The 57,671-nt window shown below is 56.9% G+C and carries 50 protein-coding genes and 1 pseudogene (2 of these 51 only partly in view); 21 read left to right on the forward strand and 30 right to left on the reverse strand.

Annotation, left to right across the window (positions count from 1 at the left end; all coding sequences use genetic code 11):
- From CWM57_RS14565 to CWM57_RS14580, 4 genes are all read left to right on the forward strand, one after another.
- Positions 1 to 422 carry the end of a sugar ABC transporter ATP-binding protein gene (locus CWM57_RS14565; RefSeq protein ID WP_061156085.1) on the forward strand. Its footprint begins 1,099 nt before the window's first position, so only the last 422 of its 1,521 coding nucleotides appear in the window; its start codon lies beyond the left edge, outside the window; its stop codon occupies positions 420 to 422.
- Positions 419 to 1,417: an ABC transporter permease subunit gene (locus CWM57_RS14570; protein WP_023296904.1), complete on the forward strand. Its 999-nt coding sequence runs from the start codon at positions 419 to 421 to the stop codon at positions 1,415 to 1,417. Before CWM57_RS14565 ends, CWM57_RS14570 begins: the two co-directional genes overlap by 4 nt.
- A 30-nt stretch (positions 1,418 to 1,447) precedes the next feature.
- On the forward strand, positions 1,448 to 2,389 hold the full coding sequence (locus tag CWM57_RS14575; RefSeq protein ID WP_074387326.1) for an ABC transporter substrate-binding protein: 942 nt from the start codon (positions 1,448 to 1,450) through the stop codon (positions 2,387 to 2,389).
- A 74-nt stretch (positions 2,390 to 2,463) separates the two neighbouring features.
- Positions 2,464 to 3,471 carry a carbohydrate kinase family protein gene (locus tag CWM57_RS14580; RefSeq protein ID WP_074387327.1) on the forward strand — a complete coding sequence of 336 codons (1,008 nt, stop codon included), beginning with the start codon at positions 2,464 to 2,466 and terminating at the stop codon, positions 3,469 to 3,471.
- A gap of 42 nt (positions 3,472 to 3,513) precedes the next feature.
- On the opposite strand, the gene CWM57_RS14585 is transcribed toward CWM57_RS14580, so the two are convergent.
- A complete protein-coding gene (locus CWM57_RS14585; protein WP_074387328.1) occupies positions 3,514 to 4,242 on the reverse strand; it encodes a response regulator transcription factor in 729 nt (242 codons plus the stop codon).
- Positions 4,243 to 4,514: 272 nt separating this feature from the next.
- Here CWM57_RS14585 and fdhF point away from each other — a divergent pair, with 272 nt between their 5' ends.
- A complete protein-coding gene (gene fdhF, locus CWM57_RS14590) occupies positions 4,515 to 6,662 on the forward strand; it encodes a formate dehydrogenase subunit alpha (protein ID WP_100676124.1) in 2,148 nt (715 codons plus the stop codon).
- 265 nt (positions 6,663 to 6,927) lie between these two features.
- A complete protein-coding gene (locus CWM57_RS14595) occupies positions 6,928 to 7,614 on the forward strand; it encodes a tetratricopeptide repeat protein (protein ID WP_061156090.1) in 687 nt (228 codons plus the stop codon).
- A 34-nt stretch (positions 7,615 to 7,648) separates the two neighbouring features.
- On the opposite strand, the gene gltP is transcribed toward CWM57_RS14595, so the two are convergent.
- Positions 7,649 to 8,962 (reverse strand): glutamate/aspartate:proton symporter GltP, encoded by a 1,314-nt coding sequence (gltP, locus tag CWM57_RS14600; protein WP_061156091.1) that lies wholly within the window; start codon positions 8,960 to 8,962, stop codon positions 7,649 to 7,651.
- 111 nt (positions 8,963 to 9,073) lie between these two features.
- Positions 9,074 to 9,274 (reverse strand): annotated as a pseudogene (locus tag CWM57_RS14605) (hypothetical protein).
- A gap of 100 nt (positions 9,275 to 9,374) precedes the next feature.
- Between CWM57_RS14605 and acs the strand changes: the two are divergent.
- From acs to actP, 3 genes are all read left to right on the forward strand, one after another.
- A complete protein-coding gene (gene acs, locus CWM57_RS14610; RefSeq protein ID WP_100676123.1) occupies positions 9,375 to 11,333 on the forward strand; it encodes an acetate--CoA ligase in 1,959 nt (652 codons plus the stop codon).
- 183 nt (positions 11,334 to 11,516) lie between these two features.
- The gene (locus tag CWM57_RS14620; protein ID WP_061156094.1) at positions 11,517 to 11,828 is read left to right on the forward strand and encodes a DUF485 domain-containing protein; all 312 of its coding nucleotides are present in this window, start codon (positions 11,517 to 11,519) and stop codon (positions 11,826 to 11,828) included.
- Positions 11,825 to 13,480, forward strand: a complete 1,656-nt coding sequence (actP, locus tag CWM57_RS14625) for a cation/acetate symporter ActP (RefSeq protein WP_074387331.1) — start codon at positions 11,825 to 11,827, stop codon at positions 13,478 to 13,480. Before CWM57_RS14620 ends, actP begins: the two co-directional genes overlap by 4 nt.
- 55 nt (positions 13,481 to 13,535) lie before the next feature.
- Here the strand turns inward: actP and CWM57_RS14630 are convergent, their stop codons facing one another.
- From CWM57_RS14630 to CWM57_RS14660, 7 genes are all read right to left on the reverse strand, one after another.
- Positions 13,536 to 14,633, reverse strand: a complete 1,098-nt coding sequence (locus CWM57_RS14630; protein WP_074387332.1) for a type 1 fimbrial protein — start codon at positions 14,631 to 14,633, stop codon at positions 13,536 to 13,538.
- A gap of 19 nt (positions 14,634 to 14,652) precedes the next feature.
- Entirely contained in the window at positions 14,653 to 15,204 is a 552-nt protein-coding gene (locus tag CWM57_RS14635; protein ID WP_077268438.1) for a fimbrial protein, read from the reverse strand.
- A 36-nt stretch (positions 15,205 to 15,240) separates the two neighbouring features.
- The gene (locus tag CWM57_RS14640; RefSeq protein ID WP_100676122.1) at positions 15,241 to 17,820 is read right to left on the reverse strand and encodes a fimbria/pilus outer membrane usher protein; all 2,580 of its coding nucleotides are present in this window, start codon (positions 17,818 to 17,820) and stop codon (positions 15,241 to 15,243) included.
- A complete protein-coding gene (locus CWM57_RS14645; protein WP_074387334.1) occupies positions 17,774 to 18,463 on the reverse strand; it encodes a fimbrial assembly chaperone in 690 nt (229 codons plus the stop codon). Before CWM57_RS14645 ends, CWM57_RS14640 begins: the two co-directional genes overlap by 47 nt.
- Positions 18,464 to 18,523: 60 nt before the next feature.
- Positions 18,524 to 19,081 (reverse strand): fimbrial protein, encoded by a 558-nt coding sequence (locus tag CWM57_RS14650; RefSeq protein ID WP_165784209.1) that lies wholly within the window; start codon positions 19,079 to 19,081, stop codon positions 18,524 to 18,526.
- A gap of 510 nt (positions 19,082 to 19,591) precedes the next feature.
- A complete protein-coding gene (locus CWM57_RS14655) occupies positions 19,592 to 20,281 on the reverse strand; it encodes an LrgB family protein (RefSeq protein ID WP_061156101.1) in 690 nt (229 codons plus the stop codon).
- Positions 20,278 to 20,685, reverse strand: coding sequence for a CidA/LrgA family protein (locus CWM57_RS14660; protein ID WP_074387336.1), 408 nt, complete (start codon positions 20,683 to 20,685; stop codon positions 20,278 to 20,280). Before CWM57_RS14660 ends, CWM57_RS14655 begins: the two co-directional genes overlap by 4 nt.
- A gap of 104 nt (positions 20,686 to 20,789) precedes the next feature.
- On the opposite strand from CWM57_RS14660, the gene CWM57_RS14665 reads away from it, so the two are divergent.
- A complete protein-coding gene (locus CWM57_RS14665) occupies positions 20,790 to 21,671 on the forward strand; it encodes a LysR family transcriptional regulator (protein ID WP_061156103.1) in 882 nt (293 codons plus the stop codon).
- 162 nt (positions 21,672 to 21,833) lie between these two features.
- Here the strand turns inward: CWM57_RS14665 and CWM57_RS14670 are convergent, their stop codons facing one another.
- The 4 genes from CWM57_RS14670 to soxR all read right to left on the reverse strand — a co-directional run bounded on the left by CWM57_RS14670 (position 21,834) and on the right by soxR (position 26,754).
- Positions 21,834 to 23,480: a Na+/H+ antiporter gene (locus tag CWM57_RS14670; RefSeq protein ID WP_012543172.1), complete on the reverse strand. Its 1,647-nt coding sequence runs from the start codon at positions 23,478 to 23,480 to the stop codon at positions 21,834 to 21,836.
- A gap of 147 nt (positions 23,481 to 23,627) precedes the next feature.
- The gene (locus tag CWM57_RS14675) at positions 23,628 to 24,977 is read right to left on the reverse strand and encodes an NCS2 family permease (RefSeq protein ID WP_100676121.1); all 1,350 of its coding nucleotides are present in this window, start codon (positions 24,975 to 24,977) and stop codon (positions 23,628 to 23,630) included.
- 390 nt (positions 24,978 to 25,367) lie between these two features.
- Positions 25,368 to 26,036 (reverse strand): glutathione S-transferase family protein, encoded by a 669-nt coding sequence (locus CWM57_RS14680; RefSeq protein WP_100676120.1) that lies wholly within the window; start codon positions 26,034 to 26,036, stop codon positions 25,368 to 25,370.
- Positions 26,037 to 26,295: 259 nt separating this feature from the next.
- The gene (gene soxR, locus CWM57_RS14690) at positions 26,296 to 26,754 is read right to left on the reverse strand and encodes a redox-sensitive transcriptional activator SoxR (protein ID WP_004206331.1); all 459 of its coding nucleotides are present in this window, start codon (positions 26,752 to 26,754) and stop codon (positions 26,296 to 26,298) included.
- A gap of 84 nt (positions 26,755 to 26,838) precedes the next feature.
- Here soxR and soxS point away from each other — a divergent pair, with 84 nt between their 5' ends.
- Complete coding sequence (gene soxS, locus CWM57_RS14695) at positions 26,839 to 27,168, forward strand: superoxide response transcriptional regulator SoxS (RefSeq protein WP_004151738.1); 330 nt, start codon at positions 26,839 to 26,841, stop codon at positions 27,166 to 27,168.
- Here soxS and CWM57_RS14700 read toward each other — a convergent pair.
- Positions 27,153 to 28,757 (reverse strand): EAL domain-containing protein, encoded by a 1,605-nt coding sequence (locus CWM57_RS14700; protein ID WP_100676119.1) that lies wholly within the window; start codon positions 28,755 to 28,757, stop codon positions 27,153 to 27,155. The two genes, soxS and CWM57_RS14700, sit on opposite strands and share 16 nt — an antisense overlap.
- 507 nt (positions 28,758 to 29,264) lie before the next feature.
- Here CWM57_RS14700 and CWM57_RS14705 point away from each other — a divergent pair.
- A complete protein-coding gene (locus CWM57_RS14705; protein ID WP_061156107.1) occupies positions 29,265 to 29,543 on the forward strand; it encodes a YjcB family protein in 279 nt (92 codons plus the stop codon).
- Positions 29,544 to 29,589: 46 nt separating this feature from the next.
- On the opposite strand, the gene CWM57_RS14710 is transcribed toward CWM57_RS14705, so the two are convergent.
- The 4 genes from CWM57_RS14710 to CWM57_RS14725 are packed head-to-tail and all read right to left on the reverse strand — an operon-like array spanning position 29,590 to position 33,538.
- The gene (locus CWM57_RS14710) at positions 29,590 to 30,447 is read right to left on the reverse strand and encodes an ABC transporter permease (protein WP_100676118.1); all 858 of its coding nucleotides are present in this window, start codon (positions 30,445 to 30,447) and stop codon (positions 29,590 to 29,592) included.
- Entirely contained in the window at positions 30,444 to 31,277 is an 834-nt protein-coding gene (locus CWM57_RS14715; RefSeq protein ID WP_008807277.1) for an ABC transporter permease, read from the reverse strand. Before CWM57_RS14715 ends, CWM57_RS14710 begins: the two co-directional genes overlap by 4 nt.
- Before the next feature lie 60 nt (positions 31,278 to 31,337).
- Entirely contained in the window at positions 31,338 to 32,477 is a 1,140-nt protein-coding gene (locus tag CWM57_RS14720; protein WP_074387342.1) for an extracellular solute-binding protein, read from the reverse strand.
- Between the two features lie 29 nt (positions 32,478 to 32,506).
- Positions 32,507 to 33,538 carry an ABC transporter ATP-binding protein gene (locus tag CWM57_RS14725; RefSeq protein ID WP_074387380.1) on the reverse strand — a complete coding sequence of 344 codons (1,032 nt, stop codon included), beginning with the start codon at positions 33,536 to 33,538 and terminating at the stop codon, positions 32,507 to 32,509.
- Between the two features lie 163 nt (positions 33,539 to 33,701).
- On the opposite strand from CWM57_RS14725, the gene CWM57_RS14730 reads away from it, so the two are divergent.
- The 3 genes from CWM57_RS14730 to CWM57_RS14740 are packed head-to-tail and all read left to right on the forward strand — an operon-like array spanning position 33,702 to position 36,254.
- Positions 33,702 to 34,472, forward strand: coding sequence for an MBL fold metallo-hydrolase (locus CWM57_RS14730; protein ID WP_074387343.1), 771 nt, complete (start codon positions 33,702 to 33,704; stop codon positions 34,470 to 34,472).
- Positions 34,469 to 35,482 (forward strand): LacI family DNA-binding transcriptional regulator, encoded by a 1,014-nt coding sequence (locus CWM57_RS14735; protein ID WP_074387344.1) that lies wholly within the window; start codon positions 34,469 to 34,471, stop codon positions 35,480 to 35,482. Before CWM57_RS14730 ends, CWM57_RS14735 begins: the two co-directional genes overlap by 4 nt.
- A 10-nt stretch (positions 35,483 to 35,492) precedes the next feature.
- A complete protein-coding gene (locus tag CWM57_RS14740) occupies positions 35,493 to 36,254 on the forward strand; it encodes an inositol monophosphatase family protein (protein ID WP_074387345.1) in 762 nt (253 codons plus the stop codon).
- Between the two features lie 38 nt (positions 36,255 to 36,292).
- On the opposite strand, the gene iraM is transcribed toward CWM57_RS14740, so the two are convergent.
- Together iraM and CWM57_RS14750 are read right to left on the reverse strand one after the other, a co-directional pair.
- On the reverse strand, positions 36,293 to 36,646 hold the full coding sequence (gene iraM, locus CWM57_RS14745; RefSeq protein ID WP_074387346.1) for an anti-adapter protein IraM: 354 nt from the start codon (positions 36,644 to 36,646) through the stop codon (positions 36,293 to 36,295).
- A 270-nt stretch (positions 36,647 to 36,916) separates the two neighbouring features.
- Complete coding sequence (locus CWM57_RS14750) at positions 36,917 to 37,864, reverse strand: LysR family transcriptional regulator (RefSeq protein ID WP_008807284.1); 948 nt, start codon at positions 37,862 to 37,864, stop codon at positions 36,917 to 36,919.
- Between the two features lie 129 nt (positions 37,865 to 37,993).
- Here CWM57_RS14750 and CWM57_RS14755 point away from each other — a divergent pair, with 129 nt between their 5' ends.
- Positions 37,994 to 39,160: an SMP-30/gluconolactonase/LRE family protein gene (locus CWM57_RS14755; protein ID WP_100676117.1), complete on the forward strand. Its 1,167-nt coding sequence runs from the start codon at positions 37,994 to 37,996 to the stop codon at positions 39,158 to 39,160.
- A gap of 39 nt (positions 39,161 to 39,199) precedes the next feature.
- Here the strand turns inward: CWM57_RS14755 and bamA are convergent, their stop codons facing one another.
- Positions 39,200 to 41,623, reverse strand: coding sequence for an outer membrane protein assembly factor BamA (bamA, locus tag CWM57_RS14760; protein WP_100676116.1), 2,424 nt, complete (start codon positions 41,621 to 41,623; stop codon positions 39,200 to 39,202).
- A 21-nt stretch (positions 41,624 to 41,644) separates the two neighbouring features.
- On the opposite strand from bamA, the gene CWM57_RS14765 reads away from it, so the two are divergent.
- From CWM57_RS14765 to CWM57_RS14775, 3 genes are all read left to right on the forward strand, one after another.
- Positions 41,645 to 41,875, forward strand: a complete 231-nt coding sequence (locus CWM57_RS14765; protein WP_074387349.1) for a potassium:proton antiporter — start codon at positions 41,645 to 41,647, stop codon at positions 41,873 to 41,875.
- Between the two features lie 372 nt (positions 41,876 to 42,247).
- Positions 42,248 to 44,008, forward strand: a complete 1,761-nt coding sequence (locus CWM57_RS14770) for a tannase/feruloyl esterase family alpha/beta hydrolase (protein ID WP_100676115.1) — start codon at positions 42,248 to 42,250, stop codon at positions 44,006 to 44,008.
- 33 nt (positions 44,009 to 44,041) lie between these two features.
- Positions 44,042 to 44,410 carry a helix-turn-helix transcriptional regulator gene (locus CWM57_RS14775; RefSeq protein WP_025713528.1) on the forward strand — a complete coding sequence of 123 codons (369 nt, stop codon included), beginning with the start codon at positions 44,042 to 44,044 and terminating at the stop codon, positions 44,408 to 44,410.
- 263 nt (positions 44,411 to 44,673) lie between these two features.
- On the opposite strand, the gene CWM57_RS14780 is transcribed toward CWM57_RS14775, so the two are convergent.
- A complete protein-coding gene (locus tag CWM57_RS14780) occupies positions 44,674 to 46,932 on the reverse strand; it encodes a TonB-dependent siderophore receptor (RefSeq protein ID WP_100676114.1) in 2,259 nt (752 codons plus the stop codon).
- Between the two features lie 588 nt (positions 46,933 to 47,520).
- Here CWM57_RS14780 and CWM57_RS14785 point away from each other — a divergent pair.
- A complete protein-coding gene (locus CWM57_RS14785; RefSeq protein ID WP_074387352.1) occupies positions 47,521 to 49,101 on the forward strand; it encodes a lytic transglycosylase F in 1,581 nt (526 codons plus the stop codon).
- 151 nt (positions 49,102 to 49,252) lie between these two features.
- On the opposite strand, the gene ssb1 is transcribed toward CWM57_RS14785, so the two are convergent.
- Positions 49,253 to 49,780: a single-stranded DNA-binding protein SSB1 gene (ssb1, locus tag CWM57_RS14790; protein WP_008807292.1), complete on the reverse strand. Its 528-nt coding sequence runs from the start codon at positions 49,778 to 49,780 to the stop codon at positions 49,253 to 49,255.
- 251 nt (positions 49,781 to 50,031) lie between these two features.
- Here ssb1 and uvrA point away from each other — a divergent pair, with 251 nt between their 5' ends.
- Positions 50,032 to 52,857, forward strand: a complete 2,826-nt coding sequence (uvrA, locus tag CWM57_RS14800) for an excinuclease ABC subunit UvrA (RefSeq protein WP_023296895.1) — start codon at positions 50,032 to 50,034, stop codon at positions 52,855 to 52,857.
- On the opposite strand, the gene CWM57_RS14805 is transcribed toward uvrA, so the two are convergent.
- The 6 genes from CWM57_RS14805 to dnaB all read right to left on the reverse strand — a co-directional run.
- Positions 52,858 to 53,214: an MmcQ/YjbR family DNA-binding protein gene (locus CWM57_RS14805; RefSeq protein WP_061156119.1), complete on the reverse strand. Its 357-nt coding sequence runs from the start codon at positions 53,212 to 53,214 to the stop codon at positions 52,858 to 52,860. It lies immediately after the preceding gene.
- Between the two features lie 3 nt (positions 53,215 to 53,217).
- On the reverse strand, positions 53,218 to 53,634 hold the full coding sequence (locus tag CWM57_RS14810; RefSeq protein ID WP_008807295.1) for a secondary thiamine-phosphate synthase enzyme YjbQ: 417 nt from the start codon (positions 53,632 to 53,634) through the stop codon (positions 53,218 to 53,220).
- 130 nt (positions 53,635 to 53,764) lie between these two features.
- Positions 53,765 to 54,478 (reverse strand): acid phosphatase AphA, encoded by a 714-nt coding sequence (aphA, locus tag CWM57_RS14815; protein ID WP_008807296.1) that lies wholly within the window; start codon positions 54,476 to 54,478, stop codon positions 53,765 to 53,767.
- A 193-nt stretch (positions 54,479 to 54,671) separates the two neighbouring features.
- Positions 54,672 to 55,865 (reverse strand): aromatic amino acid transaminase, encoded by a 1,194-nt coding sequence (gene tyrB, locus CWM57_RS14820; protein WP_100676113.1) that lies wholly within the window; start codon positions 55,863 to 55,865, stop codon positions 54,672 to 54,674.
- Between the two features lie 177 nt (positions 55,866 to 56,042).
- Positions 56,043 to 57,122, reverse strand: a complete 1,080-nt coding sequence (gene alr, locus CWM57_RS14825; RefSeq protein ID WP_074387353.1) for an alanine racemase — start codon at positions 57,120 to 57,122, stop codon at positions 56,043 to 56,045.
- A gap of 31 nt (positions 57,123 to 57,153) precedes the next feature.
- A protein-coding gene (gene dnaB, locus CWM57_RS14830; protein ID WP_008807299.1) for a replicative DNA helicase crosses the window boundary here: on the reverse strand, positions 57,154 to 57,671 show its end. It continues 898 nt past the right edge of the window; 518 of the gene's 1,416 nt are visible here — the last part of the coding sequence; its start codon lies beyond the right edge, outside the window; the stop codon is at positions 57,154 to 57,156.

Genomic DNA, 57,671 nt, shown 5'->3' on the forward strand with positions numbered 1-57,671 from the left:
TGCTCAACCGCCGGAAGGCGCAAACCATCTCCGATGACGCCATCCAGTTGCTTAACATCCGCGTGCCGCACGCCCAGGTGCGCGCCGGCGGGCTGTCCGGCGGCAACCAGCAGAAATTATTGATTTCACGCTGGGTGGCGATTGGCCCGCGCATTCTGATCCTCGATGAACCCACCCGCGGCGTCGACGTCGGCGCGAAAAGCGAGATTTACCGCATCATGAACGACATGGCGCGCCAGGGCGTCGCCATTCTGATGATCTCCAGCGAGCTGCCCGAAGTGGTGGGCATGAGCGACCGGGTCTATGTGATGCGCGAGGGCACTATCGCCGGCGAGCTGCAGGCCGGCGATATCAGCCAGGAAAGCATCATGACGCTGGCCACCGGCGTGAACGATTCTCACCTTAAGGCAGGGCAACTATGAGCATACCGAAAGAGACCTCCGCGCCGGTCGCGAAATCCGCTTCGGCGAAAAAAATGTTGATGGGCGACCTGATGCAGACCGTCGGCATTCTGCCGATCCTCATCCTGATCGTCGCCGTGTTCGGCTTTATCGCCCCCAACTTCTTCACGGAAAGCAATCTGCTGAATATCACCCGCCAGGCCTCGATCAACATTGTACTGGCGGCGGGAATGACCTTCATCATCCTCACCGGCGGCATTGACCTCTCCGTCGGCTCCATTCTCGGCACCACCGCGGTGGCGGCAATGGTGGTGTCGCTGATCCCGGCGTTTACGTTGCTGTCGATTCCGGCGGCGCTGATGCTCGGCCTGCTGCTTGGGCTGTTCAACGGCGCGCTGGTCGCCTTCGCCGGGTTACCGCCGTTTATCGTCACCCTCGGCACCTACACGGCGCTGCGCGGCGCCGCCTATCTGCTGGCTGACGGCACCACGGTGATCAACTCCGATATCAGCTTTGAGTGGATCGGCAATGACTATCTCGGCCCGGTGCCGTGGCTGGTGGTCATCGCCCTGGCGGTTATCGCGGTGTGCTGGTTTATCCTGCGCCGCACTACCCTTGGGGTGCATATCTACGCGGTGGGCGGCAACATGCAGGCGGCGCGGCTGACCGGCATCAAAGTCTGGCTGGTGCTGCTGTTTGTCTACGGCATGAGCGGCCTGCTCTCCGGTCTTGGCGGGGTGATGAGCGCCTCGCGGTTATACAGCGCCAACGGCAACCTCGGCGTCGGCTACGAACTGGATGCCATCGCCGCGGTCATTCTCGGCGGCACCAGCTTCGTCGGTGGTATCGGCACCATCACCGGTACGCTGGTGGGGGCGCTGATTATCGCCACCCTCAATAACGGCATGACCCTGATGGGGGTCTCCTACTTCTGGCAACTGGTGATCAAAGGGGCGGTGATCATCATTGCGGTGCTGATCGACAAATACCGTACCCGACACCATCAAAGTGCATAACAACACCATCTTACCTGCGAGGAAAAGCGAATGCGTTTAAAACCGATAGTGACCGCGCTGTGTGCTGGCGCGCTGCTGGCCGCCTCCCCCTTTGCGTCGGCCAAAGAACTGAAAGCGATTGGCGTGACGGTGGGCGACCTTGCCAACCCGTTCTTTGTGCAGATCACCAAAGGGGCGGAGCTGGAGGCCCGCAAGCTGGCGGGAGATAATGTCAAAGTGACGCTGGTCTCCAGCGGCTACGATTTGGGCCAGCAGGTGGCGCAGATCGATAACTTTATCGCCGCCAAAGTCGATATGATCATCCTCAACGCCGCCGATTCGAAGGGCATTGGCCCGGCGGTGAAGCGGGCCAAAGAGGCCGGGATCGTGGTGGTAGCGGTTGACGTTGCCGCCGAAGGCGCCGACGCCACCATCACCTCCGATAACACCCAGGCGGGCGAGCTGGCCTGTAAATACATTAGCGACCGCCTGAACAACAAAGGCAACGTGGTGATCATCAACGGGCCGCCGGTCTCCGCCGTACAAAACCGCGTCGAAGGCTGCGAAACGGAGTTTAAAAAACATCCGGATATAAAAATCCTCTCCTCCAACCAGAACGCCAAAGGCAGCCGGGAAGGCGGCCTGGAGGTGATGACCTCCCTGCTGGCGGCCAATCCGAAGATTGACGGCGTGTTCGCGATCAACGATCCGACGGCGATTGGCGCCGATCTGGCGGCGAAACAGGCGCAGCGTAACGAGTTCTTCATCGTGGGCGTCGACGGCAGCCCGGACGGCGAAGAGGCGCTGAAGCGTAAGAACTCGCTGTTCGTCGCGACGCCGGCGCAGGATCCGCAGGTCATGGCGGCGAAGGCGGTGGAGATTGGCTACGACATCCTGCAGGGCAAACCGGCGCCGACCGCGCCAGTGCTAATCCCGGTGACGATGATCGACAAAAACAACGTCAGCTCTTACAAAGGCTGGACCGTGAAATAAGCGCAACCCGGCGCACAATCGTTCCGCCGATTGTGCGCTACGCTTAACGAGTATGACGGCGCGGAGTAGCGATCATGGAACGTAAAGGGATTATTGCCGCAGGCAACATGCTGGTCGATCATGTCCATCAGATCAGGCAGTGGCCGGAGCGCGGCTGGCTGGTGGAAATTGTCCATAGCGAACGCGCCACCGGCGGCGCCCCGCTGAATGTCCTGCTGACTCTGGCTAAAATGCATGCCGGACTGCCGCTGCAGGCGGTTGGCCTGATTGGCGAGGATAACGACGGCGATTACATTACCGCCATGCTCGATCAGTACCATATCAATCGCCAGCTCGTGCAGCGCACCAGCTCCGCCCCCACCTCGATGACCCAGGTGATGACCGACGCCGACGGCCAGCGCACCTTCTTTCACTCTCCCGGCGCCAACCGACTGCTTGACCTCCCGGCCTTTGAGCCGCTGGATGCGCCGCTGAAGATTTTCCATCTCGGCTATCTGCTGCTGCTCGAAAGCCTTGATCGGCCCGACGAGGCGTTCGGCACCCGCAGCGCGCGACTGCTGGCGCAGATGCGCGATCGAGGCTATGAAGTGTCCCTCGACCTGGTGTCGCGCAAAGGCGATCCGCACTACCGCCCGCGGGTCCTGCCGGCGCTGGCGCATCTCGACTACCTGACCATCAATGAGCTGGAGGCCAGTGAGTTTAGCGGGCTGGAAATCCGTCTGCCCAACGGCGAGCCGCACGTCGCTAATATCGCCCGCGCCGCCAGCGCATTACTTGACGCCGGCGTGCGCCAGCGGGTGGTGATCCATTGTCCGGAGGGGGCATGGGGTGTATCCCGCACGGAAGCCGGGCGCTGGGTACCGTCATGGCGGCTGCCGCCGGAGGAGATTATCGGCAGCGTCGGCGCGGGGGATGCCTTCTGTGCGGGCCTGCTGTATGGCAGTCACGAACGCTGGCCGTTAACCGACAGTCTGCAGCTGGCCCACGCCTGCGCCCGCGCCAGCCTGCAGGCCGCCAATGCGATCGACGGCGCCAAAACGCTCCCTGAGCTGCAGGCGTTTATTCAGTTGCAGAATGGTTAGATCCTCCAGCGCCGGGCGGGCCGGTCAGACAGCAAACCCGCCCTACGCCGCCTTCTCGCTGTGGGTCACATCGGCGGAAAAGACATAGCCCAGACCGCGCAGGGTTTTAATCAACGTCGGCTGATGCGGGTTTAACTCGATTTTGCGGCGCAGGCGCATGATCAGCACGTCGATGGTCCGGTCGAACACCTCAGTGCTTTCATTATGAGTCAGCGCCAGCAGTTGTTCGCGATTCAATACCCGGCGCGCGTTCTGCGCCAGCGCCAGCAGCAGGCCATATTCTCCCTGAGTCAGAGGAACGGCCTGCTGCTGTGGGTTATACAGTTCACAGCGCGTGGTATCCAGCCGCCAGCCGTTAAACGTCAGGCCGCTGCCGACGCCCGACGTCTCGCCGGCCAGCGCCCCGCTGCGCCGCAGTACCGCTTTCACTCGGGCGACCACCACCCGCGAGCTGAAAGGTTTGGCGATGTAATCATCGGCGCCCATCTCCAGGCCCACCACCACATCAGACTCACTGCCCAGACCAGACAGCATCACCACCGGCAACTCAGGCCGCGTGCGCTGCAGCTGCTGAAGCACCTGCAAACCATGGGTATCCGGCAGGATCATATCCAGCAAAACCAGCGCGATGTCTGCCCGCTGCGCCACCATCGCCAGCGCGTCGCCGCCGGTCTGGCAGACCAATACTTCAAACGCGTGCGCGCCAAGCACATCGCTGAGCAGTTCGCCCATCGCTATGTCGTCATCCACCACCAAAATGACTGGTTTCATCTTTGCCTCTGCCCGCGGGGAATTAGTGTCAGTCTGATCGATTCTGCAAGCCTGCGCCGACAAATTCCTCTCCCGGTGACATTTTTTCAAGCGCCGTCACATCTCCAGCGTATCGACACGTCAAATCTGTCGACAGGCTGTTTTTCGTCAGCATTTCGCCCAAAAAAGCCGCGTATCATCAAGGAATATCCACAATGAAAATATGGCATAGAAGATGCATAGTGACGGCGCGATAGCGCAAACGCGCCCATTGAATAACTGGAGCAAGACCGATGAAAAAAGTCGTCACGGTTTGCCCGTATTGCGCATCAGGTTGCAAAATCAACCTGGTGGTCGATAACGGCAAAATCGTTCGGGCTGAAGCGGCGCAGGGGAAAACCAACCAGGGAACCCTGTGCCTGAAGGGCTATTATGGCTGGGACTTTATTAACGATACCCAGATCCTGACGCCGCGCCTGAAAAACCCCATGATCCGTCGTCAACGCGGCGGCAAGCTGGAAGCTGTCTCCTGGGATGAGGCGCTGGATTACGTCGCCACTCGCCTCAGCGCCATTAAAGCCAAATATGGCCCGGATGCGATCCAAACCACCGGCTCCTCCCGCGGCACCGGTAATGAAACCAACTATGTGATGCAAAAATTCGCGCGCGCCGTTATTGGTACCAATAACGTCGACTGCTGCGCTCGCGTCTGACACGGCCCTTCGGTTGCAGGTCTGCACCAGTCGGTCGGTAACGGCGCCATGAGTAATGCCATCACGGAGATTGATAACACCGATCTGGTGTTTATCTTCGGTTACAACCCGGCGGATTCCCACCCTATCGTGGCGAATCACGTCATTAACGCCAAACGCAACGGGGCGAAAATCATCGTCTGCGACCCGCGCAAAATTGAAACCGCGCGCATCGCCGACATGCACATTGCGCTGAAGAACGGCTCGAATATCGCGCTGCTCAACGCCATTGGCCACGTCATTATTGAAGAGGATCTGTACGATAAATCCTTCGTCGCCAGCCGTTCCGAAGGCTTCGAGGAGTATCGCAAGATCGTCGAAGGTTATACGCCGGAGTCGGTGGAAGCGATCACCGGGGTTAGCGCCCAGGAGATCCGCGCCTGCGCCCGGATGTACGCCAGCGCAAAATCTGCCGCCATCCTGTGGGGCATGGGTGTCACCCAGTTCTATCAGGGCGTGGAGACAGTACGGTCGCTGACCAGCCTCGCGATCCTCACCGGCAACCTCGGCAAGCCGAGCGTCGGCGTCAACCCGGTGCGCGGGCAGAACAACGTCCAGGGGGCCTGCGATATGGGCGCGCTGCCAGATACCTATCCGGGCTATCAGTACGTCAAGTTCCCGGAGAACCGCGAGAAGTTCGCCAAAGCCTGGGGCGTCGACAGCCTGCCGGAACATACCGGCTATCGCATCAGCGAGCTGCCGCATCGCGCGGCGCACGGCGAAGTGCGGGCGGCGTACATCATGGGTGAGGATCCGTTGCAGACCGATGCCGAACTCTCTGCGGTCCGCAAAGCGTTCGACGATCTGGAACTGGTTATCGTCCAGGACATTTTCATGACCAAAACCGCCTCCGCGGCCGACGTCATCCTGCCGTCCACCTCGTGGGGCGAGCACGAAGGCGTGTATACCGCAGCGGACCGCGGCTTCCAGCGCTTCTTTAAAGCGGTGGAGCCGAAGTGGGACCTGAAAACCGACTGGCAGATCATCAGCGAAATCGCCACCCGGATGGGTTACAAGATGCACTACAACAACACCCAGGAGATCTGGGACGAGTTGCGGCATCTGTGCCCGGACTTCTATGGCGCCACCTATGAGAAAATGGGTGAACTCGGCTATGTCATGTGGCCATGCCGCGATGAGTCCGACGCCGACCAGGGGACGTCGTATCTGTTTAAAGAGAAGTTCGATACCCCGAACGGGCTGGCACAGTTCTTCACCTGCGACTGGGTCGCGCCGATCGATAAGCTCACCGACGAGTACCCAATGGTGCTGTCGACAGTGCGCGAAGTCGGCCACTACTCGTGCCGTTCGATGACCGGCAACTGCGCGGCGCTGGCGGCACTGGCGGATGAACCGGGCTATGCGCAAATCAACACCGCCGACGCCGAACGGTTAGGCATCGAAGATGAAGCGCTGGTGTGGGTGAATTCGCGTAAGGGTCGGATCATCACCCGCGCGCAGGTCAGCGATCGGCCGAATAAAGGCGCGGTATACATGACCTACCAGTGGTGGATCGGTGCCTGTAACGAGCTGGTGTCGGAGAACCTGAGTCCGATAACCAAAACGCCGGAGTACAAGTACTGCGCGGTCAACGTTGAGCGGATTGCCGATCAGCGCGCGGCGGAACAGTACGTGATCGATGAGTACAACAAGCTGAAAGCCCGCCTGCGCGAAAGCGCGATGGGTTAAGGTTCGAACCTTTGTACCATCGAGTAGCCCCGGTAAGCGATAGCGCTACCGGGGATTTTCCCCGGAGGCGGTGCGTTGCGCCTTCTCCAGGCTACCAAATCGCACAACGCTGTAGCCCCGGTAAGCGGTAGCGCTACCGGGGATTTTCCCCGGAGGCGGTGCGTTGCGCCTTTTCCGGGTATTCACACCGCTAATTCCTGCCATTTTCTTCTTTTTCGCCTCCCTTTATACTGCGCGCTATGTTCCTTGCTGATAATAAATACAAATGAAATACCTCTTTTTATTTTTACTGGTTTTCACCAGCGGCGCAGCGGTCGCCACCGAACCCGGCAGCCAGTATCAACAGCAGGCGGAAGCCGGCGATCGACGCGCGCAATATTACCTTGCCGATACCTGGGTCAGCTCCGGCGATTATCAGAAAGCCGAATACTGGGCGCAGAAAGCCGCGGCACAGGGCGATGGCGACGCGCTGGCATTGTTGGCGCAGCTCAAAATTCGCAACTCCCAACAGGCGGACTATCCGCAGGCCCGCCAGCTGGCGGAAAAAGCCGTCGAGGCGGGCAGTAAATCCGGGGAGATCGTTCTGGCGCGGGTGCTGGTCAACCGTCAGGCCGGCCCCACCGACGTGCCGCACGCCATCAAACTCCTGCAGGATGCCGCTAAGGATAGCGAAAGCGATGCAGCGGTGGACGCCCAGATGCTGCTGGGGTTGATCTACGCCAGCGGCGTGGATGGCCCGGAGGATGATGTGAAAGCGAGCGAATACTTTAAAGGCAGCTCGGCGCTCTCACGGACCGGCTATGCCGAATACTGGGCCGGCATGATGTTCCAGCTGGGAGAGAAAGGTTTTATCGAACCGAATAAACAGAAGGCGCTGCACTGGCTCAACGTCAGCTGCCTGGAGGGGTTTGATACCGGCTGCGAAGAGTTTGATCGGATCAGTAAAGGATAAGAAAAAGCCCGGCGCGAGCGCCGGGCTTTGTGTTTTATCGGGCGGTTTTATCAAACTTGCCCAGCACTTCGCGTTCATACGCCAGCGCTTTTTTGCGGTCGAACTTATGCTCCCATTTGGCAATAACCAGCACCGCCAGCGCATTGCCCACCACGTTCAGCGCGGTACGCGCCATGTCGAGAATACGGTCGACACCGGCGATAAAGGCAAGGCCTTCCAGCGGGATCCCCACGCTACCCAGGGTTGCCAGCAGCACCACGAAGGAGACGCCCGGCACGCCAGCGATCCCTTTCGAGGTCACCATTAAGGTCAGCACCAGGGTGATCTCCTGCCAGATAGAGAGGTCGATACCGTACAGCTGGGCGATAAAGATCGCCGCGATGCTCTGATACAGCGTTGAGCCATCGAGGTTGAAGGAGTAACCGGTCGGCACCACGAAGCTGGTGATCGACGCCGGCGCGCCATAGGCTTCCATCTTCTCGATAATGCGCGGCAGCACGCTTTCGGAGCTGGCGGTGGAGTAGGCCAGAATCAGTTCATCTTTCAGGATGCGGATCAGGATCCAGATGCTCAGGCCACACAGACGCGCGACAATCCCCAGCACCACCAGCGCGAAGAACAGGATCGCGAAGTAAACCAGCAGCACCAGCTTGGCCAGCGGCCACAGCGAGGCGAAACCAAAGGTGGCGACAGTCACCGAAATCAGGGCGAATACCCCGATCGGCGCATAGCGCATTACCATATGGGTGACTTTAAACATGGTCTCGGAGATGGAGCGGAAGACCGTTACCAGCGGCTCACGGTGGGTCGCCGGCAGCGAGGAGAGCCCCAGACCAAACAGCACCGAGAAGAAGATAATCGGCAGCATATCGCCTTTCGCCATCGACGCCACGATGTTGGTCGGCACCAGCGACAGGATAGTGCCCATCAGGCCATGCGCATGGCTCTGCACCTCGGCAGTCGTGCTCTGATATTTCGAAATATCAACCGCCGCCAGTTGCGACATATCAATGCCGGTCCCCGGCTGAAAGACGTTGGCCAGGGTGATACCCAGCACGATCGCCACCGTGGTGATCACTTCGAAATAGATAATGGTTTTGGCGCCGATCCGGCCTAACTGCTTGGCATCGCCCACGCCGGCAATCCCAACCACCAGGGTCGAAATGACAATCGGGACCACGATCATTTTAATCAGATGGATAAAGATATCGCCCGCCGGCGTCAGCAAATTGCTAATCAACCAATCGCGACTTTCGGCGTGGTAATGCAGATAACTGCCCAGAAGGATACCCAGCACCAGGGCTAGCAAGATTTGCCAGGCCAGACTGACTTTTTTCGTTTTCTTCACTACTGACTTCCTCAATGAAAGGCACCATTCCTTTTCGTCATGGTACCCACTGCAGGGGGTATGAATTGTGTTGCGTTGCTTTGTGGGGTTATTTAACGCGCAATATCAGTATCATTTGCACGGCATGCTGCGCAAGCCTTTAAGAATAGGGCTTTCTTCTGGTTTTCTGCATAAAGTCACGAATTTCCCCCAGTTACAATGCATAAGTATTTGTAATAAAAAATATTTCATACCTTCCGTTTCTATAAATTCATTTACGTAACTATTTCACTTCAAAGTTTCATTTGATGAAATTTCATTCAGTTGAATCATTGCGTGATCTGCCCCCCAATTAACAAACAAAGCTGTCAAAACCCCTACTATTAACGTTTGTTTGACATATATTTAACAAGTTCAAAGGAGAAAAAAAGCCATGAGCCAAATACACAAACACCCTATTCCCGCTAATATCGCGGAACGTTGCCTGATTAACCCGGAACAGTACAAGGCGCAGTACCAACAATCCATAACCGACCCTGATACATTTTGGGGCGAGCAGGGCAAAATCCTTGACTGGATGCGCCCGTATACCCGCGTGAAGAACACCTCTTTCGCGCCGGGTAACATTTCCATCAAATGGTATGAAGATGGCACCCTGAACCTCGCCGCCAACTGCCTCGACCGCCATCTCGCCGAGCGCGGCGATCAAACCGCCATCATCTGGGAAGGCGACGACGCCAGCCAGAGCAAGCACATCACCTACCGTGAACTGCATGCGGACGTGTGCCGCTTCGCCAATGCGCTGCTCGACCTTGGGATTAAAAAAGGCGATGTGGTCGCCATTTATATGCCGATGGTGCCGGAAGCCGCGGTGGCGATGCTGGCCTGCGCCCGCATCGGCGCCATCCACTCAGTGATTTTCGGCGGCTTCTCGCCGGAGGCGGTGGCCGGACGCATTATCGACTCCAGCTCGCGCCTGGTGATCACCGCTGACGAAGGGCTGCGCGCTGGTCGCGCCATCCCGCTGAAGAAAAACGTCGATGACGCGCTGAAAAACCCGAACGTCAAAAGCATTGAGCACGTCGTGGTCCTGAAACGTACCGGCGGCAACATCGACTGGCAGGAAGGCCGCGATCTGTGGTGGAGCGACCTGATGGCGAATGCCAGCGCCGAACACCGGCCCGTCGAGATGAACGCCGAAGATCCGCTGTTCATCCTCTATACCTCTGGCTCTACCGGTAAACCGAAAGGGGTGCTGCACACCACCGGCGGCTACCTGGTCTACGCGGCCACCACCTTCAAATACGTTTTCGACTACCATCCTGGCGATATTTACTGGTGCACCGCCGATGTGGGCTGGGTCACCGGCCACAGCTATCTGCTGTATGGTCCGCTGGCCTGCGGTGCCACCACCCTGATGTTCGAAGGGGTGCCAAACTGGCCAACCCCGGCACGTATGTGCCAGGTCGTCGATAAGCACAAGGTCAGCATTCTCTATACCGCCCCGACGGCTATCCGCGCCCTGATGGCGGAAGGCGACAAGGCGATCGAAGGCACAGACCGTTCCTCACTGCGTATTCTCGGCTCGGTCGGCGAACCAATTAACCCGGAAGCCTGGGAGTGGTACTGGAAGAAGATCGGTAACGAGAAGTGCCCGGTGATGGACACCTGGTGGCAGACCGAAACCGGCGGCTTTATGATCACCCCGCTGCCGGGCGCGATCGAATTGAAGGCCGGCTCCGCGACGCGTCCGTTCTTCGGTGTCCAGCCAGTGCTGGTGGATAACGAAGGCCTGCCGCTGGATGGCGCGACCGAGGGCAATCTTGCTATCGCCGACTCCTGGCCTGGCCAGGCGCGTACCCTGTTCGGCGACCATGAGCGCTTTGAGCAAACCTACTTCTCCACCTTCAAAAATATGTACTTTAGCGGCGATGGCGCACGCCGTGATGAAGATGGTTACTACTGGATCACCGGCCGCGTGGATGACGTCCTGAACGTCTCCGGCCACCGTCTGGGTACCGCCGAGATCGAATCGGCGCTGGTGTCGCACCCGAAAATCGCCGAAGCGGCGGTGGTGGGGATCCCGCACAACATCAAAGGCCAGGCCATCTACGCCTACGTAACGCTCAATCACGGCGAAGAACCGACTCCGGAGCTGTATGCGGAAGTACGTAACTGGGTGCGCAAAGAGATCGGCCCGCTGGCGACGCCGGATGTGCTGCACTGGACCGATTCGCTGCCGAAAACCCGCTCGGGCAAAATCATGCGCCGCATTCTGCGTAAGATTGCCGCAGGCGACACCAGCAACCTCGGCGATACCTCGACCCTCGCCGATCCTGGCGTTGTGGAAAAACTGCTCGAAGAGAAGCAGGCCATAACGATGCCATCGTAAGCAAGGACCGATTCCCTACACCCTCTCCCCCGCCGGGGAGAGGATAAAAATAAGTCCCTCCCCCAGGATTTCACTCGCAGGAACGCCGTCAGTAAACCGTATCCCGGCTCCATCGCCGGAGGGGTTGCTGTCGCCAGCGTCCGCTGAGTGGATGACGAAAGGGAGACCTCTGGAGACGCTAAGATGAATGAACAACTTTGTCAGCGGATAGAAAATAGTGCGCATTTCAGGGAGTTAGTTGCATCACGGCAACGGTTTGCCGCCATTCTGTCACTGATTATGTTAGTGATCTATGTGGGCTTTATTTTGCTTATCGCCTTCGCGCCCGGCTGGCTCGGTACTCCTCTGCACGCCGGGACCAGCGTCACCCGCGGGATCCCGCTGGGCATTGGCGTGATCGTCATTTCGTTTGTCCTGACCGGTATTTATGTCTGGCGGGCCAACGGTGAATTCGACCGTTTGACCAAAAGCGTTCTGAACGAGGTGAAAGCATGAGCAAGAGAGTACTGACGGCGCTCGCCGCCACGCTGCTGCCCCTTGGCGCTCACGCCGCAGACGCCATTACCGGCGCGGTACAGCGCCAGCCGACCAACTGGCAGGCGATTATCATGTTCCTGATTTTCGTCGCCCTCACCTTATACATCACTTATTGGGCGTCAAAACGGGTACGTTCGCGCAGCGATTACTACACCGCTGGCGGCAATATCACCGGCTTCCAGAACGGGCTGGCGATTGCCGGTGACTTTATGTCAGCGGCTTCTTTCCTCGGTATCTCCGCGCTGGTGTATACCTCCGGCTACGACGGACTGATCTACTCGCTGGGCTTTCTCGTCGGCTGGCCGATTATCCTGTTTCTGATCGCCGAACGTCTGCGCAACCTTGGCCGCTATACCTTTGCCGACGTCGCCTCGTACCGTCTGAAGCAGGGGCCGATTCGCACTCTCTCCGCCTGCGGTTCGCTGGTGGTGGTGGCCCTGTATCTGATTGCCCAGATGGTGGGCGCCGGCAAGTTAATCCAGCTGCTGTTCGGTCTCAATTACCATGTCGCCGTGGTGCTGGTTGGCGTGCTGATGGTGCTCTATGTCCTGTTCGGCGGCATGCTGGCGACCACCTGGGTGCAGATTATTAAAGCGGTTCTGCTGCTGTGCGGCGCCAGCTTTATGGCCTTTATGGTGATGAAGCACGTCGGCTTCAGCTTCAATAACCTGTTTACCGAGGCGATGGCCGTCCACCCGAAAGGGGCGGCGATTATGAGTCCCGGCGGGCTGGTGAAAGATCCGATATCGGCGCTCTCTCTGGGTCTGGGTCTGATGTTCGGCACCGCCGGTCTGCCGCACATCCTGATGCGCTTCTTCACCGTGAGCGACGCCAAAGAAGCGCGTAAAAGCGTCTTCTACGCCACCGGTTTTATGGGCTATTTCTATATTCTGACCTTTATCATCGGCTTCGGCGCCATCATGCTGGTGGGCGCGAACCCGGCGTTCAAAGACGCAGCCGGACAGCTTATCGGCGGCAATAACATGGCGGCGGTGCATCTGGCGGATGCCGTGGGGGGGAATCTGTTCCTCGGCTTTATCTCCGCCGTCGCTTTCGCCACGATTCTGGCGGTGGTGGCAGGCCTGACGCTCGCCGGCGCCTCAGCGGTGTCGCACGACCTGTACGCCAACGTCTTCCGCAAGGGCGCGACCGAGCGCCAGGAGCTGAAGGTGTCGAAGATTACCGTGCTGGTCCTTGGGGTAGTGGCGATTCTGCTGGGTATTCTGTTCGAAAATCAGAACATCGCCTTTATGGTTGGTCTGGCCTTCTCCATTGCCGCCAGCTGTAACTTCCCGATTATTTTGCTGTCGATGTACTGGTCGAAACTGACCACCCGCGGCGCGATGATCGGCGGCTGGCTGGGCCTGCTGACCGCGGTCATTCTGATGATCCTCGGTCCGACCATTTGGGTGCAGATCCTCGGCCATGAGAAAGCGCTGTTCCCGTATGAATATCCGGCGCTGTTCTCCATTGCCATCGCGTTCATCGGTATCTGGGTCTTCTCCGCCACCGATAACTCACCGGAAGGGATGCGCGAGCGCGAGCAGTTCCGCGCCCAGTTTATCCGTTCGCAAACCGGGATCGGTATCGAACGCGGCCAGGCGCACTAAGCGTCGCCTCCCCCTTCCCCGACATCGTCCGGGGAAGGGGGTTATTCTGACCGGCTCAGTTATAGGTAAATGTGATCACCCCGGTGGCGTTTGCCGAACCGGCGGTCACCGCGCTGCCTGTTTTGTAATAGTTGGTGGTAAAAGTGAGCGTTTGCATGGCCGCTGCGCCACCAGGACTGTCGGGATTAGTAAAATAGCTGTAGCTGGCATCCGCGCCGCTGTTGGTCACCGTGGTGCGGCCCGAGGAATAGAGACTGAGGTCAGTATTCAACGGCATCGCTTTGCCATCCATATTTAACTGAACCCCCACCCCGGTGGCAACATTCTCCTCTGCCGTTAAGGCCATCACCGTGTTGCCAGGATTATTGCCGCTCGCTTGCGTCGCCACCACCCGCATTAAAACATTGGTCCCCGGCTCGCAGGAGAGGGTCAGGGGCTGTTGCGCACTCCCCACCTTCGTCGCGGTGTTAAACTCGCTGGCATTGATGCTACCCATGGCAAAACTGAGACTATTGCTACTGACGATACACCCCATCGGGATCATCTGGATGCTGGTGGTGCCGCTGATGTGCAGCCGCGAAATAGAGAGCGTTCCCCACTTATCCTTCGCCGATACCGTCGCCACTGGATCGCTGAACGATAATTGACTATTGCTGGCGATGGCGCCGCCGGTGGCCACCAGCTGCAGCTGATACGCCGGGGTATAATAAGTCGACGCGAAAGAGTCCAAAAAGCCTGTCGGCTTACCGAGGTAATAATTCACATCACCAATATAATGCACCTGCGAGTCGGGGCTGAAATCATCGGTATCACCATCATATTCGCCAGTGATATTGAGCCACACCTTGACGCGAATACCGATCCCCTGTACCGAGGTGGCATAGATATTATCCCCTATCAATGACCCGGCATTGTTTGAGGACCAGGCAAACACCGCGTAGGTGCTCCCCTCACAGTTAAGCAATTCCGTTTGCGAGCGGGTAATCTTCCCCGAGTCATACAGTACTGTCCCTGCGGTATAGCTCCCGGCATTGATCAGAATCTTTTCCGGCAGGTTGGTCATCGAGACATCGCCATAGTTGGTGCCACTGCAGGCCGCCCAGCTATAGACGGGACACAATGCCAATATGAGCAATAAGATCCATTTTTTCATATCCATCCCTGTCGAAACGTTATTTGTAAGCCACATCAAACGTGGCAGTGAAGCCGACGATACCGGGGCTCACCTGGCCATAGGGCGAAAACATGCGTGCTATCATGTTGAAGTTATGAACATCTGCATCATCACCAAAGGTATAGAGATACTGATCACCGGGGCCGAGGGACTGCTGATCGGCCATACTCAATAGTTGCAAACCAACACCGCTGGCCCCGCTACTGCCTGTCTGGAAGTTTTTATAGATCGAAGCGTGGGTGCTATCGAAGCTGGTACCGCTAAATACGATGGTGACCGCCGACGCATCGGCGGAACAGCTGGAAAAGACCAGTTTAACCGGCACGCTGGCTCCGCTCGACCCGGCATTACCGGAGAACGTCTGCGAGGAGACGGTGCCTAAATCGATACTGTTCGACGGTTCCACGGCCACCTCGCAGGAAGGCGCTTCGATGGTGCCCGTGATGTTAAAATTGACCGTGCTGCTGCCTTCATAAGCCAGCGCCGGAAGGGAGAGCAGCAAAAGGCTGGCCACCAGGATGCCCCCTGTGCTGCTGTCTCTCATATTCATATCAGCCCCTTCTTCCATGTTGAAAACGTGCGTCCATTACCGGCATTCAGCCTGATAAAACAGGATATCGTCGCCAAGAGCCATGCTGGAGAAGTCATAATGAACGGTACACTGCTCACTGCTTTTCTCCCCCCAGCGCGCTAATAGCTGGCCTTTTTTCTGCAGCCCTGTGAGATACACCTGCCCCTCATCGCCGACAATGTTGCTGCGCGCCGCGCTGGCGCGATCATTATCAAGGGTCACCAACGCGCCGAAAGGCACCACACCGCTGCGGGTACGCAGGGTGAGCATCGCCTTGTAGCCGATTCGGGTGTCATACTGCACTTTGACGATCGCGTTGCGCGTTGGGACCACCGTTCTGGCGACGTTATCGACCTCGGCGCCAGCCACCTGCTGTTCATCCAGCGCCAGACTGTTGCGATGGTAAGGGCGGACGTAAGGCACCACCGCATATCCGGCGCCATCCGTTGTCACGTTGGTCTGGCCCTGAACCCTCACATCGCTGACGCCGGGCGTTTCAACCAGCGCAGAACTCTCGCCCAGAAAGCGTGACAGCGTGAGTCCGCCCGCATGGGCGACCATGCCGCCACGCAGCGAATAATTGTAGTGATTGCTGTAGTGGTCGTAGCCATAGCCGCCGGCGACATCGCCTTTTGATCCCTGGTAATTGACGCTGAGGTTACCGGAGGTGCTCTTATCCTGGGTGTTGTAACCCTCCTGGAGGCTCCAGTTGAGGGAACGATCCTCGAACGCCGAGCCGTTGAGCCCCACGCTGTGCGTGGTGTCGTTATGGCGGCCATGGTTCATGCTGTAATTCGCCGAGAGCGTCTCGCCAAGCGGGATGCTTAGCGTCAGGGAGACGATGGTATCGCTGGCCGGCCGGTTATTGCCGCTGTCATCGGTACTTTGCACATTGCGGTTATAGGAATAGTTAATAAAGTAGGAGGCCTTGCCAATCGACCCGCTATAGCCCACGCCTACCGACTCCATGCGCGAGCTGTCCCAATAGGTTTCATTGACCAGCGAAAGCGAGAGCGAACCATAGCCGAACAGCGTCTGCGACAGCGAAGCGTCAAACCGGCCTTTTGTCCTGCCGCTCTGCGTACAGCAGTCGCGCTGCGTGGAGGCGTTATCGACAAAATCCTGAAACGAATAGTATCCCGAGGTGGAATAGCGATAGCCGGCCACGGAAAAGTTGGTGCCCGTCTGCAGAAAGCTTTTACTGAAGCGGACGCGATACGATTGCCCCTGTTCTTTGCGGGTTGACGAGGCCGTATCGCTGGTTTTCACGTCGGCCCACGACTGAGAGCCATCGAATGACAGCGCGCCGATGGTGCCAAGGTTAAAGCCGGCGCCTAACAGCAGGTTGGTGTATTTATCTTCCGCCTGCTGGAAGCCGGTATAGAGGGTGAAGTTACTGGTGGCGCCATAGGCCAGGGAAGACTGAATAAAGTTGTATTCTTTATCGTCGGAGCTGCCTGAGCGCGTCCTGCCGCTGCTCAGCGCATAATCCAGCTGGCCCTCGCGCTGCAGGACCGCCAGCGAGGCAAAAGGCACCACAAAGTTTTGCTCGCTGCCGTCAGACTCTTTAACGGTGACATACAGATCGCCAGCGCTACCGGTGGCATACAGATCGTTAATCTCAAAAGCGCCGGGGGCGACGGTGGTTTTATAAATGCTGTAACCATTCTGATAAACCGAGACCTCCGCGGTGGTGCGCGCGATCCCTCGAATCGTCGGCGCAAAGCCATGCAGGCTATCCGGCAGCATCTCTTTATCCGAACTGAGCTGCAGACCGGTAAAGCTCAAACTGTCGAAGATGCCGGACGACGTATAAGTACTACCCACCACCATCTGGCTGCGCAGGGTATGGATATCGCGAGCAAGGTACGAGTAAACCGACTCCCAGCGGCTGTTGTTGTCGCTGTGGCTATAGGTGCTGTAGTTGCGCAGACGCCATGGCCCCAGATTCACCCCAGGCTGCAGGCTAACAAACTGGCTGTCTACGGTAGCGCCATTATGCCGCGGGGCATTGCGCTGCCCGGTGACACTATAGTTGAGAAGACCGGCGTTAATCCCCTGCTGCCACTGGCTCTCCGGTATATAGTCTCTTGGGCGGTTCAGCATCGCGGCCTGCGGAACGGTAAAATCGATTCGCTGCTGGGCAAGAGACACCGAGAACGTCATCCCGGGGATCGCCGACAGCCGGGCGCAGGTTTCCCCTGCCTCAAATAGCTGCGGATAGGCGGTGGTATTAATCAACCACGAATTCAGATACTCCGCGGAAAGACAGGGGGAAGCGGTCGCGCCTGCATCATGGCCAACTACCTGAAAGGTCAGCGATTCTGAACTGACGTACTTATCATTGATGTACACATCCAGGTGATAGGTGCCCGGCGGTACGCCATCTTGTGAAAAATAGGACAGATCAACCGAAGCCGCAGGATTTTCGGCGACTTCAAGTAAATTCGGGTTGAAATATTCGCCGGCCTCAGCGCGAGAAGGCAAGGTACTCAGGCACAAAACAATAACGACGCAGATACTTTTGGCTGAAAATAGCAGCTCAACGCTACTGAATGATAGCGGTATATTTCTTCCCTGACATACCATAATCATTAATCACGCTCCATGTGATCTCTTTTTTCCCTGTCGCGGACAGGTTACTCTGCACGGGTATTTTTAAGGTAGAAAAGGGGGCAGCAAACCATGCGCCAGAAATATTTTTTCCGTTAAGGCTAACCTGGGAAAAATTCATATACAGCGGTGAGTTGTTTTTAACCGTCACCGACGCCCCCTCTTTTCTCCACTGTAATTTTTCGGCATACGATTCCGGTGTATTGCCTTTTAACGCGGCAGGTCGATAAATCAATTTTATTTTCGAGTTGATGGCAAACTGCACCACATTTTTATCCGGGACATATTCCGTTGCCGGGATCCCTTTGATATTGAGCCAAAACATCGACTCGCGATCGTCGGGTAGTTTTTTTCCTGAGCGGACAACGCGCACGAATCCTTTCTCTCCGGCTTTGAGACGGAACAGCGGCGGCGTAATAATAAACGCGTCTTTGGCTGGCGAAGCGGCATCCACCACCGAGAGCCAGGACTGTACGATATTGCTGCTCTGATCTTTATTCTCAACCGTGATGACGGCGTTGTTTTTCGCACCATCAAATACCAGACGCGTGCCGCCCACGACCACGCTGGCTTGCGCAATAGAGGAGGACAGCAATAAACCGACCACAAAAAAAGGATATCTCATACGTTTAATTAAAGGGGAATAACAGACGATTCCCCTTTCTCCATTCAACAAAACGCCGAATTAATAATAGGTCACGTTATAAGTCACAGTTGTCTGAACGGTACCTTTCGTCGGGTCTTCAGAACCCGCTTTTACCATTTTAACGGTGAACGGGATAGTTGCGGCACCGGAAGAAATATCGACATCCGAACCTTCTTCGTTATTCTTCATCAGGCTGCCAGCTTCGTCATAAAGCGCCACAGCAACCCCCGTTGCCGCGTCAACTGTCGCCTGGTTTTTAAAGTAATCGCTATTCGCGGTATCCGAAACGCCACCAAAAGTGACGCGGGCGATGCTGTTGCCACCGTTTTCCGTGGTCGGGCAATCGGCTAAGCTAAAGGAGAAGTTCTTGGCTGCACCGAATTCATATGCTTTCAGATCCGCTACTGAGGTGGTGCCCATATCAATGGTAGTCACACCGCCATCAATGGTCGCCGTACAGGTGGTATCTGAAACGATCCCATTAAAAGTAATGGTGTTATCGGCCTGGGCAACAGTAGACAGCGCGCTGCAGGCAGAGAAAATCAGAGCACCCGCCAGAAATTTTTTACTCATCTTCATATTTATTCCCATATCCATTATAAAAGACAATCAGTCCGTCAATTGTTTTATGCAGATATATTAGAGAATGAATTTGCATCCGCGCGGCGTCACATACACATTTATGTGACATATGATTTATGATAATTAATATTATACATAAATAAACGACCAGCATTTGAATCCATTCAATAATACAAGCCCGCGTAAAAAGAATAACGAACAGAGGGTAAAAGCTCAATTATTAATGTAAAAATTGATTTTTTAACAAATCACCTTAAAGAATTAGAGAAATAAAATAAACCGCCTTTAAAATCATTGAGATACAAACTTATAAAATTCGCGGAGATAATAAAAAATCTATACATCATTCGTAATGTAATTAGATCACCACTGGCTGTGTAATATTTAGTTACAAAGAGAGGGTGGTAATAAGAATTGACTTAATCTTTTCTGATGACCAATAACCGGCATAAACAAAAAGGGGCGAAAATAGTTCACAACTATTCCTCCCCTCAATATTTCATAACAACCGGTTACACGAGAACGCTAAAACAGCAGCCAGCGCACTAACGGCGCCGCCAGCACCACCACTACGCCAGACAGCATCATCACCAGGCTGGCCACCACGCCCTCCTGCTGGCCCAGCTCATAGGATCGCGCGGTCCCCGCCCCGTGGGACGCCGCGCCAAACCCGGCCCCTTTAGCCATCCCTTCCCGGATAGCCAGGCGTAAAAACAGCATATCCCCTACCGCCATGCCAAAGACGCCGGTGATCACCACAAACAGTGCCACCAGATCGGGCTGACCACCGAGCGGTTTCGCCGCCGCCAGCGCAAAGGGCGTGGTCACCGAGCGCACCGCCAGGCTGCGCTGGATTTCATCAGACAACATCAATCCGCGCGCCAGCCATACGGAGCTGGTCACCGCCACCACCACCGCCGTCACCACCCCGGCGCTGAGCGACATCCAGTGGCGTTTGATCACCGCGACATTTTCATAGACCGGGACGGCAAAGGCGATAGTCGCCGGGCCCAGCAGCCACAGCAGCCAGTGGGTCTCTCCCATATAGCTCTGATAAGAGATATGGCCCAGCACCAGGATCAGCACCAGCAGGATCGGCGTGAACACCAGCGGCATCAGCGGCAGTTTATGAAAACGGCGATACAGTCTTTTATTGGCGTAATAGAGACCCAGCGTCGCCACCAGACACAGAATGCTCAGCATGACATCATTCATTTTTTTAGCCGGCTCACTTCGTAACGGTAAACCCTGTCGACGACCCAGGCCGTGGCGCCCAGCACCATCAGCGTGCTTAAGGCAATCACCAGGAAAATCCGCCAGCCATCAACCATCAGCAGCTGCGCATAGTTGACCACCGCGACCACCGCCGGGACGAAAAACAGCAGCATCTCCGCCAGCAACCAGCGGGCGCCGGCGCGAACCCAGTTCAGGGGGATCACCCGGCAGACGATCAGCAGCAGGAGCATCACCATACCGACCAAATTAGCCGGCAACGGCACCTGCCACGTATTCACCAGATATTGCGCAAAAATAAATAACCCGACATAGAGGAGCACCTGCGCCGGGATCTGAAGTCGCTGCGCCACGGCGGGGGCAACGCGAGCTGGCGCGAAGGCCATGAGCGAGATTCCTGAAAAAAGAAGTCAGGCATGCAGTATAGAGAGCCGCCGAAGCGGACAGAAATGAATTAAAATCATCGCAGGTATAGTCTCAGGGAATAATTATGGATATCCGAACGCTGCGCTATTTCGTTGAAGTGGTTCGTCAGCAGAGTTTTACTCGCGCGGCGGAAAAGCTGTTCGTCACACAGCCCACCATCAGCAAGATGCTCAAAAATCTCGAAGATGAACTGAACTGCACGCTGTTGATCCGCGATGGTCGTAAACTGCTGCTCACCGATACCGGGCGCGTCGTTTTTGAACGCGGCCAGGCGATCCTTGGCGAGTTCAGCCAGCTGGAGTCAGAACTGAGCGATATCAACCACCTGCATAAAGGGGTGCTGCGGCTTGGCATTCCACCGATGGTCGGAATGCTGATGGCGGAGCCGATCAGCCGCTTCCGCGAGCGCTACCCGGGCGTCGAGCTGAAAATCGCCGAGTTTGGCGGCCTGACGGTCCAGCAGGCGGTCAGCAACGGCGAGCTCGATATGGCAATGACCGCCCTGCCCATCGAAGAGGGTAGCCATCTCACCACGCTGCCGTTGTTCAACCACCCGCTGTGCGTCCTGACGCCAAGAACCGCGCCGTGGGAGGGCGTAACCGCCCTCTCGCCGGCAGAGCTGGCGGCATATCCGCTGGTCATCTACAACGAAGAATTTGCCCTCAGCCAGCAGCTGATGCGCCTGTTTACCGAGCATGACGTGAAGCCGCGTATCGCGGTGCGCAGCGGTCAGTGGGATTTTCTCGCCGCGATGGTGCAGGCCGGCATTGGCGTGGCGATCCTGCCAGAGCCGATTTGCCAGCGTCTCGACCCGCAGAACTTTTGCTGGATCCCATTGCAAAGCGAGCTGCGCTGGGAGCTGGGGATGATTTGGCGGGAGGGCGTGTATATGTCGCGCAGCGCTGAGGCCTGGCTGGCGTGCAGTAAAGCGTTCTGGCTGGAATAATTCCCTGGTGACAACGCGTTTCGCAGAGGAATGGGTAGCCCGGGTCAGGCGCTTGCGCCGCTGCCCGGGTTTCCCCCGGTCGCGCTAACGCTTACCGGGGCGACACATTTACTGCAGTCTCGCCAGTAGCCCGAATAAGCGTCGTGCTATCCGGATTACAGATTATTGATCTTCGATTAACAGCGCTTCCAGCAGGTCGAGATCGTGCAGCAGCTTCTGCAGCGTCTCGTTACTGATCTGCCGGGTGGCGCGCAGATGATACAGCTCTCCGCGCTCAGAGCGCAGCGCAGCCAGGCGGAAGCGTCGCTCCAGGCTCTCCTCCAGCATAGAGGTCTCCACGTCGTTACGACCATCGACGCGGCGGCGCAGGTTACCGATCACCCGCGAACTGACTTCGGTCAACAGCTGGTTATCGATATTCTCTTTGGTATCTGCCGCCAGCCGCTCTTCCATCTTCTGGATCGCCACAATCGCCACGTCTGCCGTCGCTGCGCGCGCCAGTCGTTCCTCTTTCCGCTGCTGCACGTTGTCACTCGATTCAATGTGGCGCAGCAGGATCGGCAGCGCAATCACCCCGACGAACAGCGAGAACAGGATCACCCCAGCGGCGAGGAAAATCAGCTCATAGCGCGCCGGGAAAACATTCCCGTCCGGCAGCAGCAGCGGGATCGAGAGCACACCGGCGAGGGTAATCGCCCCACGCACCCCGGCCACAGAGGAGATCAGCAGCTCGCGGGTGGTCCAGGAGCCAAACTCCATCGGTTTCTTCTTCAGGAAGCGCTGGCTAAGCTTACGCATCGACCACAGCCAGCCAAAACGCACCAGCATCAGCGCGGCATAGATCAGGATAATGTCGGTAAACAGCATCCAGGTCTCGACGTTGGGGTCAGCTTCCGCCGCCACCAGCGAGCTGGAGAGGATATCCGGCAGCTGCAGGCCCAACAGCAGGAAGACCATGCCGTTAAAGACAAACTCCAGCATCGCCCAGGTGCTGTTGGCGCGCAGGCGCATGGCCAACGGCGCGGTACGCATCACGCCGGAACGGGTGATGGTCATCCCCGCCGCCACCGCCGCCAGGATGCCGGAGACACCGATATGTTCGGCAATCAGATAGGAGGCAAACGGCAGCAGGAACAGCAGGACAATCTGCGTGGCGGGTTCATCCCCGCCCCAGCGGCTGAGGAAACGCATCGAACGGCCATACGACCAGCTCACCACAAACCCGGCCAGCACGCCGCCGATCGCCACCTTCAGAAACTCTACGGTCGCGCCGCCAACGGTAAAGACCATGGTGCCCATCGCCACCGCGACGGCAAACTTGAGTGAGACCAGGCCAGAGGCATCGTTCATTAACGCCTCGCCCTGCAGAATGCCCATGATTTTTTTCGGTATCCGCCCTTCCCCGACGATGCCGGAGAGCGCCACGGCATCGGTCGGCGAGAGCACAGCCGCCAGCGCGAACGCCGGGATCAGCGGAATGCCAGGCACAATCCAGTAGATCAGAAAGCCGATGCCGACTACCGTCACGACCACCAGCGCCAGCGCCAGGCCAAGGATCTCCCGCCCGTGTTCAATAAATTCACGGGTCGGCGTTTTCCAGCCGTCGGCGAACAGCAGCGGCGGGATAAACAGGACCAGAAACAGCTCTGGATCAAATTCAACGTGCAAACCGAAGGTCGGCCATGCCAGAAGCGCGCCAATGGCGATTTGCATCAGTGGGAGTGGAACCTGAAAGGGCAGTACACGTGTCACTACCCCGGACAGTGAGACCACGAGGGTCATGATGAGGATGGTAAAGAATATTTCCATGTGTTCCCTGTTTGCTGCGTTTTCTTTTATACCTGTGAGGCGTCGTGCCTGTGAATCATACGCCACCCAGATTAACGCAAATGGAAACAGGATGTGGCTTAAAAATAAAACGGGCGGCCTGAGCCGCCCGTGAGGAGCACGAAGGGTTTAAATCGCCCAACCGCCCGCGTAGAACGCCACCAGCGCCACGGCGATAATCACCGTACCGATGTTCAGCTTGCGCCACTCGCCAGAGACCAGACGGCCAATCACCAGGGTAGCGAAACCGATCATGATGCCGGTCACGATGTTACAGGTCAGCACGATAAACACCGCGGTGATCAGGCCAGCCATCGCGTCAACGAAGTCGTTGAAATCGATTTTCGCCACGTTGCTCAGCATCAGCAGGCCGACGTACATCAGCGCCGGCGCGGTCGCGTAGGCCGGAACCAGATAAGAGAGCGGAGAGAGGAACAGGATCAGCAGGAACAGGACACCGACCGTCACCGCGGTCAGACCGGTTTTACCGCCGGCCGCGGTACCCGCCGCCGATTCAATATACACCGCCGCCGGCGCCGCCCCGACTAAACCGGAGAAGACGCTGCTCAGGGAGTCGGTGGTCAACGCTTTACCGCCGTTGATGATCTGCCCGTCTTTGTCCAGCAGGTTCGCCTGGCCGGCCACCGCGCGGATAGTACCGGTGGCGTCAAACACCGCCGTCATCACCAGCGCCAGCACGCTGGGCAGCACGACCGGGTTCAGCGCGCCGACGATGTCGAGGCTGCCAATCAGCGAGTTGCCTTTATCATCACTCAGGGATGGCATGGCGAAAATACCGGAGAAATGGACGTTCGGATCGAAAATAAGCCCCACAATCGACACGCCAATAATGGTCAGCAGAATGCCGCCCGGCACCTTCATTTTTTCCAGACCAATGATCACCGCAAGGCCAATCAGCGACATCACTACCGGGAAGCTGTCAAATTTGCCCAGCGCCACCGGCAGACCGTCCAGCGGGTTTTTGATCACCAGGCCAACGCCGTTGGCGGCAATCAGCAGCAGAAACAGGCCAATCCCGATCCCGGTACCGTGCGCCACGCCCTGCGGCAGGTTGCGCAAGATCCAGCTGCGGATGCCGGTCGCCGAGATCACCGTAAACAGGACACCCATCAGGAATACCGCGCCGAGGGCCACCGGAATACTGATCTGCTGCCCCAGCACCAGGCTGAAGGCGGTGAAGGCGGTCAGCGAGATGGCGCAACCGATCGCCATCGGCAGATTTGCCCATAACCCCATCACCAGCGAGCCAACGCCCGCCACCAGACAGGTAGAGACAAACACCGCGGCCGGCGGGAAGCCCGCTTTACCGAGCATGCCCGGCACCACGATGACGGAGTACACCATCGCCAGAAAGGTAGTAAGACCTGCAACAATCTCCTGACGCACGGTGCTACCGCGCGCCGAAATTTTAAACCAGGCGTCTAATGAACCGCCGGTACGCGCTGAAGGCGTAGACATAGAAAACTTCCCCTGAAAATTTTTATTGTTCGTTGATATGCGTGGTGGACCCTCCACTGCCAGTTAAACGCGATCTCCTTGTACCGAATCGCAGCGCCAGGGGGGCTGCAAAAAAGCAAACGTTTAACTCCGCGCATACACTACGGTGTGTCAACCTTATCTCCTCCCCCTGGATAGCAGAAAAAAGAGGGAGCAAAACAGAAAGGCAAACGATTATCCGGCCTTTAGATAACCCTTTTCAACCGATGTTTATCGTATTTCGCTAAATTTCGCTTATGACGAGCAGAAAATAACCAGACGATGCGCAAACGTTATCGTCTATGCGCAATCCGCTAACAAATTTTTAGTGAGTTGCTTTCATTTATCAGCGTCATCGGATCCGCTGATACCTCAGGCGCCGGGTAAAGTGAAGGGGCCACCGCGCTCGATGGCCCGCTGCCAGGCCGGACGCTGCTCCACCCGCTGTCGCCAGGCCTCGATATGGACAAGGTCATGCACGCCACCGCGCGCCAACAGCGCCATCACCGGGAAGCTCATCTGAATATCGGCCATACTCAGACGCTCGCCGGCAAACCATGGCCGCGTGGCAAGATGGTCGTCAATAAACCGCGCATGGGTGGCCAGCTGGGGATCCAGCCACGCTTTTTGAATGCCCTTGCCCAGCAGGGCGCCCAGCGAGCGGACGCCAAAGGGCACAGGGGGTTTACCCAGGCTGGCGAACACCAGCTTCATTAACAGCAGCGGCATCAGCGAGCCTTCGGCATAGTGCAGCCAGAAGCGGTATTGCAGTTTGTCCTCTATCGCCTGCGGCTTCAGCAGCCCGCCGCTGTCCCAGGTCTCCTGCAAATACTCGAGAATGGCCCCAGACTCCGCCAGCACATAGCCGTTGTCTTCCAGCACCGGCGATTTCCCCAACGGATGGACTTTCTTCAGCGCCGCCGGCGCCAGCATCGACCTTTCCCGCTGATAGCGGACTATCTGATAAGGCAGCTGCAGCTCTTCCAGTGCCCACAGTACGCGTTGCGATCGTGATTGATTAAGATGGTGTACTGTCAGCATGGGCCTCTCCCGTGGTTTGTTCGAATTAACTATAGGAACTGGCGCTCATTGCCGGGAAAATTTCGGCAAAATAGTGAGGAAAAAATGGCGGCAGATGCCATAGTTAAAGTGTCGACGCAAACCGGAACCTCCATCAACAGATTGCGCAATACTGAGGGACGTCGATGTCGGGGGAAACCCTCTCGTGAACCAGCGAGATAATGCGAAAGACAAAGACCGGAAAACAACTAAAGCGCCCAGTTGTGGCGCTTTAGTTTTATTACTCCTCTTCCAGCAGCCGGGCGCCAGTCCCCTCTTCCCCCAGCTTATCGCCTGGGTTGCGCAGCGGGCAGTCGCGCCGTGATAAACAGCCGCAACCGATGCAGCCGTCGAGCTGGTCGCGCAACGCCGTCAGGGTATGAATACGCCGGTCCAGCTCCTCACGCCACTGCGATGACAGCATCTTCCACTCTTTTGCGCTGAGATTGTGCCCTTCCGGCAGTACGCCAAACGCGTCGCCGATGGTCGCCAGCGGGATGCCGATGCGTTGCGCAATTTTGATTATCGCCACCGCGCGCAGGACATCGCGCCGGTAACGCCGCTGGTTGCCGGCATTCCGCTGGCTGTGGATCAAACCCTTACTCTCATAAAAATGAAGGGCCGAGACCGCCACGCCGGTTCGTTTTGCCACTTCCCCGGGCGTCAGCAGCATTTTGATGCGGGGTGATTTCTTTTCCATAAAGCGCTTTACCTCAAGTTAACTTGAGGAATTATACTCGCCCGCAGACAAAACGACGAATCGAGAATTGAGAGAGGCCGCTTTATGTCCCATCAGGATATTATTCAAACACTGATTGAATGGATTGATGAACATATCGATCAACCACTTAACATTGATATAGTCGCCAGAAAGTCAGGATACTCGAAATGGTATCTGCAGCGGATGTTCCGTACCGTAATGCATCAGACGCTGGGTGATTATATTCGTCAGCGCCGCCTGCTGCTGGCGGCGGAAGCGTTGCGAACCACTCAGCGACCTATCTTTGATATCGCGATGGATCTGGGCTACGTCTCGCAGCAAACCTTCTCCCGGGTGTTCCGCCGCGAGTTCGACCGCACTCCCAGCGACTACCGCCATCAGATCTCCGCGTGACGCGGCGGCTGAGGCCTGCTTATCGGCGTGGGAGCATTCGCTAACCACTGCATAAACTCCCGCGCCGGCATGGCTTTCGCAAACAGCCAACCCTGACAAAATTGCACGCCGCGCTTGTAGAGCCAGCTGACCTGCTCCGGGGTCTCCACCCCTTCCGCGATAGTTTTTAAACGCAGCCCGCGCGCCATCTCGATGATGTGCTCAGCGATCAGATGGCTGGTGTTGTTGGTGGTTAGCGTATCAACGAAGGTTTTATCGATTTTGAGGATATCGACGTTCAGCGCGTGCAGATTATGCAGATTCGAGTAGCCGGTACCGAAATCATCGATCGCAATCTCATAGCCTGCTTCGCGGAACGCCTGGATCACCGGCGTCGTTTTCGCCACGTCGATAAACCCGCGTTCGGTCACTTCGATTTTGATCTGCCCGATGCAGACCGCATAGCTGTGCGCTTTCTCGCTGATCTGGGAAATAAGCCGCGCCGAGTGGAAATCGGACGCAGAGAGATTGATCGCCACATACAGCTGTGGATGGCTGGCAAGAAACTCACCCATTTCATAAAACAGCTCGTCCACCACGTAGTCCGTGATCTGGGCAATCATGCCTTCATTTTCCGCCAGCGGAATAAACTCCGCCGGATTCATCACCGGGCCGTCAAATCCCGGCCAGCGCAGTAGCGCTTCCGCCCCAACGCAGCGGTTATTTTTAATATCAATAATCGGCTGGTAGTGCAGCCGCAGCTGGCGGCAGCTGAGGGCTCGTTGCAGCATATTGCGCGGCGAATGATACTGCCGACGGGTTCGTGTCCACACCAGCATCAGTAAAATACTGCAAATCAGCCCCAGCGGCAGGGTCAGGCTGGCCTGGTTACAGAAGTTGTGGTAGTAGCTGGCCCGCGAGGTCGACATGATCACGGCGATCGGGCGGATAGCGGAGCGGGCTATCGTATATACCCGGCCATTCTGATTAAAAAAAGCATCGCCTTCGCGAATTAACGCCTGGAGTTCCGCGGGTTCGACATTATCACTCAGCGAGAAAAAGAGGTGAGTTTTGGTATCGAAAACGCCATAGGCTAAATCGCGATCGCTGGCAATCACCGAGCTGAACGAGTAGGGGTTGACCACCACCACATAGGGTCCCTTCTGCATATAATTCATGGCAAAGCCCGGGTAAAACGGCGTATCCCGGTAGTAGTAAATCGCCACATCCGGCTTTTTAGTATAATTCGCCGCCGGCATCCGCCAGCCGGTCGCGGGATGGACAGACGTTGAACAGATAAAGCGCTGGCCCTGAGCGTAGATCATATCTTCCACATACAGCAGACCGCGAACAATATGCAGTAAATAACGCTGGTGCTCCGCTGAGCACAGTTCCCCGCGATACTGGCTAGCTTTCGCCCGAGCCTGTTCCGCTTCGCGGATAACCATTTCCGTTTTTTGCAGCGCCAGCTGCGAAAATGAGTGTAATTGATCAATAGTTTCGGCTTTGGCCCGCAGCTGGGCAAACCACAATGCCAACACCACCGGCAATAAAATAACGACACCGATCCCGACGAGTCTGAGCGCCTTATGCGGCGCACTGTCACCCATTTACGCTTTCATCCATGCGATATGCCTTAATTAAGGTAGCCCGAACACGTTAGCAATCGCGACTGCGATAGACACCCGCAGTAAGTGGCAGGCCCTTCACAGGCGCCATCATTCCAGCGGGTAGTGTTGAATAATACTTATTTATCAGGTATTCGAAAGATATTCTCGTCAGATTAAGAATAGACGTGCATCTGACTCGGTTTCTCCGTGTAATAAACAAGAACAGGTAATAAAACCCGCAGAATAATAATCATTAGCCGCAGAATGAAAATAACTAATGACCATCGCTCACCTATATCCACATAAATATCAGGCTTATTAAGCGCAGCGAAAGCTCATTTTTTGACTGGTGAATAAAGCGCCAAGTGTGATATAGTTCACACAAGTTGATGAAACAGAAATGACGTTTCATCACTCTCTAGTTTGCCAGTCGAGACCAGAGCGCTATGCCATCGTCAGTCGCGCCAGGTCATCTATGGCTCCCCGACTTTCTTTGAGGATAGGTTAATGGCCATTACTACCAGTGTCGTTTTGTTGCGCTGGCCCCTGGTGAGCGCGGTACTGATGTTTCTCGCCAGCTCGTTGAATATCCAGCTACGGAAAAGTGATTATGCCGGTCTGGCGGTGATCTGCAGCTGCCTCGGCCTTGTCGCCGCCTGCTGGTTCGCCACCGGTTTGCTGGGCATCACCCTGATCGATATCGCCAAAATCTGGGGCAACATCAAAGATGTGATGATTGAGGTCATGAGTCAGACCCCGCCAGAATGGCCAATGATGATGACCTGATGTTAAAAAGCTTCCCACCGGGAAGCTTTTTTGTTTTCTACCGTCCTTATTTCCCCAGTTTCGCCATCATCTCCGGACGCATAAATTTATGGATCACCACCATAAAGAGCAGCGATGGCACCAGCAAAATCAGCGCCGTAATCGACGAGACCTGATGGTTACCCGACATGCTGGCGTTATAGAGCAGTAGCGGCAGCGTGGTGATATCCGGCGCGCCGACAAAGAAGGTGCCGGTAAATTCATCCAGCGATTCCAGAAAAACGAAGATGCTGGCGGCAACGATCCCCGGCGCCGCCTGCGGCAGCACAATGTGCCAGAAGGTATACACCGGTCCGGCGCCAAGGTTACGCGACGCCCGCGCCAGCAGCGGGTCGATGGATGAGAAGGCTGCCACACAGATCCACACCGAATACATCAGGCCGTGGACGCTATGCACCAGCACCACCCCCGCGATACTGCCGTTCAATCCCCACTGATAAAACAATCGGGCAACATTCATGTATACCGTCAGGTTGGGAAAGGCCTGCGGGATGAGAAACAGCAGCATAAACAGCACCCGCAGCGGCATTTTCCGCCGGGAAAGTGCATAGCCGGCGGGTACGGAAATCAGCAAACAGACCCCCACCGACAACAGGGCGATCAACACGCTGGTTAACAGCGAACCGGACACATCGCTGTATGGGTTGAAAACCTGATACCAGTACTTCAGCCCCCACTGACTGGGCAGCGAATGGGGAAAATACCAGCTTTCCGCTACGGTCCAGATCAACAGGTTCAGCAGCGGGCCAAACATCGCCAGCAGCATAAACAGCAGCAGCAGGGTCTGCAGCGCCAGGCTGGCGCGCACTTTACGGCGCCCTTTTACCCACCATGTCGGGGATGAGGCGAGGGTCAGCGCTTTCATGATTCCCCTCCTTTTTGCTGCAGGCTGTGGCGCAGGTAAAACCACGACAGCGCGCCGCAGATCGCCAGCGACACTACGCCAAGCGCATTCGCCACCGCGTAATCGCCATAGGAATTCACGCGAAACGCCATATCCACCGTCAGCATCGTCGGCGTCCCTACGCCGATCATCAACGGTACCGACAGCACCGACATCATGGTCACCGTCGACAGCACCAGCGCCACGCCGATGGTCGGCAGGACCTGCGGCAGCATGATATCGAACAGGATCCGCGGCCGGGAGGCGCCAAGGTTACGTGCAGCAAGGATCTGCGACGACTCCAGCGCCGCCATCGCCCCGCAGATCAGCAGTGTGGCAAAGGCCAGTTGCTTCCAGACAAAGGTGATCACTATCCCTTTCCATCCTAGCCAGGAGAGCGTCTCCAGCGGCGTGACCAGGTCGGCCGCCACCAGCGCATTGTTCATCAGGCCATTTTTGGCGAGAAAAGTGCGCATCATCTGGGCGACGACAATAAACGGAATAAACAACGGTAAGCGATACAAAAAACCCAGCAGACGAACAACGGGTCGGCACGGTGACAGCGCAATCACTGCCGACAGGGTAATGGCGATCAGCGCTAACAGCGCCACTGAGACCAGTACGATAATCAGCGAAAAGAGCACATCACTGGCGTAAAGCGCATAGACCTTGCGGAAGTGATCGAGTGTGAACGGCTGTCCCGGCGCGGTAAACGCCGAGACCAGCGAAAACCCCAGCGGATACAAAAACAGGATCGCGATCATCAGCGCCGCCGGAGCAACCAGCAGCAGATATTTTAATGAACTGGACATAATGCACCTGACGTCAGCACAAGAAAGCGCCCGGGCCGACAACCCGGGCGGGAGAAGGCGTTAGTTGGCCACCTGGCTTTCGTAACCCTCTTTGATGTCGTCAAAATAGGGAGCGATCGGGAAGCTTTTGCCATACTTTGCCAGCGCTTCCGGCGAGATTTCGGCAAACAGCTTTTGCCAGGTCGCCGTATCCAGCTTCGGCTTCACCTGCCCGGCGTCGATGCCCGGATACCAGTTAAACTGCTTAACGATCCCCTGCGCTTGCACTTCCGGACTGGTGGCCAGCGCGATAAAGTCGCGCGCCAGCTGCGGATTCGCCGCCTTCGCCGGGATGACGTAATACATCGGCTGACCCGGCATACCCGGCGCCAGTAAAGCAAGCTTGATCGAGGGCGGCAGCTTGCCCTGATCTTTCCAGCTATAGAACATATCGACCCACACCGGGCCCATGGCGATTTCCCCCCGGCTCAGCATGTCGAGCGTCCCGGCGTTGCCCGGAGTGAAAGTCACGTTTTTATTGAACGCCTTCAGCTTCTCATAGGCCTGCTGCCAGCCTTTTTCGACGCTTTTATCATAGGGCCCGGCGGAGAGACGCTGGGCGTCGGTCCCGTAGGCGTAGATCCAGCCCACCACAAAGCTGACGCCGGACATGCCGTTTTTGATGCCGTTATAGCCAAAAGCCTGCGGATGTTTCTGCGTCCAGGCCACCAGCTCGTCATACGACGCCGGTGGGGTACTGACCAGATCGCTGTTCCAGGCGATAGCGGTCTGGCTTAAGAACATCGGCATGACGTATCCGTCGACGTTAACGCCCAGCGCCTGAGTGGCGCTCGGCGAACTCACCATGCCGCCGGTCTGAATATCCTGACGGTATTTTTGCAGTAATCCCTTTTCCACCTGCTCACCGCCCGCCTTCTGGTGCACCACCGCGACGTCGATATCCCACTGCTGCGCGCCGCTCTCCTGCTGGGCCGCCAGCTTCTCGCTGATTTTATTCGACCCGGCGTCGCCGGGGCCGGTACCGATCACCCGCACCTTGACGCCGGGATGAGCGGCTTCAAATTTTGGCCCCAGCCAGGTTTTTACATAATCCACCATATTCTGATCGCCCGCGGTGGCGACGTTAAGAATGGTGTCGGCCTGTGCGCCAACGCTCAGGAAGAGGGTCGTTACGATCGCTGCTTTCGTCTTAGTCAACATGGATTGTCCCCAGAATGAACACGCTGATATCACTGTGATAGTGGTAAAGGAAAAATATGCAGAGCCGGCGTTGGCACATGGAGTCGGACGCGGCTTTTCGTCGGCCAGCATTGCGCGGCATCGGCCAGTAGCAGGCGGTCATGGCAGCGCACGCTGTGGCGATACAGATTGCCCAGAAACGCGCTTTGCTCCACCACGCCCTCCAGAGCAAGTCCCTCCTGCGGCGCAGGCTGCGTTAATTCACCGAGCGCGGCATCGGCGCTGCGAAAATAAATAACTTTTTCACCCTGCTGAGCGGCGGATAAACCGGATATTGCGGCAGCGGATAATTCACCGGAGGTTATTTTATTATCGGCGCCCATAAAATCAGCGACGAAGGGCGTCGCGGGATGTTGATATATTTGCTCCGGGGTGCCAGTTTGTTCAATACGCCCCTGATTTAATACCGCAATGCGGTCCGCCATCACTAAGGCTTCCTGCTGATCGTGGGTGACAATTAATGACGTGAAACCCAATCTCTTTTGCAGAGATTTAATTTCATGGCGCACATTCAGGCGCACTTTGGCATCCAGATTAGATAACGGCTCATCCAGCACCAGCACCTGGGGCTCTATGGCCAGGGCTCTCGCCAGCGCCACCCGCTGCCGCTGGCCACCCGACAGTTCAGTCACTTTCACCTCGCCAAGCCCTTCGAGATTGACTATTCGCAGCAGCTCTGCCACCCGCCGCGCGATATCCGCCCCGCGCCACTTGCGCAGCTTCAGGCCATAGCCGATATTGCGCGCTACCGTCAGGTGCGGCCACAGGGCGTAGCTTTGAAACACCATGGTGATATTGCGCTGCTCCGGCGCAAGATGGGTGATCGTTCGACTGGCAATAGTCATCTCGCCGCTTTGCACCGGAATAAAGCCGCAGAGCGCGTTCAGCAGCGTGGTTTTTCCGCATCCCGATGGGCCCAGCAGGGCAATCATTTCCCCTTGCTCGACCGCCAGATCGATATTATGTAAAACCACGTTATCGCCATAACTAATTTTAAGGCCGGTGATCTGTAAATAACTCATATTCGCTACCTGAAAGCGCTGCTGCGGCATTTTTTTTAGCAAGGTGAACACGTGTTCATTTGGCTGTAAAAAAAATGCAACGTTAACTCGACATGATGTGAGCCTACTTTGTCGGGTATTTATGACAATTTAATTAAGCGGCAAAAAATTTTGGCGAGGGTCAATGAAAATAGATGTGCTTGGCTGCGGGAGCGCCTTTTCCTGCACGCAAAATACCTCCGCGCTGCGGGTGATCGATGCGGACAACAAACAGTGGTTAATCGACTGCGGCCCCACCGTTCCCCGCGCACTCTGGCAGCGCGGCGGCGGGGTCAATGATATTGACGCGATCTACTTCACCCACGTCCATCCGGATCACTGCACCGGTCTGACGGCGCTGCTGAATTACTGGAAAAGTAACGCCCGCCAGAAGCCGCTGATTATCTACTGCCAGCCAGCGCAGCAGCCGGTGCTCATGCAGTTGGCCGCGCTGGCGAACTGGCCTCAGGCGGACCCTGGTTTCACCATCGACTGGCAGGAATGCCGTGAAGCCTGGACGTGGCAGGACTGGCAGATCCGCACCGCTGCCACCCAGCATGAGCTGAGTAATCGCGCCATCCGCATCACCATTGCCGGGCAGACGCTGTTTTACAGCGGCGATGGCCGGCCGACCGCCGACTCGATAGCCCTGATGGCCGGCGCCGGGCTGGCGTTTCAGGAGTGTGCCTCAGTGGCGGCCCTTGACGACGATGCCTCTCATGGCGATTTCCCCTCCTGCCTGATGCTGTTCAGAACGCTGCAGCTCCCGGCGCTGGGGCTCTATCACTGCGAGGACGCCGCCCTGCCGGCGCTGAAGCAGGCCTGTCAGCCGTGGCAGGGATTATTTGTGTCGCAGGATGGGGACCACTTTACGCTGCCGCGTCCCGCATTCGCCGATGAGGCGCATGCCCTATGAGCCCACGTAAACCCAGCGTCACCGCCCAGGATGTGGCCAGACTGGCCGGCGTCTCCCGGGCGGTGGTGTCACGCGCGCTGAGCCGCAACGGCAGCATCTCTCCCGACGCCCGGGCGCGGGTGCTGCGCGCCGCCGAAGAGCTGGGGTACCAGGTTAACTTCCTTGCCCAGGGGCTCAATCGCCAGCGCAGCCACTTAATCGGCGTGATCGTCTCACGCATCAGCGATCCTTTTCGCAGCGCCCTGCTTGATGCCCTGCTCAACGAGATCCAGCGCCAGGGCTTTCAGGCGCTGGTGAGCGAGATCCACAGCGAGCAGGACCTGGCGCACACCCTGCGCCGTTTCACGCAGTTTCGCGTCTCAGGCGTTATCGTCACCTCCGGCCAGCCGCCGGAGGCGTTGGTGAATGAGTGCGTCCAGCAGCATATCCCGGTAGTGGGCATAAACCGCCAGCCGACGATCCCCGGGGTGGATTACGTCTGCTCTGACAACGTCGCGGGAGCCGAACTGGCGGCCGACCAGCTGCTGCGCAGCGGCTGCCGGCGGTTTGGCTGGCTCAACCACTCACCTTCCACCTGGGCCGGGCGCATGCGTGGGGAAGCATTCAGCCGGGCACTGCAGGCGCGCGGAGTGGACGTCGAACGCAATCTGGCGATCCTCGCCTGCCCGGAAGAGGGCTATACGGGCGGGTTTCAGGCCGCGGCGCTCGCCGACGAGGCGCTGGAGGGGATCTTCTGCGCTAACGCCCAGATTGCCTGCGGCTTTCTCGATGGAATGCGCCAGCGCGGCAAACAGGCGCCTGAGGATTACCAGCTAATTGGTTTTGATAACACGCCGCCGACCGCGCAATATAGCTACCAGCTCACCACGCTACATCAGGATGTGGCGGCGATCTCCCGCCAGGCGCTCGCCCGGCTGCAGGAGCGCACCGTCGACCCTTTACAACCTTCACGCACCACCTGGGTGGAGGTGACGTTAATTCACCGGCGCACGTCGCCCTTTGTTATCTGAGAGCAGGACCATGACGGAAGCACAACGAGAGTCATTATGCGCCTTGATTCGCCAGGCAGGCGCCCACGCCCAGGCGCTGCGCGATGCGGGATTGCAGGTCGATAAAAAATCGCGCCAGGACTTTGTGTCGCAAGCGGATCTCGCGGTAGAACAGGAGATTAAAGGGTGGCTGAAGGCGCACTTTCCGCAGGAGGGTTTCCTCGGTGAAGAGAGCGGTTTCGAAGGCGATGAGCACACCGTCTGGGTGCTTGACCCCGTGGATGGCACCACCAACTTTATCCTTGGCATGGATTACTGGTGTATCTCACTGGCGAGAGTGTGCCAGGGCGAACTCTCGCTCGGCATCATCTACGCTCCCGATCGCGATGAGTTTTTCTTCGCCGGCCGCGGCGAAGGGGCGTTTCTCAACGGTCGTCGCCTGACGCTGCGCGAGCCGGATCCCGACGCGGTGGTGATCGGCATGGGGCGCTCCAGCCGCGCCCCGGCCAGCGACTATGCCCGGGCCATCGACACGCTGCTCGACGCCGGACTGGAGTATCGCCGTTTTGGCGCGGGCGCCCTGATGCTGGCGCATGTCGCTGCCGGTCAGATCCATGGCTATTATGAAGCGCATATGAACAGCTGGGACGCGCTGGCGGGTATGCTGTTGATTGAGGAGGCGGGGGGAACGTGCAATGCCTTTCTCGCCAATGAAGGGCTGCGGCAAGGCAACCTCGTCCTCGCCGGCTGTGCAAGCGTCCAGCCGCGAATGGCCGCCCTGCTGGTCAAATAACATCGCGCCGCCGGTAGCCGACCGGCGGCTTTCTCGGGCTAACGCCAGGGTTCACCGCGGGGAATATTATTCGGGCAGCGCTTAATTGCGCAAAAGGACTGGAAAAAACAGGAGTCAGACTGCTTGCCGCCAGCCTGATACGGGCATGATGGCCGTTCGCGTAATTTCTCCCACTGCGCCTCGTCATACACCGCAATATTGTAGATTTTTAATGAATGATACTGGTCATTAATTAAAACTCTCGAGGAATAGAGCTTCATCGACTCGCCGGGCAGCAGTATCACATCGGCCTCGTACCACATAATAAATTTTAAGAAACGCAGGCTGGATATTGCCGAAAAGGCGATGCCGGATTGCGGGCAGATGAGAGTATTAAGAATAGTCCATTTCATATTCCTTCCTTATAAAAGATGCTACAAATTATTACCTTATATAGTGATAGCATCCATTATTATAAACTGCAAGAACACTTGACAATTATGTGACTTAAGACAATTCCTAACAACATAACCCATTATCGGTAACCTTAATTTTTCATCAAGAGATTAATGGTTAACCTCTATAAAAAAAGAAATAAATTAACCACAGAAAAGAAAATATAATAAAAAATAAGATAATATAAACATAATTGACAAAACGTCTTAGTCCTTGTGGATGAGCCCTCAGCCATAGGCATCAGGTAATGTCGCGCACAGCGTCGCCAGCGCCTCGGCAGGCATGGTCAGCAGAGTAATTAATGCCCGGGCAGCGGCTGACTGGCTTTTATGCGGCGGGTAAAGCACCGAGAAAGGCCGTGAACGTCCGGCGAACGCCGGAAGAACAGGAACCAGCTCCCCGCGCGCGATCGCCTCCTGCACAATAAACGCATAGCTCTGACAGATCCCCGCCCCCTGCAGGGCCAGCGAGACCACCCCGAGCACATCATCGGAGACATGCAGAGATGACGTCGGCAGCCAGCTGATATCCCGGCCATCCTCACGAAATACCCATTCGGCGACTTTTCCCGTTGCCGGCATAATAAATGTCAGGCATGAATGATGGCGCAAATCGGCTATTTTACTCAGCGGTCTCGCTGTCGAGCGTAAATAGGCCGGCGAGGCCACCAGACATAGCGCCGCATCTTCCAGCTTTTTTGCCACCAGGCCGCTGTCGGGTAAATGTCCCTGGCGCACCACCAGATCGAAGCCCTCAGCGATAATATCGACATTACGGTTGGTAATATTCAGCTCAATCTGTACGTCGGGGTGCAACTGACGGTACAACGCCAGCCGGGCGGGCAAACGATAGTGTCCCCAGGTGGTGGGGGCGCTCAATTTAACGCGCCCGGATAACGCCCCTTTTTGCCCCTGCGTCTCCCGTTCGGCATTATCCAGCACCTCAAACGCCTGGCGGACCTGACTCAGATAGGCGCTTCCGGCCTCGGTCAGGCTGATCCGCCGGGTGGAGCGGCGCAGCAGCTGGCACCCCAGACGCGTTTCAAGACGGGTGACGGCCCGGCTTAACACCGACGGCGTCGACGACAGCGCCACCGCGCCGGCGGTAAACGACCCGCGCTCGGCCACCGCCAGAAAGACTTCTACATCCGCAAGATAATCAAACCGCCGGGCCATTTGGTTCTCCAGAGAACAAATGATTGTCATTCCAGGCATCTTATCTTCCCGAAGGGATTTAATAAAATCGTTTACCGAGGCTTAACCGGGCCATCTGCCCCTCTTTTTTACTGCTTTCTGGAGACCATGATGCATCGTTTTTCACTCTTCGTTCTCGGCCTGCTGTCCCTGGGGCAGACCGCACTGGCGGCCGGGCCTGACGCCCCTGCCCATCTGGCGCTATGGCGCAGTTATACCGGGGTCACCTGGCAGCAGCGCGTCGATGCGCATTCCGTCAATGCGCCCATCGCAGGATTGCACTTTGACGCCGCCGGTCGGGCATTTGTTAGCACCCCACGTCTGATTTCGACCCAGGCGCCCGCCACGCTCAGCCTGCTCGATACCAAGTCCCTGAGCGGCCCGGCACGACTCACCGCCTTTCCGTCCACCGCGGCCAACAGCATCAGCGCCGATCCCCGCACGCACCTGCGCAATGTGCTGGGCTTTTACGTCGATAACCGCAACGGCTGGCTATGGGCGTTAGATCAGGGCTTTGTCGCAGGGGAAAAGACGGCGCCGCCGGGGGCGCAAAAAATCATGATCTATGCGCTCAGCGACGGTCATCTGGTGCAGCGCATTCCGCTCGACAGCGTCGCCGACCGGGAAGGAAGCTTCCTCAACGATATTGTGGTCGATGAGGCGCGCCGGGTGGCATATATCGCCGACAGCGGCCTGCGCAGCGCGCCGGACAATCAGGCCGGACTGATCGTCGTGGATGCTAACCGCGGGACGGTCCGCCGGGTACTGAACCAGCACCCGGCGCTGATGCCGGTTGCCAGCCTGCAGGTGGTTTCACATGGGGAAACGGTCTGGCCGGGCAACCCCATTATGCTTGGTATCAATGGTATTGCGCTGTCACCGGACCAGGAAACCCTCTACTGGACGGTCACCACCGGTACCACGGCGCGGACCATCGCCACCGCCGCGCTGCGCGATCCCGCGATGAACGAACGCCAGCTCGCCGCGGCCATCCGTACCGCGGGTGAGGTCGGCGGGAATAGCGATGGGATCGTGGTCGATAAGCATGGCGCACTCTATATCACCGATGTGACCCATAACGGTATTGTCCGTTATCGCCCGCAGAGCGGGCGGTTCACCCTGCTGGCCGCTGACGACCGCGTGTACTGGCCCGATACGCCGACTATCGGCCCGGATGGCGCGGTAATGTTCACCGCCAGCCATTTAAACCAACACTTCGCTCAGGCGGTTAAACCGGGAGAAGAGAAATATACCATCTGGAAAGTGGTGCAACCCTGATCCACACGGCAGGCAGGCCCGTTGGACCTGCCTGCGTTTTTACCAGGTTTTGCCAATATTAAACTGAAACTGTTCTGCTTTATCGCCATCATACTTTTTAAACGGCTCTGCCCAGGAGAAGACCAGTGGACCGAGGGGAGACATCCACTGCACGGCAATCCCCGCGGAGAGACGAATATGACCCGGATCGCCGTAATCAGGGATCCCTGCCGCCAGCGTCTGCGCGGTGTTCTGCCAGGATGTGCTCCAGACCGTCCCGGCATCAACAAACAGCGAGGTTCGCAAGCTATCGGCGTACTTATCATTCACAAAGGGGGTTGGAATGATAAATTCGCTGTTCAGCACCGCCATGGCATTCCCGCCGACCGCATCAGATGAAGCGTCCAGCGGGCAGGCGCTATAGCTGCTTTCGCTACCATTGCAGCGGTAATAGGCCGCTTTAGGCCCAATGGTGTTAGAAGAGAAGCCGCGCACTGACGACGAGCCGCCGGCGTAAAAGTTATCGTAGAACGGTACACTTTTGCCGTCTAACCCACCGGCATAGCCTGCACGCAAACGTTCCATCCAGACCCAGCGCTTATTCTCGCTCAGCGGCAGATACTGGGCGGTGTCAAATGAGAGCTTGTAGTAGCTATTATCCGAACCGGGGAGGGTCACTTTACCGCTAAGACTGCTCTTGTTTCCCGCACGCGGGAAGAAGCCGCGATCGAGATCGTTATATCCCCATCCAAGACTCACAAAATAATCGTTGGCGCTATATTTCGCACCGCTGTCGCCATCTTTCGTCACCACGCTGGGCTCGATTCCCCGGGAGCTGAGGTAGCGCCAGGTCGTCAGCTCCGGATCCATATTGGTCAGGCGATTATGAACATAATCCAGTCCCAGGTTCAGGGAGTTATTTTCGCTAATAGGAAACCCCAGCGTACTGCCTAAGCCATAGCTCTGCTGGTTATAGCTCCCGGCATCCGCATCGGAAGCATCATAGCTGTTATAAAAAATCTTTCCGCCCAGGCTGATGCCATCGACGGTAAACCACGGGTTCGTCGCCCCCAGTTCAAGATAAGACTGGTAGCTGTTGCGCGTCCCGTTGAAGCTAACGCTATTACCCGTTCCCAGCCAGTTATCCTGAGTCACGCCAAGCTGATAGCTCACGCCGCTGTCCGTACCAAATCCCAGGCCCACGTTAAATGAGCCGGTGTTGCGCTCCTTCACCTTGTAGACCACATCGACCTGATCTGCCGTCCCACTGACCGGAACGATCTGCTGTTCAACGTTCTCAAAAAAACCCGTTCGGTCAAGACGTACTTTCCCTTGTTCGACTTTTTCGTTGTTGAGCCACGCCCCTTCCATTTGGCGCATTTCACGACGCAGCACCGCGTCCCGGGAGGTGTCGTTACCGGAAAAGCGGATCTGGCGTACCGAGTAGCGGCGGCCTGCGTTGACCTGAATATGCAGCGTCACGCGGTGATGCGCATCATCGATTTCCGGCGTGGTCGTCACCTGCGGCCAGGCATAACCATACTTACCGAAACGCTTTTTGATCTCATTTTCAACCGTGGTGACTTGCGCCCCGCTATACCATGCTCCCGCCAGCGGCTGGGCAAGGGCCTCGATCTCCGGTCCATGCTGCGCCAGGTCGCCTGTCACCTGAGTTCGGTCGACCCGATAACGTTCGCCTTCATTGAGGGCGATAGTGATATACAGGGATTTTTTATCTGGCGTCATACTGACCTGCGTGGACTCGATAGCAAAGCGCGCATAGCCGCGATCGAGATAAAAACTGCGCAGCGTTTCCAGATCGGCTTCCAGCTTCTGCTTCTGGTATTTTTTATCGGCTACCACGTTCCACCACGGCACATTATCGCGTAGCTGAAGCTGGTCCAGGAGCGTCTCTTCCCGAAACGCCTGATTACCGATAATGTTTATTTGTGCGATTTTCGCCGAGATGCCTTCCTGAAAGACGAACGTTAAGTCAACGCGATTACGCGGTAACGGGGTCACCACCGCGTGAACCTGCGCACTGTATTTCCCCGCACTGTAATAGAAATCCTGTAACCCTTTTTCTATTTCGCTAAGCGAATTTCTGTCCAGTGCGCTACCTGCAGAAATACCGGACGCGGTGAGATTTTCCTTTAGCGCATCATCCTTCACTGACTTATTCCCGGAAAAACTGACGCTGGCAATAGTGGGCCGTTCCTTAACCTGCACCACCAGCGTTTTCCCATCGCGCAGGATCTGCACATTCTCGAAATTGCCGCTCGCATACAGCGCGCGCACAGCCTCGCTGACATCTTCTGGCGTCACCGCATCTCCTGCGTGCAACGGCATACTTAATAGCGCCGCCCCGACGGTCACGCGCTGCAGCCCTTCAAAACGGATATCATCAACTTGATATGATGTTGCGGCATATAACGTTAAAGGGGCGATCAATAATCCGCTGATGATATGAGTCTTTTTTAACATGAATGTGTCGTCTACGAGATAATGAGCAATAGCAGTGTTCTGCTGGCGTTGAGCTTATTTGTTCAGGATGCATCTCTAAAATATGCGACAGAAAATAACCTGAGCGAGGCGCAGAATTACATGCAATTATGGCGACAAAATGGAGAAAAAAAGGATGTTAAATCATCTTTAAAAATATATTTAATGATGGAACTTTTCCTGAACGCCGTGGTTCTAATGGCCAACACCAGAGCTATATTTAGATTTATCTGAACGTTTTTATTAAAAAAGCCCCCTTTCTTGTTAATGGAAAGGGGGAAAATTCTCGTTAGGAATGATGCTCTCTGGGATCACCAGGAACAGGGAGAAAAATATCCTGAAACCCAGCAGATATAATGAAGAGAAATTGAATAAATTATGCAACTGATATCACAACATTCTACCCCGTATACACTGCCAAAGGCCGTTAACGAACATCTCCATATTTTCCTCAAAATAGCAGAATACAGTAGGGTCGCCTTATCAAGGCATCAAGGAAAGTCTATCGTTATCTACAATAGCCAAGCAGTGGCGCCTCGCCAGGGAAGGTGAGGCATAGGCTTCGCCATCCTGCCGCCTCCCATCATTAGCAACAGGGAACTGCGTATGACACGCTTACTCAAGACGATCTTACCCGTCATCCTCTGCACCCTCTTTGGGTTATCGTTCGCTTCACCCACGCAGGCTGCCGCCAGTCTGCCGATGGTTCTCCCCGCGCTAACATGCGATGCGCTGAGCGCGACCGACTTCAGCGCCGCCGTTGGCGCAAAGGTCACTATCAACCACACTGAAATGCAGACCTCCGCACAGGGAAGCTGGTGCAAGGTGAGCGCCACTATCGCCCCCCAGATTGGCGTGCAGATTGCCCTGCCGACCCAACGCTGGAGTCAACGTTTCTTGCAGGTCGGCTGCGGCGGACTGTGCGGGAGTATTAACCTGAGTCTGTCGAATGCCAGCGGCTGCCTGCCGGCAATGAACGGCGAGTTTGTGGTGGCAGCAACCGATATGGGGCACCATGGCAGTATGATGGATGCTTCATGGGCCGAGGATCCGCAAAAGCGCATCGATTTTGCCTGGCGCGCCAACCACCTGACCGCCGTGCTGACCAAAGCGGTGATTCAGACGCTTTACCGCCAGCAACCAAAGTACGCGTACTTTATGGGCTGCTCAGACGGCGGTCGCGAAGCATTGATGGAAGCACAGCGCTTTCCGCAAGATTTTGACGGTATCAGCGCTGGCGCGCCTGCGGCCTTTTTCCAGTTTCAGAATTCCTTCTTCCACGGCTGGAATGTGGCCGCCAATCAGCGTCCGGACGGTACCGCTATCCTGCTGAAAGATCGCCTTCCTCTGATTCACCAGGCCGTGCTGGCTCACTGCCCGACGCTTTCCGGCGTGCAGGATGGTATCCTGCAAAATCCCTATGCCTGTCAGTTCTCTGAGTCATGGCTCCCCCGCTGTCCTGCCGATGCTCAGGACCGTTCTACCTGCCTGACGCAGGAAGAGATCGAGGTGGTGAAAAAGCTCTACCGCGGCGCTTACGACCGCCACGGCGCCCAGTTTGTCGCTGGCGGTCTGCCGCTGGGCTCCGAGCTACGCTGGCCGGTGCCCGAGACCCCGACCGGCCACTCGATGTCGGAAATGATGGTACTGCCGGCTCTGCAATCCGTGCTCCTGCCGGGAGGGAAACAGAAGATCCAATCGATGCGGGATTTCCCACTGAACCAGCAGAATTTTGACGCCGTCGCTCAACTGGCACCGCTCTATAACGCGGCAAATACCAATCTTCATGCCTATCAACAGCGCGGCGGCAAGCTTATCCTGTGGCACGGTCTGGCCGATGACTCCGTCAGCCCAGCCTTTTCTATCGCCTATTACCGCGGCGTAGAAGCAGAGATGGGCCATGCCGCAACGGATACCTTCCTGCGGTTATTCCTGCTGCCTGGGGTAGCCCATTGCGGTAATGGCGAAGGTTACGATCAAATTGATCTCCTTACCCCGCTGATGCGCTGGACCGAGGAAGGCATCGCGCCGCAAGAGATCATGGCCGGAAAACGGGCGCCAGCCGCCACCAGCCTGCCGCCGATGACAGAAAAACCAGATGCCCAAACGCAGTTTCACGGCGTGCAGAAAGTCAGTCAGCCTTTCGCTGACGCCGCCCCAGCCGTTATCGCGACTCGCCCGGCGTACCCCTTTCCGGCCATTGCCCGTTATAACGGGCACGGCGACGTGAATGACGGCGAAAATTATCATGCAGAGCAATCAACCGCGTTTGGTCATCTGCAGCTGGCAAAACCCGCCAGCGACTATATTGGCCCTGATAATCAAAAAAATTATCAGGTTCGCCACGGCGAACTCACTGTTCAATAAACCCCAAGGCTCCTCGCTGAGGAGCCATTCGTTATGGGATTAGCCGCAATCATGCGTAGCAAAACGCTCCAGCAATCGGTATTAAACGACCTGCTCCTGTGGATCGATAATAATCTGGATAAGAAACTGACCGTCGACGATCTGAGCGATATCTCTGGTTATTCCCCCTGGCATTTATTTCGACTCTTCCGCCATTATTTTGATCGTTCGCCCATGGAATATATCCGCCAGCAGCGCATGTCGCTGTGTTGCCGTTTATTGCTGACGACGCCAGGTTACCGAATCGTCGATATTTGTATGATGGTCGGTTATGACGATCTCAGTGCGTTTAATCGTACCTTCAAAAAATATCATGCGCTCACACCCACTCAGTATCGCTATCAGGTCACGCGGCAAAAATAAGGAGGTCCCCCTCCTCCGCATCGCTGCGGTTGGGAATGGAAGGGGGACAGGGGATATTACAGAAGGGAAATAGCAGGATGCTATTATCGAACCCGGTCGGGATCAACGACCTTGCGCGACGGAAATCAGTATAAAAGGATATTTTGAGCTAATAATGTAGAGGGCGTGAAGATTTTGTCACGATTTATAACCGCCTCCTCAGCTCTCATCTGAAATAAAAAAACCGGGTCGCGCTGCACCCGGTTTACTCCTCATCAGGATCATCAGAAATGAGTATTAACGCTCATAAAGAAGGTCCGCCCCGACTCGTTATAGGTCTCCGCACCCGCGCCATACAGATAAGCCCCCGTCGTCGCGTTGCCGGTCGTTTGCGCATTCCCTGCCCGGTAGTGACGGATATCAAACAGGTTATCTATCCCGCTGGTGAAGCTTAGGTTTTTGTTCACATCCCAGGTCGCACTGAGACCGACAATACTGTATGGGCTGACTTCGTTTAATTCGCTGCCGCTGACCGCCTCGCCCTTATAATTAAAGCGTTTTGGTTTCTGTCGGCCATACCAGGTAAAGGTGCTCTGCAGAGAGAGATCTTCACGGACCTGCCAGCTCAAAGTCGAGTTCAGGGTAAACTGCGGGATCACTGACAGCCGGTCGCCTGTCGTCTTATTCTTGCTCTGCAGCATCCATGTCAGGTTATTGCTCCAGTTAACCGTCTCCCCCACCGGAAGATTCAGCGTTCCTTCCAGGCCTTCCACTAACGCCTTTGGTACGTTTTCCCACTGATAGATATTGGTGGTGCCGTTGCTGGCGGTGCCCACCGCCGCGTACCCTGACTCAATCTTGTTGTGATAGTCGTTACGGAACCAGGTGATTCCCGCCTGATAGCCATCATGCTTGTACTCAAGACCAATCTCTTTATTAACGCTGGTCTCCGCTTTCAGGTCGCTATTCCCCATCAGATAGCAGGCGGAACTACTGGCGTAACAGCCCTGGCCGTTGCTGTAGAGAATATAGTTCGGGTTCAACTGGTAGAGGTTAGGTGCCTTGTAAGCGCGGGCAATGCCCAGCTTCAGCGTCCAGTCATCCGTCAACGCCTGGGAGAGGTTCAGTGAGGGGCTCCAGTTATTGCCGACGATGCTGTGGTGATCGAAGCGCAGAGCGGGTGTCAGCATGGTACTGTCCGTTAGCGCCATGTTATCTTCGGTAAACAGCGAGAAGATCTCGGCGCTGGAGTACGGGCTACGACCGGTAGCCGACACACCGTCGATAGTCCCGTATGAGAGCGCCTGGGTTGTCGATACGCCATCTTTCATCCGCTGCTGATTCCATTCGGTGCCCAGCGTCAGATTCTGATCGACCCCCAGCGTAAACGGAATATTCACTTCGCTATGTAGCAGGACATCGGCCAGATCGATATCTGAAAACTCGCTACTGGAGAAGATCCCTTCCGTACCGCCCGCCAGCCCTTCATTCATTCGCGAGTTACGGGTATGTTCGTACTGGGCATAGCTGTTGCTGGTCACGCCATTATCCCAGCCGCCGGTCCATGTGACGCCGTAAGTTTGCCGGTAGAGACGGTTGGTCTCTTTCCCGTACATACTCTTCACCAGCGTACTGGTATTGGTGTTTTGCGTGTCGCCGGCATAGAGGTTGCCCTGGCGGCTGTAGCCGGCCTCAAACTCCAGGGCCTGCATCGGGGCGAACTCCCAGCGCAGCTTACTGTGAATATCTTTGTTCACCACCCCTTCACGTCCGGCGGGATAAGAACCGGCGTAGGAACCGGTACGTTCAGCTTCATGCCCGGCGTTAATGTCCTGAGCATCGGCCTGGGTTTTACTCAGATTACCCCAGAGATTGAAGCTGACACTGTCCGACAGCGGACCATTGAGGCTAAAGTTGGTACGTTTCGTCGCCCCTTCTTTACGGTGCTGTGGAGCATTCATATAGGTATTCCACGACCCGTGCCATTCAGGCGTGGTCGGTTTGGTCACGATGTTGACGACCCCGCCCATCGCGCCATTACCATAGCGCGCCGCCGCCGGGCCGCGGATCACATCGATATGATCGATCATCTCCGCTGGTACCCAACTGGTATCGCCGCGGGAGTCACGATCGCCGCGCCAGCCATACCGCACCGAGTTACGGCTGGTCACCGGTTTACCATCGACCAGCACCAGCGTATTCTCAGGCCCCATACCACGGATATCAATTTGCCGGTTGTTGCCGCGTTGACCACTGGTGGAGTTGCCGGTCAGGTTTACCCCAGGTTGCGTACGAATTAACTCCGATACATCGCGGGCGGGGGGATGTTTGCGAATCTCCTCTGCGGTAATGGTCGACACGCCCGGCGCCTGCAGATTCTGCCTGGCGGCGGTTATGACCATCGTCTCCTCGTGGTTTTCGGCAGTGCCGGCGCTCTCTTCAGGCGTCGATTGTTCGGTCACGTTCTCCGCCGCCTGCAGCGGCACGCTACAGGCGAGCAAAGGAATGACGATCCCCAGCGGGAAGTGAGACGTGTATTTCATAGAAAATGCCCTGTTTTCTGTTGCTGTCGGGCATAACGCCTTCCCCAATTGAAAAAACAATGGGATAAAATACTCGCCTCTGCGCCTCGCCAGATTTTGGCGTAGGTCAGCCCCTTCCCGATAGTCATGGGAATAAGAAAACAGCATGAGGCATAATAAAATTAAGTGCCCTGTTTCATCATTAGAGAAAAAGCGCTGCGCGCTATTCTTTGATAGCGTAATCCAGACAGCGAATAATAAGAGTAATGTGCTGTGCTACGGTAATAAAAATGAGATTCATTATCAAGATGATAATAATCAATATCGGATAAAAATAAAATAAATACAAATAATCAAAAGGTTACAGCAAAACAAATGGAGAAGAATAAAATAAAAATATCATCATCATTTTCTATTTATCATTAAAAACACACATTTCCGCCATATTATCCCCATAGTTAAAGTAAAGATAAAAGCACATTAATAGCAAGCGATAAAATGGGAGAAGACTATTTGTCGGCATCGTTATGTTTTTTACGCCCTTGTCGTGCCCGGCTAACGACAGCCGTTCTGCTAAAATAATCACATCCCCCTGCGGAGTGTTCCTCCATGAACGCCAACTTGCTATCACGCCTGTTTATCGCCTGGCTCTCCTGCCTCGCGACGCTGTTATTCGCCCCTTTCCTGCTTGCGGCGGAGGCGGAAAAAGCGCCGCCAGTCGCAAGCGAAGACAATACGCTGTCGATCCACATCGACGATATGCTGCAGCCGTGGAAAGGCGATCTGCCCGGCATGACCGACCGGCGCACCATTCGGGTATTAACCACCTACAGCAAAACCTTCTTTTTTATTGATAAAGGCACCCAGCGTGGCGCAACGCACGATATCTTTATGGCGCTGGAAAACGATCTGAATAAACAGCTGGCGAAGGATAAAAAGCTCAAACAGCGCCACCTGAAGCTGCATATCGTTTTTGTGCCGGTCAGTCGGGATAATCTCTTCACCGCGCTTAATGAAGGTAAAGGCGATATTGCGGCTGCCAATCTGACCATCACGCCCTCGCGGGAAGCCCAGGTCGATTTCGCCCAACCGCTCTACAGCAACGTGAAAGAATTACTGATCTCCGGCCCGGCATCGCCGAAGGTCGACAGCCTGGAGCAGCTCTCTGGTCAAACCGTCTTTGTTCGCCGCTCCTCCAGCTATTACGAGAGTCTGCAGGCGCTGAATGCCCGATTTGCCAGTGAGTCGCGGCCGCCGGTTACCCTGGAGGCAGCGCCGGAGGCGCTGGAGGATGAAGATCTGCTGGAAATGCTCAACGCCGGGCTGATTCCGCTGATCGTCGTCGATCAACACAAAGCCGTTTTCTGGAAACAAGTGTTTCCGAAAATTCAGGTCCATGACAACGTGGTGCTGCGTGACGGCGGCAACATTGCGTGGGCGGTACGCAAAGACAGCCCGCAACTGCTGGCGGTGCTGAACAACTTCGTCAAAAAGAATCGTCAGGGCACCACGCTGGGTAATACCCTCCTGCTGCGTTACCTGAAAAATGCCAAATATGTCAAAAATGCCGCCGCGAGTAAGGAACGGCGCAAGTTCCTCGCCATGGTGGAAGTCTTCCGCAAATATGGCGATCGCTACGATGTCGACTGGCTGCTGATGGCGGCCCAGGGGTACCAGGAATCGCGACTGAACCAGTCGGTGCGAAGCCACGTCGGCGCCGTCGGGGTGATGCAGGTGATGCCCAGCACCGGAAAAGAGCTGAAAGTGGGCGATATTAAACAGCTGGATCCCAACATCCATGCTGGCGTGAAATACATGCGCTGGATGATAGATCGCTACTATGCTGATGAGCCCATGACCCGGCTCGATAAGGCGCTGTTTGCCTTTGCCTCCTATAACGCGGGTCCGGCGCGTATCGCCCGCCTGCGCACCATGACCAAACAGCGCGGGTTTGACCCGAACGTCTGGTTCGGTAACGTCGAAAATCTGGCAGCAGAAAAAATTGGCGCCGAGACGGTCACCTACGTCAGTAATATCTATAAGTATTACATTGCCTATCGGCTGATCGTCGATGACATGGCCCGCAAACAGAAAGCGACGGCCGCGCCGCGACAGGAGCCAGCGGCAGAGCCAACCAAACCGCAGCCCAGCGTGGCGACGCCGGAGACCGCTCAGGCGCCCTCTGCCTGAAACGCTCGTCGCCACAGGTTAAAAACCGGTTCTGAGACGGTGGTGCAGAAATGATGCTGAAAGGATGAGGCTGAAAGGATAAAGAAAAAGCCCCGGCGAAACCGGGGCTTTCTGTTTTTTTACTGCGCAGGCAACGCGTTTAAGGCAAGCCTTAGAACGGGATGTCGTCGTCGAAGTCCATCGGCGGTTCGTTAGAAGAAGGCGCTGCCGGAGCCTGCTGCTGCGGACGGGACTGTGCGCCGCCGCTGAACTGGTTGCCGCCCTGCGGCTGCTGAGGCTGACCCCAACCACCCTGCTGCTGGCCGCCGCCTGCCGGTGCGCCGCCGCCCTGACGGCCGCCCAGCATCTGCATGGTGCCGCCAACGTTAACCACGACTTCGGTGGTGTATTTCTCCTGACCGGATTGATCGGTCCACTTGCGGGTACGCAGCTGGCCTTCGATATACACCTGCGAACCTTTGCGCAGATACTCGCCAGCGACTTCGGCCAGTTTGCCGAACAGCACAACGCGGTGCCACTCGGTCTGCTCTTTCATTTCGCCGGTCTGCTTGTCACGCCAGGATTCGGAAGTTGCCAGCGTGAAGTTGGCGACAGCGCCGCCACTTGGCATGTAGCGTACTTCCGGGTCCTGCCCCAGATTACCGACGAGAATCACCTTGTTTACGCCTCTGCTGGCCATGTTCGTGTCTCCTGAATACGTTTCTTAATAGTGTAAACGCGCGAGTGTACCATTTCCACGTAGCATTTTGATAGCTGCGAGGCTGATTCCAGAGATAGCACTCGTACAAGACATTGTTGCACACTCCCCCTGAATTTGCATTCCGATACTGTATATTCATTCAGGTTAAATTGTGTCATAATTAGCCGTTTCTGCCGTTTGTCCTTCAAGCAAACCAGGCAATCCGTGTATCTACCTACCGGGAAAGGTGAATGGATAAGATCGAAGTTCGGGGCGCCCGCACCCATAATCTCAAAAACATCAACCTCGTTATCCCGCGCGACAAACTCATTGTCGTCACCGGGCTTTCCGGGTCTGGCAAATCTTCACTCGCTTTCGACACCCTGTATGCCGAAGGCCAGCGTCGCTACGTCGAATCGCTCTCCGCCTATGCGCGACAGTTCCTGTCGCTGATGGAGAAGCCGGACGTCGACCATATCGAAGGGCTGTCGCCGGCGATTTCCATCGAACAGAAATCAACCTCTCACAACCCCCGCTCGACGGTGGGTACCATTACCGAAATTCACGACTACCTGCGCCTGCTGTACGCCCGCGTCGGTGAACCGCGCTGTCCGGATCATGATGTGCCGCTGGCGGCGCAAACCGTCAGCCAGATGGTCGATAACGTCCTCGCCCAGCCGGAAGGCCTGCGCCTGATGCTGCTGGCGCCCATTATTAAAGAGCGCAAAGGCGAGCACACCAAAACCCTGGAAAACCTCGCCAGCCAGGGCTACATCCGCGCACGGATCGACGGCGAAGTCTGCGATCTCTCGGATCCGCCGAAGCTGGAGCTGCAGAAGAAGCACACCATCGAGGTGGTCATCGACCGCTTTAAGGTGCGCGACGATCTGGCGCAGCGCCTGGCCGAGTCGTTCGAAACCGCGCTGGAGCTCTCCGGCGGTACCGCCATTGTGGCCAATATGGATGATGAAAAAGCGGAAGAACTGCTGTTTTCCGCTAACTTCGCCTGCCCGATCTGCGGCTATAGCATGCGCGAGCTGGAGCCGCGCCTGTTCTCCTTCAACAACCCGGCGGGCGCCTGCCCGACCTGCGACGGTCTCGGCGTTCAGCAATATTTCGATCCCGACCGCGTGGTGCAGAATCCGGAGCTATCGCTGGCGGGCGGTGCTATCCGCGGCTGGGATCGCCGCAACTTCTACTACTTCCAGATGCTGAAGTCGCTGGCGGAGCACTATAAGTTTGATGTCGAAGCGCCATGGGGCACCCTCAGTGCTAATGTGCAGAAAGTCGTGCTGTACGGTTCCGGCAAAGAGAACATTGAATTCAAATATATGAACGATCGCGGCGATACTTCAGTGCGCCGCCATCCGTTCGAAGGCGTGCTGCACAACATGGAGCGTCGCTATAAAGAGACCGAATCCAGCGCCGTACGTGAAGAACTCGCGAAATTCATCAGCAACCGTCCATGCGCCAGCTGCGACGGTACGCGTCTGCGCCGCGAAGCGCGCCATGTGTTTGTAGAGAACACGCCGCTGCCGACCATTTCCGATATGAGCATCGGCCACGCGATGGACTTCTTCAACAACCTGAAGCTCTCCGGCCAGCGGGCGCAAATCGCTGAAAAAGTGCTGAAAGAGATCGGCGATCGCCTGAAGTTCCTCGTCAACGTCGGCCTGAACTACCTCACGCTTTCCCGCTCGGCAGAAACCCTCTCCGGCGGTGAAGCCCAGCGTATCCGTCTGGCGAGCCAGATTGGCGCCGGGCTGGTTGGCGTGATGTACGTGCTGGATGAGCCCTCCATCGGCCTGCACCAGCGCGATAACGAACGCCTGCTGGGTACCCTGATCCATCTGCGTAATTTAGGCAACACGGTGATCGTCGTTGAGCATGACGAAGACGCGATTCGCGCCGCCGACCATGTGATCGATATCGGTCCTGGCGCCGGGGTTCACGGCGGCCAGGTGGTGGCCGAAGGGCCACTGGACGCCATTATGGCGGTACCAGAATCCCTCACCGGGCAGTTCATGAGTGGTAAGCGCAAAATCGAAGTGCCGAAACAGCGCGTGCCCGCCAATCCGGAAAAAGTGCTGAAGCTGACCGGCGCGCGCGGCAACAATCTGAAGGATGTAACGCTGACCCTGCCGGTCGGTCTGTTTACCTGCATTACTGGCGTTTCCGGCTCGGGTAAATCGACGCTGATTAACGACACCCTGTTCCCGATTGCTCAGCGCCAGCTTAACGGCGCGACCATCGCCGAACCGGCGCCGTATCGCGATATCCAGGGGCTGGAGCACTTCGATAAAGTGATTGATATCGACCAGAGCCCAATCGGCCGCACGCCGCGCTCCAACCCGGCGACCTATACCGGGGTGTTTACGCCGGTGCGCGAGCTGTTCGCCGGGGTGCCGGAATCACGTTCACGTGGCTATACGCCGGGGCGCTTTAGTTTTAACGTCCGCGGCGGTCGTTGTGAAGCCTGCCAGGGCGACGGGGTGATCAAGGTCGAAATGCACTTCCTGCCGGATATCTACGTACCGTGCGACCAGTGCAAAGGCAAACGCTATAACCGTGAAACGCTGGAGATTAAGTACAAGGGTAAGACCATCCACGAAGTGCTGGATATGACCATTGAAGAGGCGCGTGAATTCTTTGATGCCGTACCGGCGCTGGCGCGTAAGTTGCAAACCCTGATGGACGTCGGCCTGACCTATATCCGTCTCGGCCAGTCGGCGACAACGCTGTCCGGCGGCGAGGCGCAGCGCGTGAAGCTGGCGCGCGAACTCTCCAAACGCGGTACCGGCCAGACGCTGTATATTCTCGATGAGCCGACCACGGGTCTGCACTTCGCCGATATTCAGCAGTTGCTGGAAGTGCTGCATCAGCTGCGCGATCAGGGCAATACCATCGTGGTGATTGAGCATAACCTCGATGTGATTAAAACTGCCGACTGGATTGTCGATCTGGGTCCGGAAGGCGGCAGCGGCGGCGGCGAAATACTGGTCTCCGGTACGCCTGAGACCGTCGCCGAGTGCGAAGCCTCGCACACCGCGCGCTTCCTGAAACCGATGCTGAAATAATTAGCGGGATAGCTGCTGCCGGACTGGCTCCGGCAGCATTTTCACCGCCTGCTGGTAAGATGCATCGACCAGGTAGTAGATTTGCGAATCCGGCAGCGAACCATCCAGAAAGACGGTGCTCCAGTGCGCTTTATTGAGATGCTTGCTGGGCCGGACATCGCGATGCTGCTCTCGCAGCAGCTCCGCCAGTTCCGGGCTCGCTTTCAGCGCGACCGCTGGCCGCTGGTCCTCTACTTCCTTCACCATGGCAAACAGCACGTCCGAGACCTTGATCTGCGTGGCTTTCCAGTCGCTATGGACGCTCTGCTCCGCTCCCGGTTTCGCCATGCAGTACTGCAATAACTCCGAAATTGTCATCTTTTATTCCCCCATGAGCGTCGCAACGATGTGCCGCGAACCGCCGTGTATCCGATGCTCCCCCAGCCAGATGCCCTGCCAGGTTCCCAGCCTGACGCGCCCGTCCTCGACCGGCAGCATCAGCGACACGCCAAGCATCGATGATTTGATGTGCGAAGGCATATCGTCAGGACCTTCATAATCATGTTCGTACGGCGCATTGTCCGGCACGGCGTTGAGAAAATACTGCTCCATGTCATAGCGGACGGTGGGATCGCAGTTTTCGTTGAGCGTCAGGGAAGCGGAAGTATGCTGGAGCAGGAGGTGCAGCAGGCCAACCTTCACCCCGGACAGCCCGCGGATCTGGCCGAGGACCTCATCGGTGACCAGATGAAAACCGCGGGATTTTGGCCCAAGCGTCAGGGTTTGCTGATACCACATCATCGACTCCTTTTGCGAATGAATCCTTCTAAGTGTGCAGCAATACGTGAAAAGGTAAAACCTTCCACCCCTGATTTTGCATAAAAAAACGGCAGCGCTACCGCTGCCGTTTATCGCGTTCAGGCGATCGTCAGTATTCGGAATTGACGATCACTTCTTCGCCCAGCGCCCCGGCCATCGGCAGCGGCTTATAGGAGGAGTTGGCGGCCCGCAGCACGCGGATCCCACGGGCGCCGGCCTCACGGGCAGCGGTGATGTCGTTATCCGAATCGCCGTAGAAAACCTTTATCTGCTTCGCCTGCAGCCACTGGGTCTTGGTGTTCTGGCCAGGCTTATCACCGGCGAAAATCACCGGATTCATATTGGCGGCCGGAATAAGAAAATCATCCTGCAGGGTTTTAGAAACGGTTTCTGTTTTGGTCTGGCTGCGGCCGGTGACGAACCAGATGCTGTCCCCACGCTTCACATGCATCGCGATCAGCTGGCGCGCCACCTCTTTCGGCATACTGAATTCATCCCAGCCGTTGTTCATTTTTTCCCAGAACTGCGGGTTTTTCAGGTAATCCTCACTGCCGGGAGAGAAGGTTTTTTGCCCGCGCCAGAAGCCCGGACTGGAGAAGAGGACGGTGTCATCGATATCAAAGCCGACGGCCATCGGCGGCCGCCCCAGCAGGCTGTTCTCGATTTGCGCCACCGAAACCCAGTGGATCGGCGCCTGCTCGGCCAGCTGGGCCACATTGGTGCCCACCCACAGCGGCTGTGGCGTAGAGGCGCGCGCCACAACGGCGCTGTTCAGCGTGAACAAAAGAGAAGCCGCCGCAAAGGCGAGAGTAAGTTTGCGCATATTTATCCCTAAATCTATCAATCATTATTATTTTTAATAATGTGCATGCTTAGCAACGCCCCGACCTTACCCGCCGATCGCGTGGATGAAAAGCCTTTTTCGCGTAGATGTCATAGAAAAAGAGGATGATCACAATCAGAGAGGAGGTTGCCGCTGCCCGTTGACCGGCAGCGGCAACCCACTGGGGAGCGGCTTACATCACCGCAGCAAAGGCTTTCGCCACCTGCTGAACATTACGTGAGTTTAACCCTGCCACGCACATACGACCGCTGGCAATCAGGTAGACGCCAAACTCGTCGCGCAGACGATCAACCTGCGCCGCGCTGAAGCCGGTGTAGCTGAACATCCCGCGCTGCTTAAGCAGGTAATCCACCTTGCTGCCCGGGGCAACCTGCTGCAGCGCGTCGACCAGCGCCTGACGCATGGTCAGGATATGCGCGCGCATGGCGTCCACTTCCGCCTGCCAGGAGGCTTTCAGAGCTGCATCGTTCAGCACCGTCGCCACCACCTGCGCGCCAAAGCTTGGCGGGCTGGAGTAGTTGCGGCGCACGGTGGCCTTCAGCTGGCCCAGCACGCGGCCTGCGGTTTCGCTGTCTTCACAGACCACTGACAGGCCGCCGACGCGCTCCCCGTACAGGGAGAAAATCTTGGAGAACGAGTTGCTGACCAGCATCGGCATCCCGGCGCTGGCGATGGCGCGAATGGCGTAAGCATCCTCTTCCAGCCCCCCGCCAAAGCCCTGGTAGGCGATGTCGAGGAAGGGGATCAGCTGACGAGCTTGTAACACCTCAACCACGCGGTCCCACTGGGCTGGCGTCAGGTCGGCGCCGGTCGGGTTGTGGCAGCAAGGGTGCAGCAGCACAATATCGCGCGCCGGCAGCGTTTGCAGCGTGGCCAGCAGGTCTTCAAAGCGCACGCCGTTGGTGGCTTTATCAAACCAGGGGTAAGTACTTACTTCGAAGCCAGCCCCTTCAAAAATGGCGATGTGGTTTTCCCAGGTCGGATCGCTGACCCAGACATGAGACTCAGGAAAGTAGCGTTTGAGGAAGTCGGCCCCGACCTTCAGCGCGCCCGAACCGCCGACCGTCTGAATGGAGGCAATGCGATTTTGCTTAAGCGCGGTATGCTCTGCGCCAAACAGCAGCGGCGCAATCGCCTGACGGTAGCCGCTCAACCCTTCCATCGGCAGATACAGCGAGGCGCCATGCGGCTCGGCGTTCAGGCGCGCTTCCGCTTCCGCCACCGCCTGCAGTTGCGGAATGATACCGTCATCGTTGTAGTACAGCCCGATACTCAGGTTGACTTTGTCGCTTCGCGGATCTTCTTTGAAGCGTTCCATCAGAGAAAGAATAGGGTCGCCGGCGTAGGCGTCAACTTTTTGAAACACGCGATGTATCTCCAGGTTTACATAGGGCAGGTTCTTACACAATAAACCGGATATGACGGCAGGTCGAGAGGATGTTGAGGGGAAAATGACCGCGAGGTGGCATAAACCGCTTTTTCGCTCGCGGCTATGCCGATGGCGTACCGGATAATCATCAGGGTTATCCGGTACGGCTGGTGCTTAGTCGAGGTATTTCATGGCGACGCGGGAGGTCAGTCGCGTAATAAGTTCGTAAGCACTCACTTTCGTAATCTCTGCGATGCGCTCTACCGGGAGCCCCTCTCCCCACAGCACTACCGCGTCGCCGGCTTTATCCTGGGCCTGCGGTCCGAGGTCAACGCAGATCATATCCATCGCCACCCGGCCGACAATCGGCACTTCGCGGCCATTGACCAGCACCGGCGTGCCCGACGGCGCGGCGCGCGGATAACCGTCGCCATAGCCCATCGCCACCACGCCGAGACGGGTATCGCGTTCGCTGACCCAGGTGCCGCCGTAGCCGACGGGCTCCCCTGCTTTATGCTCGCGCACCGCAATCAGGCTGGACGTCAGGGTCATCACTGGCTGGCAGCCAAAATCTTTCCCGGTGGAGCGATCGTCCAGCGGCGACACGCCATACAGGATAATCCCGGGACGCACCCAGTCGTAATGCGATTGCGGCCACAGCAGAATGCCGCCCGAGGCGGCGATAGAGCGCAGCCCCGGCTTGCCTTCGGTAAAGGTGGTGAAGATATCCAGCTGGCGTTCGGTGGCGCCGCAGGTCGGCTCATCGGCGCGGGCGAAATGGCTCACCACGTTCACCGGCTGGCGGACGTTTTTACACTGGCTCAGACGCTGATAAAACGCCTCGGCTTCCTCCGGGCGCACCCCTAAGCGATGCATGCCGGTATCCAGCTTCATCCACACGGTTACCGGCTCGGGGAGATCGGCTTGCTCCAGCGCCGCCAGCTGTTCGGGGCTATGCACCGCCGTATGCAGGCGCTGGGCGGCGATCACCGCCAGGTCTTCCGCAGCAAAAAAGCCTTCCAGCAGGAGGATCGGCTGGGCGATGCCTCCTGCTCGCAGGCGCAGCGCCTCTTCCAGGCGGGCGACGCCAAAGGCGTCGGCGTCGGTCAGCGTTCGCGCGGTCTCGAGAAGACCGTGTCCGTAGGCGTTCGCTTTCACCACCGCAACCAGTTTGCTGGCAGGCGCCAGGTCACGCAGACGTTGCAGGTTGTGTCGCAGAGCGCGGCGGTTGATAACTACAGTTGCCGCTTGCATTTGAATTCCTTAAAAAAAGACAAACAGAGGTTTACTCATCGTCATACTGAGGGCCGGCATAATTATCGAAACGCGACCACTGGCCGTTAAAGGTCAGTCGCACGGTGCCGATCGGGCCGTTACGTTGTTTACCAATGATAATTTCCGCGATGCCTTTAAGATCGCTGTTCTCGTGATAAACCTCATCACGGTAAATGAACATGATTAAGTCGGCATCCTGTTCGATAGAGCCGGACTCACGCAGGTCGGAGTTGACCGGGCGTTTATCGGCGCGCTGTTCCAGCGAGCGGTTCAGCTGCGACAGCGCCACCACCGGCACCTGCAGCTCTTTCGCCAGCGCCTTCAGCGAGCGGGAGATTTCGGCGATCTCAAGCGTACGGTTGTCGGAGAGCGACGGCACGCGCATCAGCTGCAGGTAGTCGATCATGATAAGCCCGATGCCGCCGTGCTCGCGGGCGATACGCCGGGCGCGGGAACGCACTTCCGTCGGCGTCAGGCCGGAGGAGTCATCGATGTAGATGTTACGTTTTTCCAGCAGGATGCCCATGG

This window comes from Klebsiella sp. G-Nf4, assembly GCF_002810615.1.
Classification (GTDB): domain Bacteria; phylum Pseudomonadota; class Gammaproteobacteria; order Enterobacterales; family Enterobacteriaceae; genus Klebsiella; species Klebsiella variicola.

Excerpts from the sequence above, each read along its gene's own strand:
- CWM57_RS14570 (WP_023296904.1), top strand. The coding sequence starts at position 419 with ATGAGCATACCGAAAGAGACCTCCGCGCCGGTCGCGAAATCCGCTTCG.
- CWM57_RS14575 (WP_074387326.1), top strand. The coding sequence starts at position 1,448 with ATGCGTTTAAAACCGATAGTGACCGCGCTGTGTGCTGGCGCGCTGCTG.
- CWM57_RS14580 (WP_074387327.1), top strand. The coding sequence starts at position 2,464 with ATGGAACGTAAAGGGATTATTGCCGCAGGCAACATGCTGGTCGATCAT.
- CWM57_RS14585 (WP_074387328.1), bottom strand. The coding sequence starts at position 4,242 with ATGAAACCAGTCATTTTGGTGGTGGATGACGACATAGCGATGGGCGAA.
- CWM57_RS14595 (WP_061156090.1), top strand. The coding sequence starts at position 6,928 with ATGAAATACCTCTTTTTATTTTTACTGGTTTTCACCAGCGGCGCAGCG.
- acs (WP_100676123.1), top strand. The coding sequence starts at position 9,375 with ATGAGCCAAATACACAAACACCCTATTCCCGCTAATATCGCGGAACGT.
- CWM57_RS14620 (WP_061156094.1), top strand. The coding sequence starts at position 11,517 with ATGAATGAACAACTTTGTCAGCGGATAGAAAATAGTGCGCATTTCAGG.
- actP (WP_074387331.1), top strand. The coding sequence starts at position 11,825 with ATGAGCAAGAGAGTACTGACGGCGCTCGCCGCCACGCTGCTGCCCCTT.
- CWM57_RS14630 (WP_074387332.1), bottom strand. The coding sequence starts at position 14,633 with ATGAAAAAATGGATCTTATTGCTCATATTGGCATTGTGTCCCGTCTAT.
- CWM57_RS14635 (WP_077268438.1), bottom strand. The coding sequence starts at position 15,204 with ATGAATATGAGAGACAGCAGCACAGGGGGCATCCTGGTGGCCAGCCTT.
- CWM57_RS14640 (WP_100676122.1), bottom strand. The coding sequence starts at position 17,820 with ATGATTATGGTATGTCAGGGAAGAAATATACCGCTATCATTCAGTAGC.
- CWM57_RS14645 (WP_074387334.1), bottom strand. The coding sequence starts at position 18,463 with ATGAGATATCCTTTTTTTGTGGTCGGTTTATTGCTGTCCTCCTCTATT.
- CWM57_RS14650 (WP_165784209.1), bottom strand. The coding sequence starts at position 19,081 with ATGGATATGGGAATAAATATGAAGATGAGTAAAAAATTTCTGGCGGGT.
- CWM57_RS14655 (WP_061156101.1), bottom strand. The coding sequence starts at position 20,281 with ATGAATGATGTCATGCTGAGCATTCTGTGTCTGGTGGCGACGCTGGGT.
- CWM57_RS14660 (WP_074387336.1), bottom strand. The coding sequence starts at position 20,685 with ATGGCCTTCGCGCCAGCTCGCGTTGCCCCCGCCGTGGCGCAGCGACTT.
- CWM57_RS14665 (WP_061156103.1), top strand. The coding sequence starts at position 20,790 with ATGGATATCCGAACGCTGCGCTATTTCGTTGAAGTGGTTCGTCAGCAG.
- CWM57_RS14670 (WP_012543172.1), bottom strand. The coding sequence starts at position 23,480 with ATGGAAATATTCTTTACCATCCTCATCATGACCCTCGTGGTCTCACTG.
- CWM57_RS14675 (WP_100676121.1), bottom strand. The coding sequence starts at position 24,977 with ATGTCTACGCCTTCAGCGCGTACCGGCGGTTCATTAGACGCCTGGTTT.
- CWM57_RS14680 (WP_100676120.1), bottom strand. The coding sequence starts at position 26,036 with ATGCTGACAGTACACCATCTTAATCAATCACGATCGCAACGCGTACTG.
- soxR (WP_004206331.1), bottom strand. The coding sequence starts at position 26,754 with ATGGAAAAGAAATCACCCCGCATCAAAATGCTGCTGACGCCCGGGGAA.
- soxS (WP_004151738.1), top strand. The coding sequence starts at position 26,839 with ATGTCCCATCAGGATATTATTCAAACACTGATTGAATGGATTGATGAA.
- CWM57_RS14700 (WP_100676119.1), bottom strand. The coding sequence starts at position 28,757 with ATGGGTGACAGTGCGCCGCATAAGGCGCTCAGACTCGTCGGGATCGGT.
- CWM57_RS14705 (WP_061156107.1), top strand. The coding sequence starts at position 29,265 with ATGGCCATTACTACCAGTGTCGTTTTGTTGCGCTGGCCCCTGGTGAGC.
- CWM57_RS14710 (WP_100676118.1), bottom strand. The coding sequence starts at position 30,447 with ATGAAAGCGCTGACCCTCGCCTCATCCCCGACATGGTGGGTAAAAGGG.
- CWM57_RS14715 (WP_008807277.1), bottom strand. The coding sequence starts at position 31,277 with ATGTCCAGTTCATTAAAATATCTGCTGCTGGTTGCTCCGGCGGCGCTG.
- CWM57_RS14720 (WP_074387342.1), bottom strand. The coding sequence starts at position 32,477 with ATGTTGACTAAGACGAAAGCAGCGATCGTAACGACCCTCTTCCTGAGC.
- CWM57_RS14725 (WP_074387380.1), bottom strand. The coding sequence starts at position 33,538 with ATGAGTTATTTACAGATCACCGGCCTTAAAATTAGTTATGGCGATAAC.
- CWM57_RS14730 (WP_074387343.1), top strand. The coding sequence starts at position 33,702 with ATGAAAATAGATGTGCTTGGCTGCGGGAGCGCCTTTTCCTGCACGCAA.
- CWM57_RS14735 (WP_074387344.1), top strand. The coding sequence starts at position 34,469 with ATGAGCCCACGTAAACCCAGCGTCACCGCCCAGGATGTGGCCAGACTG.
- CWM57_RS14740 (WP_074387345.1), top strand. The coding sequence starts at position 35,493 with ATGACGGAAGCACAACGAGAGTCATTATGCGCCTTGATTCGCCAGGCA.
- iraM (WP_074387346.1), bottom strand. The coding sequence starts at position 36,646 with ATGAAATGGACTATTCTTAATACTCTCATCTGCCCGCAATCCGGCATC.
- CWM57_RS14750 (WP_008807284.1), bottom strand. The coding sequence starts at position 37,864 with ATGGCCCGGCGGTTTGATTATCTTGCGGATGTAGAAGTCTTTCTGGCG.
- CWM57_RS14755 (WP_100676117.1), top strand. The coding sequence starts at position 37,994 with ATGCATCGTTTTTCACTCTTCGTTCTCGGCCTGCTGTCCCTGGGGCAG.
- bamA (WP_100676116.1), bottom strand. The coding sequence starts at position 41,623 with ATGTTAAAAAAGACTCATATCATCAGCGGATTATTGATCGCCCCTTTA.
- CWM57_RS14765 (WP_074387349.1), top strand. The coding sequence starts at position 41,645 with ATGAGCAATAGCAGTGTTCTGCTGGCGTTGAGCTTATTTGTTCAGGAT.
- CWM57_RS14770 (WP_100676115.1), top strand. The coding sequence starts at position 42,248 with ATGACACGCTTACTCAAGACGATCTTACCCGTCATCCTCTGCACCCTC.
- CWM57_RS14775 (WP_025713528.1), top strand. The coding sequence starts at position 44,042 with ATGGGATTAGCCGCAATCATGCGTAGCAAAACGCTCCAGCAATCGGTA.
- CWM57_RS14780 (WP_100676114.1), bottom strand. The coding sequence starts at position 46,932 with ATGAAATACACGTCTCACTTCCCGCTGGGGATCGTCATTCCTTTGCTC.
- CWM57_RS14785 (WP_074387352.1), top strand. The coding sequence starts at position 47,521 with ATGAACGCCAACTTGCTATCACGCCTGTTTATCGCCTGGCTCTCCTGC.
- ssb1 (WP_008807292.1), bottom strand. The coding sequence starts at position 49,780 with ATGGCCAGCAGAGGCGTAAACAAGGTGATTCTCGTCGGTAATCTGGGG.
- uvrA (WP_023296895.1), top strand. The coding sequence starts at position 50,032 with ATGGATAAGATCGAAGTTCGGGGCGCCCGCACCCATAATCTCAAAAAC.
- CWM57_RS14805 (WP_061156119.1), bottom strand. The coding sequence starts at position 53,214 with ATGACAATTTCGGAGTTATTGCAGTACTGCATGGCGAAACCGGGAGCG.
- CWM57_RS14810 (WP_008807295.1), bottom strand. The coding sequence starts at position 53,634 with ATGTGGTATCAGCAAACCCTGACGCTTGGGCCAAAATCCCGCGGTTTT.
- aphA (WP_008807296.1), bottom strand. The coding sequence starts at position 54,478 with ATGCGCAAACTTACTCTCGCCTTTGCGGCGGCTTCTCTTTTGTTCACG.
- alr (WP_074387353.1), bottom strand. The coding sequence starts at position 57,122 with ATGCAAGCGGCAACTGTAGTTATCAACCGCCGCGCTCTGCGACACAAC.